Genomic DNA, 51,873 nt, shown 5'->3' on the forward strand with positions numbered 1-51,873 from the left:
GGCGAACGCACATCCGCAGTGCGTGCACGTGGACCACGCGGCATATCCAGCTCATCTTCGTGTTGCAGCCGCGCACGGGTGCGCTGCTCGTAGGCGTAGGCCATTTCGATCAGCTTCGGCTCGCTCCAGGCGGTGCCCATGAACAGCAGGCCGACGGGAAGGCCGTTGATCTGGCCCATCGGCACGGTCAGGCTGGGGTAACCGGCCACGGCAGCGGCGCTGTAGCTCTCGCCGGGGAAGTCGTCGCCTTCGCTGCGGATCGGCCACGCCACACCGGTGGTCGGCGCCACCAGCGCATCGAGCTGATGCGCGGCAAGGGCTGCATCGATGCCTTCCGGACCGGCCAACCGGCGCGCATCACTGCGCGCGCGGATGTAGGCAGGGTCTGCCAGGCCGGTGGTGGCATCGGCCTCCACCAGCAGCTCCTGGCCGAACAGGCCCAGTTCCTGCTTGCTGTGCGCCTGGTTGAAGGCGATCAGTTCGGCCAGGCTGCGCAGTGGCGCGCGGTGGGTGCTGAAGTAGCGCTCCAGCCCGGCCTTGAATTCGTACAGCAGCAGCGTGCGCTCAGCCTCGGCCCACGCGCCCTGGTTGGGCAGCTCCACCGGCACCACCACGGCGCCGGCGCGACGCAGCTCGGTCGCTGCCTGATCGATCAGCGGCGGCATGCCGCGGTACTTCAGCAGCGGCGTCTGCAGCAGACCGATGCGTTTGCCGCGCAGGCCCTGCGGGTCCAGGCGCGCGGTGTAGTCGTAGACCGCACGGCCGGGCATGGTCGCGGTGGCGGGATCGGCGTCATCGCGGCCGGCGATCGCAGTCAGCACGGCGGCAGCATCGGCGACGCTGCGGGTCATCGGGCCGGCGGTGTCCTGGCTGAAGGAGATCGGCACGATGCCATCGCGACTGACCAGCCCGACCGTCGGCTTCAGACCGACCACGCCGTTGATCGCGGCCGGGCAGACGATGCTGCCGTCGGTTTCGGTGCCGATCGCCACGCTGGCCAGGTTGGCGGCCACGGCCACCGCGCTGCCGCTGCTGGAACCGCACGGTGAATGGCTGATGCGGTAGGGGTTGCGGGTCTGGCCGCCGCGCGCGCTCCAGCCGGAGATGGAGTCATTGCCGCGGAAGTTGGCCCACTCGCTGAGGTTGGTCTTGCCCAGCACTACAGCGCCAGCCTCGCGCAGCCGGCGTACCAGGTAGGCATCGTCCGGACGGAAGCCCTGCAGGGCCAGTGAGCCGGCACTGGTGACCATCGGTGCGGCGTTGATGTTGTCCTTCAGCAGCAGGGGGACGCCATGCAGCGGCCCACGCAGGCGCCCTTCGCGGCGCTCGCGGTCACGTGCGGCGGCTTCCTTCAAGGCGTCGGGGTTGAGCTCGATCACCGCGCGCAGGCGGGGCCCGGTGCGGTCCAGGGCGGCGATACGCTGCAGGTAGGCCTGGGTCAGGGTGGTGCTGTCCAGATCTCCGGCAGTCATCCGCGCCTGCAGGTCGGCGACATCGGTTTCGGCGTACGGGAACGGCACGTTGCGGCTCGCAGGTTCGGCCGCATGCGCGCTGGGCGTGGCCGGGCTGCAGCCAGCCGAAAGCAGCGCCGGCAGCGCGGCGAGCAGGCAGGTCAGCAGAGGCGGCAAGGACGGGCGCATGGGGCGGCTTGGTCGGCTCCAATCCCCAGTGTAGCCGGTGCTCAGCGGTGGCGCTTGCGCAGGTCGCGGGCGAGGACGTAGACCACGATCAGGTTGATCGCCAGGATCGTCCATGACGGCCAACCGGGATGGCGGATGATCGCGAAGATGTCGAAAGGCAGGTACAGGGCGGCGGTCAGGCAGCCCAGCCAGGACGCCCAGGCCTTGGCCCGCCACAGGCCCCAGGCTTCGACCAGGTGCAGCAGGCCGTAGCCGATCATTCCCGCCGCGGCCAGGTGGACCGCGTCGGGACTGATCATGTGCAGCAGCGAGGGCAGGGTGCCATGGTCCGGATCCAGGCTGAAACGCCGGATCAGGGCCATGATGCCGTGCCGCAGCGGCTGCGGTCCGAGCACTTCCAGCCCGGTGGCGGCCAACAGCGCCAGCATCGCCTTGCTCGCTTCGAGCAGGGCGATGACGTGCAGACCCGGATGCCGGTGTGGATCCGGGTTGTAGCCGCTCTGGTTCACGGGGTGCTGGCTCAGCCGCCGCGCGAAGCCTTCTTGCGATCGCTCTCGGTCAGGAACTTCTTGCGCAGGCGGATCTCCTTCGGGGTGATCTCGACCAGCTCGTCGTCTTCGATGAAGTCCAGGGCCTGTTCCAGCGAGTACTTGATCGCCGGGGTCAGCTGGATCGCATCGTCCTTGCCCGAAGCGCGCATGTTGGTCAGCGGCTTGGTCTTGATCGCGTTGACGGTCAGGTCGTTGTCCTTGGAGTGGATGCCGACCAGCTGACCTTCATACACGTTGTCGCCTTCAGCAGCGAACAGCTTGCCGCGCTCCTGCAGCGGGCCCAGCGAGTAGGCCGGCGTGGTGCCCGGTGCATTGGCGATCATCACGCCGTTGATGCGCTTGGCAATCGCGCCCTGTTCCTTCGGACCGTAGTGGTCGAACACGTGGAACAGCAGGCCCGAACCCTGGGTCAGGGTCTTGAACTCGTTCTGGAAACCGATCAGGCCACGGGCCGGGATCTGGTACTCCAGGCGCACGCGGCCCTTGCCGTCCGATTCCATGTTCTTCAGCTGGCCCTTGCGGGTGCCCAGCTTTTCCATCACGCCGCCCTGGTGGATTTCTTCGATGTCCACCACCAGCTGCTCGATCGGCTCCATCAGCTGGCCGTCGATTTCCTTGATGATCACTTCCGGGCGCGACACGGCCAGCTCGTAGCCTTCGCGGCGCATGTTCTCGATCAGCACCGACAGGTGCAGTTCGCCACGGCCGGAGACCAGGAACTTGTCGGCGTCTTCCAGCTGCTCGACCTTCAGGGCCACGTTGTGGACCTTTTCACGGTCCAGGCGGTCCTTGATCTGGCGGCTGGTCAGGAACTTGCCACCGGACAGGTCCTTGTTGCCGGCGAACGGCGAGTTGTTGACCTGGAAGGTCATCGAGATGGTCGGCTCGTCGACGGTCAGCGCCGGCAGCGCTTCCGGGAAGTCCGGTGCGCAGATGGTGTCGGAGATGGTCAGCTCCTGGATGCCGGAGATGGCCACGATGTCGCCGGCCTCGGCCGACTCCTGCTCGATGCGCTCCAGGCCCATGAAGCCCAGCACCTGCAGCACCTTGCCGTTGCGCTTCTTGCCTTCACGGTCGATGACCGCGACCTGCATGTTCTTCTTCAGGGTGCCGCGCTGGATGCGGCCGATGCCGATCACGCCCACGAAGTTGTTGTAGTCCAGCTGGCTGATGCGCATCTGGAACGGGCCTTCCGGATCCACTTCCGGCTTCGGCGCGTGCTGCATGATCGCTTCGTACAGCGGGGTCATGTCGCCGTCGCGCACGGTGTCTTCCAGGCCGGCATAGCCGTTCAGGCCCGAGGCGTAGACGATCGGGAAGTCCAGCTGCTCGTTGGTGGCGCCGAGCTTGTCGAACAGGTCGAAGACCTGGTCGATCACCCATTCCGGACGGGCGCCCGGACGGTCGACCTTGTTGACCACGACGATCGGCTTGAAGCCCATCGCGAAGGCCTTCTGGGTCACGAAGCGGGTCTGCGGCATCGGGCCGTCCATCGCGTCGACCAGGATCAGCACGGTATCGACCATCGACAGCACGCGCTCGACCTCACCACCGAAGTCGGCGTGCCCGGGGGTGTCGACGATGTTGATCCGGTTCTTGATGCCGGTCTTCTTGTCTTCCCAGGTGATGGCGGTGTTCTTGGCCAGGATGGTGATGCCGCGTTCCTTTTCCTGGTCGTTGCTGTCCATCACGCGCTCGGCGAGGACGGTGCGCTCGGACAGGGTGCCGGACTGCTTCAGCAGCTGGTCGACCAGGGTGGTCTTGCCATGGTCGACGTGGGCGACGATGGCGATGTTGCGAAGATTTTCGATGGACATACGAAAGGGGGCCAGTCGGCGCCGGATTTGGAAAAAGAAGTCCAACATTATACGTCGAACTTGACGATTCGCGAAAAGGTGGATTTCACATCCGTCGAGGGGCCCATTCAGCTGGCTGTCCGCCGCGTCGGCCGGGGCCGCCAGCGCCCGGAGACGCGGCTTCCCGTCCACGGGCTGAAGCCGGGTTCTTCACCGATGGTCGAAGCCGCCGCCGCCACGAGGCAGGTGTAAACTAGGTGGCTAGACGCGTTCCCCTCTGCATCAAGGATCTTCATGTCCCTCATCGCCACTTTCGACACCACCCAGGGCCCGATCAAGGTCGAGCTGTTCGCCGACAAGGCGCCGCTGACCGTGGCCAACTTCGTGAACCTGGTCAAGCACGGCTTCTATGACGGCCTGATCTTCCACCGCGTGATCGCCGACTTCATGATCCAGGGCGGCTGCCCGCAGGGTCGTGGCACCGGCGGCCCGGGCTACAAGTTCGAAGACGAGAAGAACGGCGTGAAGCACGAGGTCGGCTCGCTGTCGATGGCCAACGCCGGCCCGAACACCAACGGCAGCCAGTTCTTCATCACCCACATCAAGACCGACTGGCTGGACGGCCGCCACACCGTCTTCGGCAAGGTCCTGGAAGGCCAGGCCATCGTTGATTCGGTCAAGCAGGGCGACGTGATCCATTCGATCACCCTGGAAGGCGACGTCGACGCCGTGCTGGCCGCCCAGGCCGACCGCGTCGCGGAGTGGAACAAGCACCTCGCCGCCTGATCCCCCTTCGAAACGGCCACCCATGGGTGGCCGTTTCCCTGTTCCCCGCCGCCCGCCTGGCCTGCGTGGCTCTGCCCGCGGCGTCCCATCAAACGCTTGCAAGCAAGAGGAAACCCCCATGAAAGCACCCGTTCGTGTTGCCGTGACCGGCGCCGCCGGCCAGATCGGTTATGCCCTGCTGTTCCGCATCGCCTCCGGCGAAATGCTGGGCAAGGACCAGCCGGTCATCCTGCAGCTGCTGGAACTGCCGGTGGACAAGGCCCAGGCCGCCCTGAAGGGCGTGATGATGGAGCTGGAAGACTGTGCCTTCCCGCTGCTGGCCGGCATGGTCGGCACCGATGACGCCGAAGTCGCGTTCAAGGACGCCGACATCGCCCTGCTGGTCGGCGCACGTCCGCGCGGCCCGGGCATGGAGCGCAAGGACCTGCTGCTGGAGAACGCCAAGATCTTCACCGCCCAGGGTGCAGCGCTGAACAAGGTCGCCAGCCGTGACGTGAAGGTGCTGGTGGTCGGCAACCCGGCCAACACCAACGCCTACATCGCGATGAAGTCGGCCCCGGACCTGAAGCCGGAAAACTTCACCGCCATGCTGCGCCTGGACCACAACCGCGCGCTGAGCCAGCTGTCGACCAAGCTCGGCAAGCCGGTCGGTGGCATGGAGAAGCTGGTGGTGTGGGGCAACCACAGCCCGACCATGTACCCGGACTACCGTTTCGCCACCGCCGATGGTGCGTCGATCGCCGATGCGATCAACGACCAGGAGTGGAACGCCAACACCTTCATCCCGACCGTCGGCAAGCGCGGCGCGGCGATCATCGAAGCCCGTGGCTCGTCCTCGGCTGCTTCGGCCGCCAACGCAGCGATCGACCACGTGCGTGACTGGGTGCTGGGCAGCAACGGCAAGTGGGTCACCATGGGCGTGCCGTCCGACGGTTCCTACGGCATTCCGGAAGGCGTGATCTTCGGCTTCGCGGTGACCACCGAGAACGGCAAGTACACCCTGGTCAAGGACCTGCCGATCGACGACTTCAGCCAGAAGTACATCGACAAGACCCTGGCCGAGCTGGAAGAAGAGCGCGCCGGCGTCGCCCACCTGCTGGGCTGATGCAGGCGGTACCGGCTCCGGCCGGTACGTCTTCCATCAAGGTAGGTACCGACCGTTGGTTGGTACGCAGAAAACGGGGAGGCTTCGGCTTCCCCGTTTTCATTTGGAATTCCTGGAACCGCATGATCCACCTGCACTACATCGATGACGCACTGCTGGTGGCCGAGAAGCCGGCTGGCCTGTTGTCCGTACCCGGCCGCAGCGCCGAGAACCAGGACTGCGTGGTCGCGCGCCTGCAGGCGCTGTATCCGGATGCGTTGACCGTGCATCGGCTGGACCAGGTGACCTCCGGCCTGCTGCTGCATGCGCGTGGCAAGGACATGCAGGCGGCGTTGTCGATGCAGTTCGAGCAGCGCCAGGTTGGCAAGCGCTACGAAGCCGTCGTGCAGGGTGTGATCGAAAGCGATGCCGGTGAAGTGGACCTGCCGTTGATCGTTGACTGGCCGAACCGGCCGAAGCAGATGGTCGATCACGAACGCGGCAAGCCGGCGTTGACGCGTTGGCGCGTGCTGGTGCGCGATGTTGAAGCGCGGCGCACGCGCGTGGCATTGGAACCGATCACCGGCCGCAGCCATCAGCTGCGGTTGCACATGGCCACTATTGGCCATCCGATTGTTGGCGACGTGCTGTATGACGCGGCACCGGCGCACCGCGTGCATCTGCATGCACGCAGCCTGCGGTTCACGCATCCGCTGACGGGCGAGGTGCTCGCGTTCGAGTCCGCGGCTCCGTTCTAGGGGGTCGGCAGGGCTTGCAGCCCTGCACCCGCAGAATCAACGTCAACGTCAAAAGCGGGCTATACGTGGGTTGGCGGGACGGTGTCGGAGTGCGGGGCCGCCGCAAGTACGTCCGTGTAGGCTTGGCAGCCGCATCCATGCGGCTGACACCCCGCACTCCGACACCGCCCCACCTTCGACAGGTTCACTCGGCTGTTGGTAGCGGTGGCCGTTGTTCCGCGCAGCTGTTGGTAGGTGTCGACCTTGGTCGACACGATTTTTCTGTCAGATATCGAATGAACCATCCACGCATGGCGTGGATCTACCGCGTCGACCAAGGTCAACACCTACCAGAGCAGTCGACCAAGGTCGACACCGACCAGAACAATATGCCGTTCCGGCAGATCGCGGAATCTGTCGAACGAGCCTCCAAGGACGGATTCACGGCGTCCCCCGCAATCGGACCCACCCCGCCATCCCCCAGTAAGCCCGCTTGCTTTGCTTCGGCTGTTGCTTCTGAGGTTGCCGGCCAGCGGCCGGCACTACCTCGGGTGCCGTGCGCACCCTCACCGCCCGTGCGGATCCGGCCGGTGATGCACGTACTCGACCACCGTCCCATCGGGATGTACCGCGTTGAACGCCGCCCCGGTCGGTACCACCTGCAACGGGAAGATGATCTCGGCGCCAGCCGCGACCAGCTTGTCGTGATAGGGCCGAACGTCATCGACCAGCAGTGTCCCCGTGGTCGAAGTGAACGGCGCCAGCGCCGCCTCGCTGCCCTCGATCAACAGGAACGCCCCGACCATCGCCAGACGCAGGCCGGCCTCCGGAAACGGGAACCCCGCATCGGCCACCACGCCCTGCAGCTGCTCGTAGAACGCCACGCTGCGCTCCAGCTCACCGGGGGCCACGAACACCCGGATCAGCACGCGCGGCGCGCGCTGGCTGGACGTATCGCAGCGGTCACGCCAGAGATGGTCGAAGTCGCGGTGGACGGTCATGGGCTCGGTTCGTGGCCAGGGATCTCCATTATCGGCAGGCCCGCGCGGCGCACTGATGACCGCCAGTGATGGCCTGATAACCGCTGGCCGGGTTGCCCCTGTGACTTAGGTCCTGTTGACAGGTGTGAACGCCCTCGCACAATCTTCACAGGATTGGGTCGCCCTGCGCGGCCCGGGCAGGCAGGTTGTCACGCCGGGAGGAGGGTCCCGCGCGCAGACCGGCCCGTCCATCGGCCTGCGGGACGTTGCCTGGCAACCCCTGCGCGGCATGAACGCTGCACCCTTCGGCGGCACTTTCCCTGGACCGATTGCCTTGGCAACGGAATTACGCCTGCCGATGAAAACGTTTACAAAGCCGCTTGCACTGTCCCTGGCCCTGTCTGCCGCACTGGCCGCCCCGGCCTGGGCCGACCCTGCCGCGTTCACTGTGCTGACCCTGGAACAGGCCCCGACCGCCGAGGCGATGCCGGCCCTGGCCGCCCAGCTGAAGACCCTGCAGGTGGACGCGGTGAGCGTGCGCCAGGTGCAGCGCGGCATCGGCCAGGTCGATCCGCTGCAGGTGCTGGCCGATGGCCTGGGCTATGAGTACCGCTTCATTGCTGCCGGCAAGGACGATGGCCAGACCCAGCGCGGCCAGGCAGTGCTGACCCGGCTGCCGATCGCCGCTGAATCCGGCCCCGACCAGCCGGGCCTGAACTACCTGCGCCTGGACGATGGCCGCCACACCGTGGCGGTCTATACCGATGCCGGTGCAGGTGCGGCGCAGCTGCCGGCGCTGGTCACCCGTTCGCGGCTGGGTGCACCGGCGGTGCTGCTCGGCGCGGTGGCCGGTGAATCGGCCAAGGCCGCAGGCTTCGATCCGGCGCGTGTCGCGCTGGAAGCCGATGCCAGCTATTTCAGCGATGGCTTCCAGGCCGCCAGCAGTGCGCCGTTCAAGGTGGAAGGCAGTACCCTGCGCGCCACCCTGCTGACCCTGGCTTACGCCGCCGACACGCATGGCGACAGGCCGTGGATGGACACCACCCTCAACGCCGACGCGCGCGCTGCGCTGCTGCTGAAGGCGATGACCGAGGATGAGAAGTTCCAGATGCTGCACAGCTACTTCGGGCTGGGCAAGGACGGTGGCCCGCTGCCGGAAGGCGCAGTCGGTTCGGCCGGTTTCGTGCCGGGCGTGGCGCGGTTGGGCATTCCGTCGCAGCAATCGGCCGATGCCGGCGTCGGCGTGACCAATCCGGGTGGCATCCGCCCGGGCGATTTCGCCACGGCGATGCCGTCGGGCCCGTCCACCGCATCGAGCTGGAACCGTGAAGTCGCCTTCGCCGGTGGCGCCACGATGGGCCGCGAGGCATGGCAGCAGCGCTTCAACATCCTGCTGTCGGGCAGCGTCAACCTGCAGCGCGACCCGCGCAACGGCCGCAACTTCGAATATGCCGGTGAAGATCCGCTGCTGGCCGGCTCGATGGTTGGCGCGCTGATCCAGGGCGTGCAGAGCCAGCACGTGATCTCCTCGATGAAGCACTTCGCGCTGAACGACATGGAGACCCGCCGCAACTTCCACGACGTGCGCATCGGCGAACAGGCCATGCACGAGTCGGACCTGCTGGCCTTCGAGATCGCGCTTGAAGCCGGTCGCCCCGGTGTGGCGATGTGCTCGTACAACAAGATCAACGGCACCTACGGCTGCGAGAACGGCTACCTGATGAACCAGGTGCTGAAGCAGGAATGGAAGTTCCCCGGTTTCGTGATGTCCGACTGGGGTGGCGTGCACAGTGGCTCGAAGGCGGCGCTGGCCGGCCTCGATCAACAGTCGGCCGGTGAAGTGTTCGACGCGGCGGTGTTCTTCGACGAACCGCTGCGCCTGGCCGTGCACGGTGGCGTGGTGCCGCAGGCGCGCCTGAACGACATGGTGGCGCGCATCCTGCGCACGATGTTCCTGCATGGCAACTTCGACAACCCGCCGCAGCACCAGAAGGTCGATGCCGAGGCCGGTTTCGCCGTCGCCCAGCGTACGGTGGAAGAAGGCAGCGTGCTGCTGCGCAATGAGGGCAACCTGCTGCCGCTGGCCGACAGCGTGAAGCACATCGTCATCATCGGCGGCCATGCCGACAAAGGCGTGATCGGTGGCGGTGGTTCGTCGATGGTGGGCGTGACCGCCAAGGGCACCAATGCGGTGCCGGGCGTGATGCCGACCACCTGGCCGGGCCCGGTGATCTTCCACCCGTCCTCGCCGCTGGAATCGCTGCGTGCGGCGCGCCCGGACGCGACCATCGAGTATGTGGACGGGACCAATGCCGCCGCTGCGGCCAAGGCCGCCGCGCAGGCTGACGTGGCCATCGTGTTCGCCACCCAGTGGGCCGCCGAATCGGTGGACCTGCCGGACATGCAGCTGCCGGACAACCAGGATGCCCTGATCTCGGCAGTGGCCAAGGCCAACCCGAAGACCGTGCTGGTGCTGGAAACCAATGGCCCGGTGCGCACGCCGTGGCTGGCGCAGGTGCCGGCGATGCTGCAGGCCTGGTACCCGGGCATCCGTGGTGGCGAAGGCATCGCCGCGCTGCTGACCGGCCAGGCCAATCCGTCCGGCCGCCTGCCGGTGACCTGGGTGACGGACGAATCGCAGCTGCCACGCCCGCACATCGACGGCCTCGGCTTCAAACCGGCCAAGCCGTTCGGTGATGTGTTCGATTTCGATATCGAAGGCGCCAACGTCGGCTACAAGTGGATGGCGGCCAAGGGCCTGACCCCGACCTTCGCCTTCGGCCACGGGCTGTCCTACACCTCGTTCACCTATGAAAATCTGAAGGTGAGCGTGGAGGGCTCGCGCCTGGTCGCCAGCGTCGACATCCGCAACACCGGCAAGCGTGCCGGTGCCGACGTGGCCCAGCTGTACCTGAAGCTTCCGGCTGGCAGCACCACACCGATCCGCCTGATCGGCTATGACAAGGTGAACCTGCAGCCGGGCGAACAGCGCCGCATCCGCATCGAAGCCGAGCCGAAGACCCTGGCCCACTACGATGCACAGGCGCGCCAGTGGAAGATCGACAGCGGCACCTACCAGGTGCAGCTGTCGCGCAATGCGGCCGAGCCGCTGCAGACGGTGGACGTGCAGCTGGTAGAGCAGGTGCTGCGCTGATACTGCGGGTTGTTGATGCTTGAAGGAACGGCCCCGAAAGGGGCCGTTTCTGTTTGTGGGGTGCCGCTGCGCTCGCCGGGCCATGCCCGGCGGACGATGGAACAGCAGGCGCCGGGGCGGATAGTCATGTCGCTTCTGCCACTGGAGGTCAATTGCCGGTCAGCCAATACTGGAAGGCTGGCGCAGGAGGGCCAGCGAATGATCGCGAGCGCATGGGAATTCAAACGGTTGTGTGAAAACGAGTCGGATACCTCGTTCGCTTTGCGGCACGCTGACGATCAGACGTGGCGCGATATCCTGTCGACCTATCCGGAGCTGGCGCGTTGCGTTGCCGGAAACAAAACGATTCCCCTAGCCATCATCGAGCAGTTGGCTGCCAGCGATGACGTAGATGTCCGCTGGAAAATTGCGAGCAAGCGCCGGCTGGATCCAGCATTGATGTCACGCCTTGCAAGGGATTCCGATGCAAGCGTCCGTCACCGAATCGCCTGCAATCCAAAGGTATCCAAGGAGGTCCTGGAGCTGCTAACGGGTGACCCTGACGAGATGGTGGCGGCGTCAGCCCAGCGAAGGCTGCAGCAGGTGTGATCTCGAGCCGAGCAGCACGGAGCGCACTCACTCGGTCAACTCAGTATCAGTGCCAATTCAAGCGAGTGCTACGAGGATCGAACAATGAACAAGATCTTTGAGGAACACGTTTCAGACGCTCAGGCGAGCATGGTTCGACTCGCGCTCGATTATGCCGGTGCGACGCCTGACGAAGTATTCATCTTCGTTGCGAGTGAAGATGGGATTTCAATGTTTGATTTCTTCTACAGACTTAACGGTTCTGTGGTGGAGAAGGAACAGCTGAATGACGTCCGAAAATCTGGAGGTGGGATGTATGACTCGTTGAATGAGAGCTTGGCTTGGGTGCTTGATGCTGGGCTGGATGAAATAGATGCGCTTGAAGAAAAGTGCAATGAGTTCGGCGCTGAGATGCCTACTGAGATCCGCATTCACTACGTTGTGGGGAGCAATGAGATGCGGGCGAAAATGTCGTATGAACCAAAGTTCTCACACAGTGACGATCTGACACCGGGGAGTTTGTTCGATAGCTGGGTTGGCGATGTTCGTGGAGGCTCGTACCCTCTGTAACTTCACTGCGGCCTGGCGATTGGCCGCAGGAGGCTACCCGCGCCCGCTTTCAGACCACCCACGCAGGAAATCGATCAGCTGCCGCACCTTCGGCGAGGGCTGCGTGCTGTGCGGGTAGACCGCGTACACGCTCTGCTGCGGGAAGCGGTGCTGGCGCAGCACCGGGCGCAGGCGGTCCTGGGCCAAGTCGTCCTCGATCAGCCAGCGTGGCAGCACGGTGACCCCGGCGCCGGCCACGGCGAAGGCACGCAGGCTGCTGGCACCATCTACGCGCGCCACCGCATTGCCCGGGTTGGTGGCAAACAGGGCGTCGCTGCCATCCGGCGCCACCACCGGCACGTCGGCCAGGCGCGGGTAGCCGAGGCGGGGCAGGGTGCCCAGCTGCACCGGGTCATCGGCTGCATCCGCGGAGGGCAGCCGGGCCAGCAACGAGGGCGCGGCCACCGCGCACAGCGGATGCCGTTCCAGTTCGCTGGCATGCAGCCCTGAATCTGGCAGGCGGCCGAGGCGGATCGCCAGATCGAAGCGTTCGGGAATCAGGTCCGCCGGTGCCGGTGAGGTCGACAGGTGCAGCTGCAGCGCCGGATGCCGCGCACGGAAGGCTTCCAGTGCGGGAATCAGGCGAAGCTGCGCGTACTCCGGGGTGGTGGTCAGGCGCAGCACACCCTGTAGCTGGTGCTGGTCGCGCCGCGCGGCATCGATCGCTGCCTGTGCGGCGTCCAACGCCTGCACGCAGTGCTGCAGGAACTGTTCGCCGGCCTCGGTCAGGGCCAGGTGGCGGGTGCTGCGCAACAGCAGGGTCACGCCCAGCTCCTGCTCCAGCCGCTTCAGGTTGAAGCTGACCACCGCACGGCTGAGGCCGAGCCGATCGGCTGCTGCGGTGAGGCTGCCGGCCTCGACCACGGCGCGGAAGATATCGAAGCGATCGAGGCTGACCATGGCAATTCATTGTCAAAATGGATTTGACAGTGTTGCAGTTGCTGTCGTGTTTTTCCAACAAGGCCCGCACGGCATGCTGGCCGCTTCCCTGCTGGAGCGCCGCCGATGCCGTCCCCCCGCCTGCGCCATGAGGCGATCTTCCTGCTGGTGTTCGCCCTGGATCTGGTCAACATGTTCATCGCCACGGTGGCCTATCCGGCATTGGCAGCGGAGCTGCACGCCGATATCAGCACCCTGGCCTGGGTGGGCACCGCCTACATGCTGGGCCTGAGCGTGGTGATTCCGCTGGCACCCTGGTTGGCCGCGCGCTGTGGTGAGCGTCGCCTGCTGCTGGTGGCGTTGCTGTTGTTCGCGGTTGCCGCTGTGCTGGCCGGCGCCGCACCGGGTATCGGCTGGCTGCTGGGCTGGCGCCTGCTGCAGGGGCTGGCCGGTGGCCTGCTGATTCCGGTGGCACAGGCGGCAGCGTACCGACAATGCACGTCCGACCAGCGTGGCGCGCTGACCCGCCGCATCCTGCTGGTGGCGCTGCTGGTGCCGGCACTGGCGCCGGCGCTGGGCGGGTTGCTGGTGCAGTGGTTGTCCTGGCGCGGCGTGCTCTGGGCCAGTCTGCCGTTGGCGGTGGTGGCGATCGGCCTGGTGCTGGCCTGGATGCCGGCCGATGGCGCGCGCAGTGCGCCGCGCCTGCAGGCCTATGCGCTGTCTACCGCGATGCTGGCGCTGGGCGCGTTGCTGCTGGCGCTGACCTGGCTGGGCGAGTCCGGACATCGCGGTGCCGGTGCCGTGTTGCTGCTGGTCGCGCTGCTGCTGGCGGCGGCCCACCTGCGGCACGCACGTCGGCAGGCGCAGCCCCTGCTGCGCTGGTCGCTGCTGTCCCATCGCGGGCTGCGCCTGGCAATGCTGGTGTATCTGGCAGTGCCGGGTGTGTTCATCGGCAGCCAGCTGGTCAGTACCCTGCAGCTGCACCAGGCCGGTTACAGCGCGGCACGCATCGGCGCGTTGATGCTGCCCTGGGCGCTGGCCTCGGCCATTGCGATCACGGCCAGCAAGCGCCTGCTGGCGCGCTTCGGCCCGGCCACGGCACTGCGTATGGGCATGCTCCTGCAGGCCAGCGGCCTGCTGTTGATGGCGATGCTGCCGCAGCCGGCCTTCGCGTTGGCCGGGCTGCTGTTCGCGCTGATGGGCGCCGGCGGCAGCCTGTGCAGCAGCACCGCGCAGACGCTGGCCTTCCATGGGGTCGAGGGCGAAGCATTGGGCGATGCCAGTGCCCTCTGGAACCTCAACCGCCAGCTCAGCTTCTGCCTCGGCACCGCGGCCATCGCGATGGTGCTGGCACTGGCCATGCAATGGCTGCCGGCCCATGCCACCGGCATGGCACTGGGTCTGGCCGCCGTACTTACCCTGCTGCCCCTGGCGCTGTTGCGTCGGCCGCAGAGGATCACCCTTTCGCAACCGGAGAACACTTGATGGCTACCACCGCAGAACATGAAATCCACCACCTGCACGACAAACTGCAGGCCTGGTTCCGTGCCGACGTCGGCACCGACGCGCTGGACGATCTGATGGCGCATTTCTGCGCGGACTTCAGCATGGTCGGCATCGCGGGTCGCAGGCTGGACCGGAATGCCGTGCAGGCACTGTTCGCGGGTGCCCATGGCGCGCGTCCAGGGCTGCAGATTTCCATCGAAGCCGTGCAGGCGGTGGATGCGCTGTCACCGCTGGCGGTGCTGCGCTATCGCGAAGGGCATTCGCTCGATGGCGGCCAGCCCACATGGCGAGAGTCGCTGGCGGTGCTGCGCCAGGAGCAGGGGCGTTGGCGTTGGCTTGCGTTGCACGAAGTGCCGATGGCCTGACCGGTAGTGCCGGCCGCTGGCCGGCAACCGCGTAACGCGCCCCAGGATCATGAAGTTGCCGACCAGCGGCCGGCACTACCGGTCGTTGGCGAGCGCGGCGGCACCGCGGGCACATGTGCCATCAGTCCTGCCTGCATCCGCCGCAGAATGCAAAGCCCGCCCACACCTCACGGCTCGGGGCAGGAGTAGGCTTGAGGCTTTCCTGCCGGGAGGGGTTGTCCATGCGTGTGCGTGCCGTCGCTGTAGCCATTGCCCTTTGCCTGTCCAGCACCGTGCTGGCCGCCGATACCCCGCCGATGACCCCGGACATCAGCGGCAAGCCCTTCGTTGCTCCCGATGTCGGTCGTGACTACGACAAGCGCGTGGTGATGGTGCCGATGCGTGATGGCACCAAGCTGTATACGGTGATCGTGGTGCCCAAGGGCGCCCGCAATGCCCCGATCCTGCTGACCCGCACCCCCTACGATGCCGCTGGCCGCGCCAGCCGCAGTGATTCGCCGCGCATGCGCGACCTGCTGCCGCAGGGCGACGAGGTGTTCGTCGACGGCGGTTACATCCGCGTGTTCCAGGACATCCGTGGCAAGTACGGCTCCGAAGGCGATTACGTGATGACCCGGCCGTTGCGCGGGCCGTTGAACAACACCAAAGTCGACCACTCCACCGACGCCTGGGACACCATCGACTGGCTGGTGAAGAACGTGCCGGAGAGCAATGGCAAGGTCGGCATGCTCGGCTCGTCGTACGAGGGCTTCACCGTGGTGATGGCGCTGACCGACCCGCATCCGGCGCTGAAGGTGGCCGCACCGCAGAGCCCGATGGTCGATGGCTGGATGGGCGACGACTGGCTCAACTACGGTGCGTTCCGCCAGGTCAACTTCAACTATTTCGCGATGCAGACCGAGAAGCGCGGCAAGGGTACGCCGCTGCCCAGCCTCGGCTATGACGACTACAGCACTTTCCTGCGGATCGGTTCGGCTGGCGACTACGCGCGCTTCACCGGCGTGGACCAGCTGACCTGGTGGAAGAAGCTGGTCGAGCACCCGGCCTATGACGGCTTCTGGCAGGGTCAGGCGCTGGACGCGGTGATGGCGAAAACACCGTTGAAGGTGCCGACCATGTGGCTGCAGGGCCTGTGGGACCAGGAGGACATGTGGGGCGCCAACCACGCCTATCAGGCAATGGAAGGGCGCGACAGCGGCAACAACCGCAATTACCTTGTGATGGGGCCGTGGCGGCACAGCCAGGTGAACTACAGCGGCAGTGAGCTGGGCGCGCTGAAGTTCGATGGCGATACCGCGCTGCAGTTCCGCCGTGATGTACTCAAGCCGTTCTTCGACCAGTATTTGGTGGACGGTGCGCCGAAGGCGGACACGCCGCCGGTGCTGGTCTACAACACTGGCGAAAACCACTGGGATCGCCTGAAGGGTTGGCCGCGCAGCTGCGACAAGGGCTGTGCTGCCAGCAGCAAGCCGTTGTACCTGCGGGCCGGCGGCAAGCTGGCATTCCAGGCGCCGGCGGCGGGCGAGGGCGACTTCGAGGAGTACGTGTCCGACCCGGCCAAGCCGGTGCCGTTCGTGCCGCGTCCGGTCCGCTTCGGTGACCGCGACATGTGGACCACCTGGCTGGTCAAGGACCAGCGCTTTGTCGATGGTCGCCCGGACGTGCTGACCTTCATCACCGAACCGCTGACCGCGCCGCTGCGCATCGGCGGCGCGCCGGTAGTGCACCTGCAGGCCTCGACCAGTGGCACCGACAGTGACTGGGTGGTGAAGCTGATCGACGTGTATCCGGACCAGGAAGCGTCGACGCCGGAGATGGGTGGCTACGAGCTGCCGGTGTCGCTGGCGATCTTCCGTGGCCGCTACCGCGAGAGCTTCAGCGATCCGAAGCCGCTGGCGGCGAACCAAGTGCTGCCGTACCGTTTCGACCTGCCCAACGCCAACCACACGTTCCAGAAGGGCCACCGGGTGATGGTGCAGGTGCAGTCCAGCCTGTTCCCGCTGTACGACCGCAACCCGCAGACCTACGTGCCGAACATCTACCTGGCCAAGCCAGGCGATTACCAGAAGGCCACGCAGCGGGTCTGGCACAGCGCGGCGCAGGCGAGCTACATCGATCTGCCGGTGTATTGAGGTTAGTGAGATCCGCCGGGTGTGCGATACCCGGCGGCTGGGGTGGTGCCGGCCGCCGGCCGGCATCCGCAATGGCGCAGGAGCGTGTCGACCAAGGTCGACACCTACCAAGGCTGGGCCATGGCACGTCGATTCAGGCGGCTGCGGTAGTGCCGGCCGCTGGCCGGCATCCGCGATGGCGCAGGAGCGTGTCGACCAAGGTCGACACCTACCAAGGCTGGGCAATGGCATGCTGATCGACCAAGGTCGAGACCCACCAGAGCGGAGCCATCGCAGGTCGATTCAGGCGGGTGTGGTAGTGCCGGCCGCTGGCCGGCATCCGCGATGGCGCGGGAGCGTGTCGACCAAGGTCGGCACCTACCAAGGCACCTCACCCCACCTTCGAGGGGCCCGTGCGCCAGCGGCTGGGGACCAGGCCGAAACGCTTGCGGAATGCCGCGGCGAAGTTGCTGGGATGACGGTAGCCGCTGGCGGCGGCGGCCTGCTCGACCGTCCAGCCGTCCTCGCGCAGGCCCTGTTCGGCGTGGCGCATGCGCTGCTCGTGCAGGTAGTCGAACACCGAGCAGCCGTACTGCTGGGCGAAATGACGGCGCAGCGAGCTGGGGCTCATGCAGGCCAGCTGGGCCAGCTCGACCAGGCTGTGGGCGTGGCTGGGGTCGTCATGCAGGTAGGCACGCACGCGCTCCAGGCGCTCGCGCTGGCCGGCCCGCAGCGTTCGTACAGGGTCGGTCTGCAGATCCTCGGCCTTCAGGCCAACGGCCAGCAGCTGCAGAGCAACGCCCTCGCGCCACAAGGCGTCGATGCCATCTTCCCATGGGCTGTCGAACAACTGGCCGAGTACCGGCAGCAGGGTATGCGGAATGGCCCAGTGGCGGCATTCCAGGTGGCTGTTGAGCGCGGTCTCCAGCTGCGGCAGATGGAACAGATCCGGATCGATCTGGCCGGGCACCATGACGCTGACGCCGCGCATGCGCGTTTCGCCGGGGTGCGCACCGGTCATCTCGACCTGCTCGCGGTGGTGCGCGGTCATCGCCGTGCCGGCGCGCAGGGTGAAACCACCGCGTCGCGGAATGCGCACATCGACCTGGCCCTGCAGCATCACGCGGATGGCCAGGCCGGGACTCTGCTGGGCGGTCGCTACATAAGGAAAGCGATTATGGACGTCGGAGGCGATCAGGCTCATGCCGCCGCGCAGGAACTGCTCGTTGACCTCGCCATGGCCGGCCCACTGGTCGTCGCGCAGGTGTTCCGGGTCAGCGCGGTAATCAAAGCCATGACGGTGGCCGAAGCGGCGGTAATCGGCAAAAGTGAAGTATCGGGACATCGCTCGGCACGTACTTTGGAGGTGGACGCTGGCATGACCTCGCCCACGCGCTCTGCAACGCAGATGCAGATCCGGTCGTTACCCGCGCAGGCATGCTGGGAAGCAGTGGCGTGGGCACTCTGGATGGCTGGGGAAACGCCAGGTTGAATGGAGTGTGTCGAAGAAACTGGAAACGTTTCCCATTGTCGCCTCGATTCGCGCGCTTTTGATTCCAATAGGGTCAAAACGATTGACGATTACGGCCAAAGTGAAAATGCCGCCGAGCATACGCCGGCGTTTTGCATGCATATCCGTAAGTAATTCCATACATCAACTTGAGTTGAGGTTTCATGGCTGGAACGATCGCCCGTAGACGCGGTGTCAGCCAGGCCATCACAGGAATGCGCGTAGGGTGGGGTGGTTGGCTGCTGCAGGCCACTTCGATACCCCCACTGATGGAGAACGCAGATGATTGATTACCAACTCACCGGCAAGACCGCGATCGTGACCGGCGGCGTGTCCGGCATTGGTCTGGCCGTGGCGCAGACCCTGGCGGCGTCCGGCGCGCGGATCTCGGTCTGGGACCTGAAGCAGGATGCGGTGGATGCCACCGTGGCGCAGTTGCGCAATGCCGGAGCACAGGCGATTGGCATCGCGCTGGACGTCACCGACGACGCAGCGGTGGAGGCGGCGGTGCAGCGCACGATCAAGGAACTCGACGGCCTGCATGTGGCGGTCAACAACGCCGGTATCGGCGGGCCGGCCGCCAGCAGCGGTGACTATCCGATCGATGGCTGGCAGCGGGTCATCGACGTCAACCTGACCAGCGTGTTCCTGTGCCAGCGTGCGCAGATCCGGGCAATGCGAGCCGCTGGAAGCGGCGGCAGCATCATCAACATGGCCTCGATCCTGGGCCAGGTGGGGTATGCCGGTTCCACCGCTTATGCGGCGGCCAAGCACGGCGTGGTCGGGCTGACCCAGACCGCCGCGTGGGAACATGCCGCCGACGGCATTCGTGTCAACGCGGTCGGCCCGGGCTTCATCAGCACACCGCTGCTGGAGAAGATGGACCCGAAGGTGCGCGCCACGCTGGAAGGCCGTCACGCCTTGAAGCGGCTGGGTACGGCCGAGGAAGTGGCGGCGCTGGTGGCCTGGCTGGCCAGCGACGATGCCTCGTTCGCGACCGGCGCGTACTACGCCATCGATGGTGGCTACCTGGCGCAGTGAGCGAATGCGGTCAGTAGATCCACGCCATGCGTGGAGGAATGCGTGCGGTGAAGAAGGCGTGCCATCGCCTTCACCGCCGTCCCACGATCGCCGCGCGACGCTCCGGGAAAATTCCGGAGCTTTCCCATGGAACTTACCCAGGATGTCTCGATCCTGCTGCGCGTTGCCGCAGCGATGCTGTTCGGCGGCGTGCTCGGCGTCGAGCGCGAGATGGGCAAGCACGCCGCTGGCCTGCGTACGCACATGCTGATCGCAGGGGCCGCCGCGTTGATCGTCGGCCTTGGCGACTCGGTGGCCGAGCATTTCCAGCAGGAGCGCTACCGCGACCTGCTGCAGGTTGATCCGGTACGCCTGATCGAAGCGGTGGTGGCCTGTGTCGGCTTCGTTGCCGCTGGCACCATCCTGCGTGGGTCACGCGAGGACCAGGTCAGCGGCCTGACCACGGCCAGCTCGTTGATCATGGCGGCGGCCATCGGGATTGCGGTGGGGATCAGCAAGTACGTGATTGCCATCGGCGTGAGCGTGCTGTGCGTGCTGGTGCTGGCAGTGATGCGGCGGCTGGAGAAACGGATCTCGTAGGGAATCTCGAATTGCCGGCCAGCGGCCGGCACTACCTTGCGGACTAAATGGTCGGACCAATATGGCATCTAGCCCTATGGTCTAATAGGTTCCTCGCCGGAGTGGCGGTTAAATCCGCTGCAAGTGGTCTGATCGAAATCATTATTGGTACGACCAATAATCGACAGCCACGGCGATCCACCGCCTGCGGTGGGGCACCTTCCGCATCCAGTCGAGAGTCTTCATGCAGCCCTGGCAACACCTGTACGACCCCGCCGGCAACCTGTGGTTGTCGAGCCTGATCGCGCTGCTGCCGATCGCGTTCTTCTTCGTTGCCCTGGCCGTGCTGCGCATGAAGGGCTGGCTGGCCGGCACGATCACCGTGGCCATCGCGCTTGGCGTGGCCCTGCTGTTCTACCGCATGCCGCTGAGCCAGGCGCTGGGTGCGGCCGGCTTCGGCTTCGTCTACGGCCTTTGGCCTATTGCCTGGATCATCATCGGCGCGGTGTTCCTCTACAAGGTCTCGGTCAAGACCGGTCAGTTCGACATCATCCGCGCTTCGATCCTGTCGGTGACCGAAGACCAGCGCCTGCAGATGCTGATGGTCGGCTTCGCCTTCGGTGCCTTCCTGGAAGGCGCGGCCGGTTTCGGTGCGCCAGTGGCGATCACCGCGGCATTGCTGGTCGGGTTGGGCTTCAAGCCGCTGTATGCCGCCGGCCTGTGCCTGATCGTCAACACCGCGCCGGTGGCGTTCGGTGCAATGGGCATTCCGATCATCGTGGCCGGGCAGGTCACCGGCCTGGATGCCTTCGAGATCGGCCAGATGGCCGGCCGCCAGCTGCCGTTCCTGACCGTCATCGTGCTGTTCTGGATCATGGCGATCATGGATGGCTGGCGTGGCATCAAGGAAACCTGGCCGGCGGTGCTGGTGGCCGGTGGCTCCTTCGCCATCGCGCAGTACCTAACCTCCAACTTCATCGGTCCGGAACTGCCGGACATCACCGCCTCGCTGGCGTCGCTGGTCTGCCTGACCCTGTTCCTGCGCCGCTGGAAGCCGGTACGGATCTTCCGCTTCGATACCGAAACCAGCGCCGAGGCGACCGCACAGGCACTGGAGGCGCCGCGCTACAGCGTCGGCCAGATCGCCAAGGCGTGGTCGCCGTTCCTGATCCTCACCGCGATGGTCACGCTGTGGAGCATCAAGCCGTTCAAGTCGCTGTTCGCGGCAGGCGGCCCGCTGGAAGGCTGGGTGCTGAAGCTCCCGGTGCCGGGCCTCGACCAGAGGGTGCAGAAGATGCCACCGATCGTGGACGCGCCGCTCAGCTATGAGGCGGTCTACAAATTCGACTGGTTCTCGGCCACCGGCACCTCGATCATCCTCGCGGCGGTGATCGCGATCATCGCACTGCGCATGCCGGCCCGGTCGGCGCTGCAGACCTTCGGCGAAACCGTGCGTGAGCTGCGCATGCCGATCTATTCGATCGGCATGGTGCTGGCCTTCGCGTTCATCGCCAACTATTCGGGCCTGTCGGCAACGCTGGCGCTGGCATTGGCGCACACCGGAGACGCGTTCCCGTTCTTCTCGCCGTTCTTGGGCTGGCTGGGCGTGTTCCTGACCGGCTCGGACACCTCGTCCAATGCGCTGTTCTCGGCGCTGCAGGCGACCACCGCACAGCAGATCGGCGTGTCCGACGTGCTGCTGGTGGCGGCCAACACCACCGGCGGCGTCACCGGCAAGATGATCTCGCCGCAGTCGATCGCCATTGCCTGCGCGGCGGTTGGCCTGGCCGGCAAGGAATCGGACCTGTTCCGTTTCACGGTCAAGCACAGCCTGGTCTTCACCACCATGGTCGGCCTGATCACCCTGGCCCAGGCCTACTGGCTGACCTGGATGATTCCCTGAGCCATGCCGCGCGGCCTGACCCCCTGTTACGCGCTTCGGGCCACAATGGCGCCATGAGCACGCAACGTATCTCGGACAAGGTGGCCGCGCAGCTGCGCGGCCTGGTGCAGGACCAGCGGCTGCAGCCGGGCGACCGGCTGCCGGCCGAACGCACCCTGGCGGTGCAGCTGGGGGTCTCGCGAACGGCGTTGCGCGAGGCCATCGCGCAGCTGGCCAGCCAAGGCCTGCTGACCGCACGGGTCGGTGGCGGCACCTACGTGGCCGAACCGGCGGCGCGCGCGCGGCAGGCGCTGGATGAACCGCTGGCGCCGTATCTGCCGCTGTTCCAGGGCGACCCGGAATACCGCTTCGACGTACTGGAGATCCGCCATGCGCTGGAAGGCGCCACCGCCTGGCATGCGGCCCTGCGTGCCACCGACGAGGACCGCACGCGCATCGCGCAGGCCTTCCAGACCATGATGGACGCGCACGGCAAGGACGACCCCACCGGTGAAGCGGAGGCTGACGCGGCCTTCCACCTGTCCATCGCCGAGGCCTCGCACAACCTGGTGCTGCTGCAGGTGATGCGCGGCCTGTTCGAACTGCTGCAGACCAACATCTCGCAGAGCCGCGAAAAGCTCTACACCTCGGCGAGGACCTTCTCGCCGCTGTCCGACCAGCACCGCGAGATGATGGACGCGGTGCTGGCCGGCGACCCCGAACGCGCGCGCGCCGCCGCGCATGCCCACCTCGAGTTCGTGCACACCACGCTGCGCACGCTCGATGACAACGAAGCCCGGCGTGCGCGGGCCTCGCGTCTGCCTTCCCCACACGGTTGACCCCATGATCATCTCCGCCTCCACCGATTACCGTGCTGCAGCGCAACGCCGGCTGCCGCCGTTCCTGTTCCACTACATCGATGGCGGCGCGTATGCCGAGCACACGCTGAAGCGCAACGTTTCCGACCTGTCCGACATCGCGCTGCGCCAGCGCATCCTGCGCAACATGTCCGACCTGAGCCTGGAAACCGAGCTGTTCGGCGAAACGCTGGCAATGCCGGTGGCGCTGGCGCCGGTCGGCCTGACCGGCATGTATGCCCGGCGCGGTGAAGTGCAGGCGGCGCGCGCGGCCGACAGCCGCGGCATCCCGTTCACGCTGTCGACCGTATCGGTGTGCCCGATCGAGGAAGTGGCACCGGCGATCCAACGGCCGATGTGGTTCCAGCTGTACGTGCTGCGCGACCGTGGCTTCATGCGCAATGCGCTGGAGCGGGCACAGGCCGCGGGCGTGACCACGCTGGTGTTCACCGTGGACATGCCGGTGCCGGGTGCGCGCTACCGCGATGCCCACTCGGGCATGAGCGGCCCGAACGCCTCGCTGCGCCGTATCGGCCAGGCCATCACCCATCCGCACTGGGCGTGGGATGTCGGCCTGTTCGGCCGCCCGCATGACCTGGGCAACATCTCCACCTACCGTGGCAACCCGACCGGGCTGGAGGATTACATCGGCTGGCTGGGCAGCAACTTCGATCCCTCCATTTCGTGGAAGGACCTGGAGTGGATCCGCGAGTTCTGGAAGGGCCCGATGGTGATCAAGGGCATCCTCGACCCGGATGACGCGCGTGATGCGGTCAGGTTCGGTGCCGATGGCATCGTGGTCTCCAACCACGGTGGCCGCCAGCTGGACGGCGTGCTGTCCACCGCACGCGCACTGCCGGCGATTGCCGACGCGGTACAGGGTGATTTGAAGATTCTCGCCGATTCGGGCGTCCGTACCGGCCTGGACGTGGTGCGGATGCTGGCGCTCGGTGCCGATACCGTGCTGCTGGGGCGTGCCTTCGTCTATGCGCTGGCCGCGCAGGGCGAGGCCGGCGTGGCCAACCTGCTGGACCTGATCGCCAAGGAGATGCGCGTGGCGATGACACTGACCGGTGCGCGCCGCATCGCCGACATCGGCCGCGATTCGCTGGTCAGCCTGCCATGAGTGGCCACGATGCCGTGCTGGCACAGTTGCGCGACGCGGTCGGCAGCCGCCATGTGCTGACCGGCGACAAGGGCACGCGCCGCTTCCGTCGCGGCTACCGCTTCGGCGATGGCCCGGTACTGGCGGTGGTGCGCCCGGGTACCTTGCTGGAACTGTGGCGCGTGCTGCAGGCAGCGGTGCAGGGTGGGGCGGCGATCATCCTGCAGGCGGCCAATACCGGGCTGACCGGTGGCTCGACCCCGGACGGCGATGACTACGGCCGGCCGATCGTGCTGGTCAGTACGCTGCGCCTGACCGGCATCCAGCTGTTGAACGAAGGCCGCCAGGTGCTGTGCCTGCCCGGTGCCACGCTCGACCGCCTGGAGCAGACGCTGGCACCGCTGGGCCGTGAACCGCATTCGGTGATCGGCTCGTCCTGCATCGGCGCCTCGGTGCTGGGCGGCATCTGCAACAACTCCGGCGGCGCGCTGGTGCGCCGTGGCCCGGCCTACACCGAGCTGGCGCTGTACGCGCGGGTCGATGCGCAGGGCCAACTACAGCTGGTCAACCATCTCGGCATCGCGCTGGGCGATACGCCCGAGCAGATCCTGCAGCGCCTGCAGGCGGGCGACTACAGTGCGTCGGATGTGGGGGACGGGGACGGCCGCGCAGCCTCCGATCCGCGCTACGCCGACGAAGTGCGCAAGGTCGACGCCGATACCCCGGCGCGCTTCAATGCTGATCCCAGCCGCCACTACGAGGCTGCCGGTTCGGCCGGCAAGCTGGCGGTGTTCGCGGTGCGCCTGGATACCTTCGAAAAGGAGGCCGCCGAAGTCTTCTACATCGGCAGCAACCGCACCGACAGCCTCACGGCGATCCGGCGCCAGCTGCTGACCGGCTTCGAGCGCCTGCCGATTGCCGGTGAGTACATCCACCGCGATGCCTATGACATCGGCGAGCGCTACGGCAAGGACAGCTTCCTGCTGATCGATCGCCTCGGCACCGCACGTGTACCTGCCGCGTTCGCATTGAAGAGCCGCGTCGACGGCTGGTTCGAACGGCTGGGACTGCGTGGGGTGACTGACCGGGTGATGCAGGTTCTGACCGGCCTGCTGCCCTCGCACCTGCCCAAGCGCATGGGCGAGTTCCGCCAGCGCTACGAGCATCACCTGTTGCTGAAGGTCTCTGCCCAGGACGCTGCGGAAACCGAGGCCTGGTTGCGCGGCTTCTTCGCCGGGCACGAAGGCGGCTTTTTCCACTGCACGGCCGAGGAGGGGCGCAAGGCGTTCCTGCATCGCTTCGCCGTGGCCGGTGCCGCGGTGCGCTACCGCGAAGTGCATCGCGGGCAGGTGCAGGACATCGTGGCGCTGGACATTGCCCTGCGCCGAGATGACGGCGACTGGTTCGAGCAGTTGCCGGCCGATATCGACGGCCGCCTGCTGCACAAGCTGTATTACGGGCACTTCCTGTGCCACGTGTTCCACCAGGACTACATCGCCCGCAAGGGTGAAGACCCGATGGCGATCGAGCACGCAATGTGGGCATTGCTGGACCAGCGTGGTGCCGAGTACCCGGCCGAGCACAATGTCGGTCACCTGTACCCGGCCAAGCCGGCGCTGGCCGGGTTCTACAGGCAGCTGGACCCGAGCAACACGTTCAATCCCGGTATCGGCCAGACCTCGAAGGCCAAGGGCTGGGGTGGCTGCGATTGCGGATGATGTAGAGCCGACCCTATGCTCGGCTGCTCCTGCCGACATACAGCAGACGAGCATGGCTCGACGCCGCCCGGGCAACGGTTACCATCGGAAGCCCATCCGCAGGAGCCATCCATGCCCACCGCCGCCGTCCGCGCCACCCTGTGCACTGCATTGCTGGCGACCCCGCTGCTGGCGCTGGCCCAGAGCGCGATCCTGCCGCAGCAGCGCGATGCCGCCGGCAACGTGATGGAGCCGCTGGGACAGGTACTGATCGCGAGTGAGACTGGACCGTCGGGGCTTTATGACTGCACGCGGGACGGCAACTGGTGCGTACGCGTGCAGCCGGTTGCCGAGGAGGGTGACCGGCCGACCGTGTTGGAAGTGCTTGAGAAGGCACCGGGCCAGGGCAAGCCGCACACCTACCACGTCAGCATCGACGTGCCGCAGGAAAGCGAGCTGTCGCTGTGGCCATGGATCGTGCGGCTGGCCCCTGGCGTGGGCAGCGATGAACCGGTGACCGACCCGCAGCAGCGCGCCCGCCAGAATGTGCTGGTGGGTGGCATCGTCAAGTTCAGCACCATGTACTCCGGTGGAGGTGCCGACGCGTCCACGCTGCAGCTGGCACGCGTGCGTCACCTGCAGGACGACATCCAGGTGGACGACGACGTGCTGACCGTGCCATGGCTGGGCAATGCGATGATCCGCGCCTGTTTCAGCGAGCAGGACATCAGGCAGCGCGCCGGTGCCTGCCACGACGAATACGGGTTCTCGGCGAAGCTGGCGCTGGATACGGTTGCCGAGGGCATGCCAGTGCTGCGCTACCAGACCGTGGCGACCCGGTACCCGGCCGGTGTTTCGCGCTTCGAGGATTCGCTGGCCAGGGGGCCGCTGAAGAAGCAGGATCTGCGCATCGAACAGGACCCGGCGTGTACCTACACCCGGCTGTTCCGCTTCGGGGCGGGGATGTTCCACCCGGACCAGGCACTGCCGGACTGTGCCGGCTATACCGAACCCTGAAATGTAGCGTCGAGCGATGCTCGACGGGTCTTCGGACGGGCGGCGCGAAAAGCCAGTCGAGCATGGCTCGACCCTACAAAAGCGGTGGCGGCGCTTACTCGCAGCGCGTGGACGTGATGATGTTGTCCTTGTCCACGAACACGCGCAGGCGGTCCTGGCGGATGTCCTTGGTGGTGATGGTGCTGGGGCCGATCGGGTTGACCAGGCCGGCACCACTCTCGCGGGACAGGCGGCGGATGTTGGGCTCGTTGGCCGGCTGGCCGATCGCCCAGCCTAGCTGGCTGGCGTCGCAGCGGCCGCTGCCTTTGACTTCCGGGCCAGGGGTGCTGACGCAGGCCGACAGCAGCAGGGCAGAGGCCGGCAGCAACGGGGACAGACGGAATGCAGACATGCGAGCGCTCCTGCGCAGGGGAAGATGGCGGGAACGATAGCACCGAGCGTGCGAAAGGCGTCAGCACCCCGGTCATTGCCGGCACAGCGTGGTCATTGCATAGTGGGAGCAATGGCTGGCAATACGCCAGCGGGCAGGCCGGGCCTTTCCGGCGCAGGTGTTGGATACGGGATACGGTATGACGGCAGGCAGCTTCCGCGGCAAGGACAAGACGATGACGGCGCTGGTGTTGTCGTTGCTGGGCGTAGCGTTTGCCGCCTCCGCCTCCGCCTCCGCCTCCGCTGCCGATCCGGAACCCGCGCCGGTCGAAACCCCGGTATTCGGTGCCTGGCGCAACCTGCAGACCGAATCCGGCTACGCACCGGCCCAGCGTAACCTGGCCTTCGCCATGCTGCCGCAGGCGGCCACCCGCGGTGACCGTTTCGCCATTCTTGACCGCGAAGGCAAGCGCACGGTGTGCTGCCTGCAGGTGGCCAGCCCCTCGCTGGGCGTGGCCGCGCTGCGCGAGCAGTACCACCTGCCGCAGGCCTGGGTGACCGACCTGAGCAATGGCCGCAGCCCCGCACGTCCCTATGTGCCGCACGTCTATGCGATGCAGCGGGTGGACGAGCTGGCCGACTACAGCTTCGCCGATGTGCCTGGCGCCTACAGTGACCTGGGCGGGCTGCTGATTCCGGAAGGTGCCGCGCTGGAGGCCGACGGCAGCGCCGTGCGCCTGGGGGACACCCGCTACCCGCTGCATTTCCAGCGCCAGCCGCACGCCGATGACGATGGGGCGCTGGACCGCTACAGCCTGCAGGCCGGCGAGGGTGCCGCCCCGATCGTGGTTGAAGTGCCGTTCGGCACCTACTGATTGCAGCTTCGCACTGGCTAGAATGCAGCGCGGCGCTGTCTGCCGTGCCTGCTCCGTGAGTCGTTGCCGTGTCCCTGCGCCCCTTCCTGCTGTCGTCCCTGCTGCTGTTGTCCGCCTGTGCCAGTGCGCCGCCGCCGCCGGCCCATTCCGATGCATTGTGGCGATTGATCGAACGTGACTGCCGGGGCCCCGAAGGTCCACGCGGCGACTGCCTGCACGTGGAGACAGCCGCAGACCGCCGCGATGTGCTGGTCAAGGATGCGCACGGCGACTACCAGTTCCTGCTGATGCCGCTGGACAAGGTGAGCGGTATCGAGAGCCGCAGCCTGTACCAGCGTGGTGCACCGAACTACTTCGCTGCCGCCTGGCAGGCGCGCAGCCACACCGAACAGGCCTTGCGGCAACCGCTGCCGCGCAACGTCGCGAGCCTGGCATTGAACTCGCCGCACGGCCGGTCACAGCACCAGCTGCATATCCATGTGGATTGCCTGCGTGCCGACGTGCTGCAGGCGCTGGACACGCAGGCTGCCGCCCTCGGCAGCCGCTGGGCACCGTTGCCGGTGCTGCTGCGCGGCCATCAGTACCAGGCACGCCTGCTGCCGGGTGCGGAACTGACCGCCAATCCGCTCAATCTGCTGGCCTATGACCTCGCTGGCGTGGACGACGTGGGCCAGTGGAGCCTGGTCGTGGCCGGCCGGGACGCCGTGCAGGGCGCCCCGGGCTTCATCCTGCTGGCGACCCGGGTGGACGCCGGCACCGGCAACGAGGCCAGCGCCGAAGAACTGCAGGACCACGCCTGCTCGGTGCTGACCGGCGCAGGCGACTCCCTGGAGCGGGTCCGCTAACTCTGGGGCTGCTGGCGGCTGCGCCAGACCGGTGCGGTCAGCGCCAGCAGCTGGCGATCCTGCCAGCCATCCAGATCCAGATGATGGTCGCGCAGCAGGCCTTCCTGCTCGAAGCCGAAGGCGTGCAGCGTAGTGGCGAACGGGTCACTGCAGTCCGGCGGCAGCATCACGAACAGGCGGTGCAGGCCGACATCCTCGAACAGGAACGGGCACAGTGCCTGCAGCATCGCGTCGGTGTGCGCGTGCCAGTGCTGCAGTGACAGCAGCTCGGCGCAGCGCGAGTGCAGCGAATGCAGGCGGACGTGCAACTGGTCCAGCACGGTGCCGTGCTGGTCATCGAAAACACCCAGCAGCAGCTGGTCGTTGTCCTGCTCCAGCCGCGAGCGATGCATGTGGGCAAGGAAGCGGGCTTCTTCGTCGATACCGGCCGGATGGCGGCGCCCGCGCCGGCGGCGGTCGTCGAACAGGCGCCAGGCCGGCAGATCGGCCCGCTGGAACGGGCGCAGGGTGACCGGTGCCATCTGCAACTGCAGCAGATGGCGGCGCGACACAGGGCGCAGCGGGGGGAGGAGGGATGTGGGGTACGGGGTCATCATCCCCGGAACGATGGCAATGCCCGGTTCGCCAGACCATTCAAAAGATTGCAAAAACGCGACGATCACCGGGCGGAGCCTGATTCGGTTCAGGCATAAGTCCATCAGGGCTGGTCATTTCCGTTGAAACCATCCATTCAGGACACTTTCGTTACGGGATCGTTATGCGCCGCGCAGGCCTCCGGTCCCATACCACCCGTCCAACTCCCCCAGGAAGCCCATGTCTGCCTCCCACAAGGCGCTGCGCCCGCGTCCGCTGGTGCTCGCGCTGTCGTCCCTGATGCTGGTGTCGTCGCCGGCCTTCGCGCAGGAAAGCGCACCCACCTCATTGCAGGAAGTGAAGGTCACCGGCTCGCGCATTCCGCGCGCCAGTGTCGAAGGGCCGTCGCCGGTGACCGTGATCAGCCGCGAGCAGATCGACGCGCAGGGCTACCGCAACGCGTTCGACGCGCTGAGCGCCCTGACTGAAAACACCGGCAACGTGCAGGGGGAGGACTTCGGCAACACCTTCACCCCGGCCGCCAACACCATCAACCTACGCGGGCTGGGCCCGAACCGCACGCTGGTGCTGGTCAACGGCCGCCGCCAGGCCGACTACCCGCTGGCCTACGAGGGCTCGGTGAACGTGGTCAACCTGGCCAACATTCCCAGTGCGCTGATTGAGCGCATCGAGGTCTTGGCGGCCGGTGCGTCGGCGGTGTATGGCTCCGACGCCATCGCCGGCGTGGTCAACATCATCCTCAAGGACCGCTTTGAGGGTGTGGACGTGAACGTGCGGGCCGGCGGCACCCAGCAGGGCGGTGGCGACAACCAGCGCGCGCAGGTGGTTGGTGGCAGTTCCGGCGAGCGCTGGGATGCGCTGTTCGGCTTCGAGTTCGATGTGCGCAAGGCGATCCATGCGCGCCAGCGCGATTTCATGGACTCGCTGGATGATGACCCCGCCGGCAAGGCGCCGCAGGCGACCGCGATCGCGTATCGCCGCAACGCCGCTACCGGTCGCAACATCGATCCGGGCGCCAATGGCTGCGACGCGGCGTCGGATATCTATGGCGGCAGCGTGTTCCGTGCCTTCAACCCGCGCCAGGGCTGGTATTGCGGCAGCAACGAGGCCGCCGCCAGCTACTGGACGGTGCAGACCGAGAAGCGCAACCTCAACGGCTACGGCCTGCTGACCTTCCACGTCAACGAGACCACCGACCTGTTCGCCGATCTGGCCGTGGGCAGCGCACGCATCACCAACAACACCCGTGCGCCCACCTGGACCTCGGCCCGCAACTACTTCTACAACCAGACCACCGGCAACCTGGAAAGCTGGTACCGCCGCTTTGCGCCCGAGGAAATCGGTGGCCTGCCGCGCAATGCCAATCGTTTCCTGGAAAATTCGTGGTCATTCAACGTCGGCGCGCGCGGCCAGATCGGCGACAGTGGCTGGGACTATGAGGCGGTCTACAGCCGTTCGCGTTACGAGAACCGCACCCGCCGCCCGGTGCTGCTGGCCGGGATCAACGAATACCTGCTTGGCCCGAAGCTGGGCGTGCGCAATGGTGTAGAGGTCTATGCGCCGGATCCGGCGCGCCTGTTCCAGCCGCTGAGCCCGAACGAGTACCAGAGCCTGTCCGGCTACCAGGAGAGCCGCAACGCGGCGTGGCTGCAGACCTTCAGCGCCAGCGTCAACGGCCGGCTGTTCGCACTGCCCGGTGGCGACGCTGCGCTGGCCGCGGTGGTCGAGGCTGGCAGCCAGGGCTATCGCAATCGACCGGACCCCCGACTGGGCACCGGTGAATTCTGGAACACCAGCGCCGGTATTGGTGCCGGTGGCGAGCGCGACCGCTATGCTGCCGGCGTGGAGCTGCAGCTGCCGCTGCTGCAGTCGCTGACCACCACCCTGGCCGGGCGCTATGACCAGTACCGTGCCGGTGGTGAGCACATCGGCAAGGCGACCTGGAGCTTCGGCGTCGAGTTCCGGCCGATCGAGAGCCTGCTGATCCGTGGTACCGCTGCCACCAGCTTCCGGGCGCCGGACATGAACTACGTGTTCGCGACCGAGACGCGTGGTTACAACCCGGGCATGACCGACTACTGGCGCTGCCGCACCGCAGGCCAGTCGTATGACAACTGCGACTACAACGGCCTGTCGATCGATTACAGCAACCGTGCCAACCCGCAGCTGCAGCCGGAGTCGGCCAAGTCGTATGGCTTCGGCGTGGTCTGGTCGCCGCTGGCTGGCCTGGATTTCAGTGCCGATTACTACGACATCCGCATCGACAACGAGGTGACCAGCCTCGATACCAGCCGCATCCTGCGCGACGAGGCCGATTGCCGGTTGGGAAAGACGCTGGGCGGCGAAGCGCGTGACATCGGCTCACCGCTGTGCCGGGACGCGCTGTCGCGTGTGATCCGCAACCCGTCCAATGCAACCGTGCAGCCGGACCAGGTGACCCGTGTGCTGATCAACCCGATCAACGCCGCCTCTGAATCGGTTCGCGGCCTGGACCTGAAGGGCAACTGGCGTTTCGATGCCGGTCGCTATGGCCGCTTCACCACGCGCCTGGCCTACACCGTGGTGCTGGAGCACAAATACCGGCAGTTCTCCGATGATCCGGAGCGTGACATCCGCAATTCGCTGGATGACTACCAGTGGCGCAGCAAGGCCAACGGCAGCATCACCTGGAACCAGGGTGACTGGACCACCACGCTGTACGGCAACCGCTTCGGCTCGCTGCCGAAGACCGATGGCAGTGGCCGCATCGCGCCGTACATGACCTACAACGCCAGCGTGTTCCGCCAGTTCGGCGAGAACCTGTCGGTGGGCGTGATCGTCAACAACCTGCGTGACAGCCGCCCGCCGGCGGACAAGAACGGTGGCGGCTGGCCGTTCTACCCGGTCGGCAACTACGACCCGTATGGCCGCCAGTACTGGGTGCAGCTGGACTACCGGTTCCGCTGATCCGGCAGGCGAACGAAAGGCCCGGCATTGCCGGGCTTTTCTTTGTGCAGTGCATCCGTGCTGCCGTCGCGCACGTGGCATGCTGTGGCGATACACGGAGGAGGATGCGCATGGATGTCAGGGGGTGGAGCGTGATTGCCGTGCTGGCCATTGCAGGTTGCAGTGGCAGGCAGGCGGCCAGCGTGGAGGATGCCGCGGAGGTGGCCAATGCCGCGCCTGCGCCGTCCCGTTCCAACCCCGCGACCGATGCTGTATCAGCGCGCGTGCCAACGGCATCGAGTACCACGACGGCTGCCCCTGGGCTCGCGCAACCGGAAGGTCACTTCCTCGAGGGCGAGCGCATGCTGCTGAACGAGGGTGCGGTGTCCGCACAGAAGAGCGAGGCGGTGCTGGGTTCCGACAAGGCCTTCGCGCAGGTGATCAGCCAGTTCGAGCGCGATGCAGCCGGTCACCCGGAAGTGCAGGACCTGACCCGGCTCTACAGGACGGCCGCGACCCGGCGCATCGGCAACGACGGCACGCTGGTGTCTTTCGCCTGTGGCTACAGCCTGTGTGTTGGCGAGATCCGAAGCCGTACCGACGAGGATTTCAGTGCCTGGTCCGAGGCGATCGGCATGGACAAGGCGGCCCCGGTCTACAGCCTTACCATCGCGCCGATGACATGGGGCAGGGACCAGCGCGGTGGGCGTTTCGTGTTCTCGGTGGACCCGGCCGCCAACGGCATCGCGGGCCCGTAGCACCGGCGGATGACCGGCGCCACGGCGCGTTACGGAAGCGCCTGCAGCAGGTATGACTCGATGACGTAGCTGAAAGGCTGCTGCTGGCGATCGCGCAGCAGGGCACGCACCTCCAGGATCACGCCGCGGTCGCCTTCGCCCCGCGGCGGCCAGAACGTCTGGTCGGCCAAGGTCTGGCGCTGGAAACCGAGCGGGCCGACCACGCGACCGAACGGTTCATCGGTGCTGTCCAGCACCTGGTTCATGGCCGGGCTGAGGTGGCCAGGCAGGTACCAGTTGTCGGCCTCGGACAGTACGCGGCTGCCGCAGACCAGCTGCACACGGCGATAGCGCAGGTCGGCACCCGGCTTCACGCCCAGCGCCTGCAGCACGTCGGCGGGCGCGGGCTTGTCCTGGCCGTGTACGCGCACTGCGCGCACCCGCGCCTGTTCGGCCAGGCCGTGCTCGGCGCACCATTGTTCCAGCGTGGCAGTGGCGCTCTGCCCGGACAGCACGCGCTGGTGCAGGCGCTCGACCAGTGCAGCCGGGGCAATGCGCTGCTGGCCCGGCGGCGACTGCAGCGGCGCGGCAGCCGCTGCATCGGTGGCGGACAGGCTGGCGATCGGGGCAGCGGCAAGCAGGGACGCGGCCTGCCAGCGGCGGAGACGATCGTGGCGGTCGGACGGGCCCATGCGGCATCACAGCGGAAACAGGCGCCCATGTTACCCGTTCAGGGGTGTGCACGGCGTGGCTGCGACCGGTTGTCGCAGGGCAGTCATCGTTCTCGTGAATGCGTGCCATCCAGATATTTCGTTGGCCGATGGCTGCGGCGAGGCGCACGATGGCGCCATTCTTGGCATTCCGGGAGTTCCCGATGACCCTCCAGTTCGTCCATGGCGGTGTCGACCGCGACGGTGCGCCACTGCATTTCCATGTCCGTGATGGCCGCATCAGCGGGCTCAATGGCGAGGCCACGCCGGTCGAAGGGGCGGAATGCGTCGACCTGCAGGGCTTCGCGGTGCTGCCCGGGCTGATCGACGGCCACATTCACCTCGACAAGAGCTTCGTCGGCGACCGTTGGCACCCGCACCAGCCGGTGAACAGCCTGCGTGAGCGGCTGGCGGTGGAGAAGGCGGCGGTGGCGGGTGCGGCAGCGATGGTGGACCGTGCCGAGGCGCTGATCCGCCAATGCAGTGCTTTCGGTACGGTGGCGATGCGCTGCCATGTCGATATCGACGGCAGCACCGGTCTCGGCCATCTCGAAGCGGTGCGCGAGGCGGCACTGCGCTGCGCCGACATCATGCGGATCCAGCTGGTGGCGTTTCCGCAGGCCGGGGTGATGTCCTGTCCCGGCACCGCCGCCGTACTGGAGCAGGCGCTTGCCGCGGGCGTGGAGGTGCTCGGCGGCATCGACCCGACCACGCTCGATGGTGATGCCGAAGGCCAGCTGGCGCTGCTGTTCGGCCTGGCCGAGCGTTACGGCGTGCAGCTGGACATCCATCTGCACGAGCCCGGCGAAACCGGCCTGGCCCAGCTGCTGCGCATCGCAGCGCGGACGCGGGCCGCCGGCCTGCAGGGGCGGGTTGCGGTCAGCCATGCCTATTCGCTGGGCGAAGTGCCGCTGGCGCGCGCGCTGCAGGTGGGCGAAGCATTGGCCACGGCGGGTGTGGCGATCATGAGCAACGCGCCGGGCGATCATCCGTTCCCGCCGCTGCGCGCGCTGCATGATGCCGGTGTACGCGTGTTCGCAGGCAATGACAACATCCGCGACTGCTGGTGGCCGTACGGTAACGGCGACCTGCTGCAGCGCGCGATGTTGCTGGGCTACCGGTCCGGCTTCTACACCGATGCAGACCTGATGCTGGCACTGGACATGGTCACCACCCACGCCGCGCAGGTGATCGGCCTGCCGCAGCATGGCATTGCCGAAGGCCAGCCAGCCACTTTCGTGGCGGTGCGTGCCGACCACGGCCCTGCTGCCGTGGCTGGGGTGCCCGTGGAACGCCGCGTGGTGGTCGACGGCCGCTGGCTGTAGATCCACGCCACGCAATCCCCTGTAGTGCCGAGCCATGCTCGGCGGCCTTTCAGACGTAATCGTCGGCGCGGGTGGCAACGAATTCCTCAAGCCACGCCAGCAGATGGGCGATGTCGATGACTTCGCCCTGTTCGACGCGCTTGAGCAGCAGCGTGCTGGCGCCGATCTGCAGGCTGCTGTCGGCATAGCGCAGCACCGCATCGATGCCCCAGGCATCGGTGACCTGCATCCAGGCCAGACCCGGCACGCGCTGGGCCAGGGTGTCACCGAACGCCACGCCCAGCGCTTCCCAGCCATCGCAGTCGGCACGGTCGATCAGCTCGGCATCGACCACGCGCTGCAGTGTGCTGGCCGCCAGCGGCCACTGCACCGGCAACGTCGGGAAGCCGGCCGCCACGCGCGCGGCGATCAGCGAGCGCTGGTGCTGCAGATGCGTCTGCAGCGCCGCAGGCAGCGGATCGAAGCGGGTGGGGATTTCATCGGACATGGCAGGCGCCGTGGAGCACGGAAACAACAGGCACTCTACGAGGCGATTGTTGCCCGCTATAGGGCCGGAGTGACCATGTTTCGATGCGTGATGCGCGAAAGGCATCCACGCATGGCGTGGATCTACCGTGGTCAGTCCGGTTCGCGCTGCACCTGCCGCCACAGCTCGCTGGCCAGTGCGCGCACGGCATCATCGGCGTCCGCGCGATGCAGCAGGCCGATCTCGTAGTTGTCGATCACCGGCAGCTCGCGCTCGCCATCGATGAGGCGGTGCTCGCGGCTGACCGCGCGGCGTGGCAGCAGGCTGATGCCGATGCCATCGGCCACCGCGCCCTGGATGCCGCTCAGCGACGAGCTGGTGAAGGCGATGCGCCAGCGCAGGCCCAGCGCTTCCACGGCATGGATCATCTCGTCGCGGTACAGCCCGCGCGGGGGGAAGGTGACCAGCGGCAGCGGGTCCTGCTGCAGGCAGCTGCTGCGCAGGCTGTCGATCCAGTGCATCGGCTCGCGCCGGCAATGCACCGCCTGGCGGCTGTTGCGGCGTTGCTTGACCAGCACCAGGTCCAGCTCACCGTGGTCGAAGCCCTGCGCCAGGTCGCGGCTGAGGCCGCTGCTGATCTCCAGCTTCACCTGCGGGTGGCGACGGCTGAAGGCGGCCAGCATGCGCGTGGTCTGCGCGTTGACGAAATCCTCGGGCACGCCGATGCGGACCGCGGTCTCCACCGTCGCACCGGCCAGCGCCTGCGCCATTTCCTCGTTCAGGTCGAGCATGCGCCGCGCGTAGCCGAGCAGGGTGTGGCCGGCATCGGTGGGGTGCACGTCGCGATGGCCGCGTTCAAGCAGGCGATGCCCGGCCAGTTCCTCCAGCCGGCGCACCTTCTGGCTGACCGTGGACTGGGTCGAATGCAGGCGCGTGGCCGCCGTGGTGAAGCTGCCGCAGTCGGCCACCATCACCAGCGCCCGCAGCAGGTCCAGTTCGAACAGGGGTCTATTCGATTTGGCACTGTCTTGCATTTGAACATTTCACTTCTGGATACCCAGACCGACTTCTACCATGCAGGGCAGGGGCCGGCAATGCCCGGCTGTTGCTACCGTCGCACGGCGTTCCGTGGCGACGGACATGAGGAGACACTGTCATGCGCGTCCATCATTCCGCTGGCTGGCCTGCGCCGTTAACGCGCGTGCTGCTGTTGTGCCTGCTGGCCATGGTCACCCCCGCCTGCACCGCCACGTCCAGGGCCGACGCAGACGCGCGCCTGCGGGATGCTGCCAGCCGCGGCGACGCCGATGCGGTGCGACAGGCGATCGAGGATGGCGCCACGCTGGAGGCGCGCGATGGCCAGGGCCGCACCGCGCTGCTGCTGGCCACGCATGGCAACAACGTGGATGCCGCGCGTGAGCTGATCGAGGCCGGGGCAGACGTCAACGCCAAGGACGCGTTGCAGGACAGCGCCTACCTGTACGCCGGTGCGCGCGGCCTGGACGAGATCCTGGCGATGACCCTGGCGCATGGCGCCGACCTGCGCAGCAACAACCGCTATGGCGGTACCGCGCTGATTCCGGCCGCCGAGCGCGGTCACGTCGCCACCGTGCGCACGCTGCTGCGGGCCGGTGTGGCGGTGGACCATGTCAACCGGCTGCACTGGACCGCGCTGCTGGAAGCGATCCTGCTCGGCGATGGCGGTGCGCGCCACGTGCAGATCGTGCAGCTGCTGCTGGAGGCCGGTGCCGACCCGGAGCTTGCCGACGGCGACGGCGTGACGCCGCTGGCGCACGCGCGCCAGCGCGGCTATACCGGAATTGAGACCCTGCTGCGCCAGCACGGCGCGGTGCGTTGAATGCAAACCCCTTCCACCCGCACGCTGGGCGTGCCCATCAGGATGCTGTCCATGTTCCGTTCCCGTCCGTTGTCCCTTGCCATCCTCCTTGCGGTAGCACCGCTGTCGGCGTCTGCCGCCGAGCGCGCCGACCTGATGATCCGCAATGCCACCGTGGTCGATGTCGAGCACGCCAGCACGCTGGCCGGGCAGAGCGTGGTGATCCGTGGCGAGGACATCGTCGCCGTCGGCCCGGACGCGCAGCTGCGCAGCCAATGGAGTGCGGCCCGCCAGATCGATGCCAAGGGCAAGTACCTGATTCCGGGCCTGTGGGACATGCACGTGCACTTCGGTGGTGGTCCGGCGCTGATCGAAGAGAACAAGGCGCTGCTGCCGTTGTACATCGCGCACGGCATCACCACCGTGCGTGACTGCTCCGGCGACCTGCCCGAGCAGGTGCTGCAGTGGCGCGGCGAGATCGCCAAGGGCACGCTGTTCGGCCCGCGCCTGCTCAGCTCCGGTGCGAAGATCGAAGGCATCAAGCCGGTCTGGAAGGGCACGATCGAAGTGGGCAGCGAGGCCGACGCCGACAAGGCGATCGCCCGCCTGCAGCATGACAAGGTCGATTTCGTGAAGATCACCGACAGCACGCTGAAGCCGGAACTGTTCCTGTACTCGGCCAGCGCTGCGCGAAAGGCCGGCTTCAAAGCCTCGGGGCATATTCCGATGGCACTGACCGTGGAGCAGGCGGTCGATGCCGGCCTGGCTTCGATCGAGCATCTGGACTACGCATTCAAGGCCGGCAGCAAGGATGAAGCGCAGATCGCCGCCGACTTCGGCGCAGGCCGCATCGACCGTGCCGAAGCCAACCGGCGCCTCGACGCCAGCTTCGACCGTGACACTGCGATGCATGCCTACCGTGATTTCGCAAAGCGCGGTGTATTCGTGACCCCGACCCTCAACGGTGGCCGCATCCTCGACTTCCTTGACCAAGATGACCACGCCAACGATCCGTACCTGGCCTACATCGGCCCTGGCCTGCGCGCGACCTACCAGTGGCGCGTGGACCGCGCAGCCAAGGCCACGCCGGCGCAGATTGAAGCGCGCCACGCGCAGTACCACCAGGTGGCCGCGGTGCTGCCGCTGCTGCAGGAGGCGGGCGTAACGATCATCGCCGGTACCGATGCGGGCTTCCTCAATTCGTTCAACTTCCCGGGCATCGCGTTGCACCAGGAACTGCAGCTGTTCGTGAAGGAAGGCCTGAGCGCGCCGCAGGCGCTGTCCGCCGCAACCCGTTCCGGTCCGGCCTGGTTCGGCCAGATGGACCGCTACGGTGGTGTCGCACAGGGCAAGGCCGCCGATCTGGTGCTGCTGACCGCCAACCTGCTGCAGGACATCGCCGCCACCGAGAAGATCGACAGCGTGATCCTGCGTGGCAGCGTGTATGACCGCGCTGCGCTGGACAAGATGTTGGCTGATACCAAGGCCAAGGTGGCGGCGTGGAATGCCGAGGCGGCGAAGAGGCAGTGATCGACAGGGTCAGAGCCCTTCCCGGCGGGAAGGGATCCGACCCTATGGGGTTGGACGGCATCCACGCCATGCGTGGATGACGCGGCCGTTGGCCTAACGCGGTGCCGGCCGCATTCCATGAAGTTGCGGCAGTGCGGCCTTCATCGCATCGATGAAGGCGCGCAGCCGCGGCGGCTGCTGGCGCGCAGCAGGAAACACGACATGCACCGGCAGTGCCGGCGCCTGCCAGTCCGGCAGCAGCTGCACCAGACGTCCTTGTGCGAGGTCGTCGGCCACCAGCCAGGCCGAGACCACCGCTGCGCCCAGCCCGGCGCGTGCAGCCTGCTGCACCACGAACAGGTTGTCGCTGAGCAGGCGCGGGCTGATCGACAGCGTATGCGCGCGACCCTGTGCGTCATGCAGCAACAGGCGTTCGCGGTAGTAGGTGACCAGTGAGATCCATGGCAGTGCCTGTGCCTGTTCTGGTGTGCTGATCGCGGTGGACTGCACCAGCGACGGTGCCGCCACGACGATGCGCGGCACTTCGGCCAGCGGCAGTGCGACCATGCGCGGTTCGTCGACCGGTCCCACCCGCACCGCGCAGTCGATGCCTTCTGCGATGAAGTCCGGGCGCCTATCTTCCAGGATCCACTCCAGGCTCAGCTGCGGGTGCTGGGCCAGGAATGCCAGCATGGTCGGCAGCAGCTGTGCCTGGCCGAACGCGTGCGGCACCATCACCCGCAGGCGTCCGCGCAGCGTTTCCGGTTCGCCGTGCAGTTCGGCCTGCAGCGACTCCCATTCGTCGACCACGCGTTGCGCATGACGCTGGCAGCGCAGGCCATCCTCGGTCAGCTGCAGGCCGTGGGTGGAGCGCTGCAGCAGGCGCAGGCCGAGCTGTCGCTCCAGGGCCTGCAGGCGTCGGCTGACTGTCGGCTGGGTGGTGCCCAGCAGCACGGCCGCGGCAGACAAGCTGCCGGCATCGACGATGCGCAGGAAGGTGCGCAGCAGATCCAGGCGATCCGCACCGGTTGCGAGGTCATTCATGCGTATGGCGTATGAAGAATATGTAATAAAGCCTACTACAGACGTTTGGCGAATACCGGCAGGATACGTCCACTTCCTCCACCGGACTCCCCCATGTCTACCCCTTCGCTATCCGTCGCCGCCGCGCCCGTGACCGCACCCTCCACCCCGCTGGTGCTGGCAATGGCGGCCGGCGCCGGCTTCTCGGTCGCCTCCCTCTACTACAGCCAGCCGATGCTGGGCCTGATCGCTCAGGACCTCGGCGCAGGCGAGCGCGCCGCCGGCCTGGTACCGACCCTGACCCAGCTCGGCTATGCACTGGGCATCCTGCTGCTGGCACCGCTGGGCGACCGCTTCGACCGCCGCACCCTGATCCTGTTGAAGTCCGCGTTGCTGGCACTGGCACTTGGCGCCGCAGCGATGGCCGGGCACCTGCCGGGGCTGCTGATGGCCAGCCTGCTGGTCGGGCTGATGGCCACGCTGGCGCAGGACATCGTGCCTGCCGCTGCGGTGCTGGCGCCGGATGCACAGCGCGGTCAGATCGTCGGCCGGGTGATGACCGGCCTGCTGCTCGGCATCCTGCTGTCGCGCGTGGTCAGTGGCGTGGTGGCTGAAGCATGGGGTTGGCGCACGCAGTTCGTACTGGCCGCGGTATCGGTGGCGGCGATGGGCGCGCTGATGGCGCGTGCGCTGCCGCGTTTCGCACCGACCAGCACGCTGCGCTATCCGGCGTTGCTGGGTTCATTGCTGGCGTTGTGGCGCGAGCAGCCGCAGCTGCGCCGTGCGGTGGCCAGCCAGTCGTTGCTGGCAGTGGGCTTCAGCGCGTTCTGGTCGACGCTGGCGCTGATGCTGCATGCCCGCCTGGGCCTGGGCAGTGCGGCGGCGGGTGCGTTCGGTATCGCCGGTGCGGCCGGCGCATTGGCTGCGCCGTTTGCAGGACGTTTCGCCGATCGCCTGGGTTGCCATGCCGTGGCGCGGCTGGCGATCGCAGTGGCGCTGCTGGGTTTCGGGCTGCTGCTGGCCGAAGCCTGGTTGCCGGCCGCCGCGCTGCTGCCGCTGCTGGTGGTGAGTGCGCTGCTGTTCGACTTCGGTTTCCAGTCAGCGCTGGTGGCGCACCAGACGCTGGTCTATGGCCTGGTGCCGCCGGCCCGCAGCCGCCTCAATGCGCTGCTGTTCACGGGCATGTTCATCGGCATGGCCGCCGGCGGTGCGCTGGGCAGCCTGGCGCTGGCGCAGTGGGGGTGGCACGGCGTGGCCTGGCTGGCAGTGGTGTGTGCGGGCGGCAGCCTGCTGCTGCGCTTGAAGTAAGGGGGGTGTTTGGCAGGGCTTGCAGCCCTGCACCTGCGGTAGTGCCGGCCGCTGGCCGGCAACAGCACAAACAGCGGGTTTACTGTAGGCAGGCGGGGTGGGACCGATTGCGGGGTGTCAGCCGCATGGATGCGGCTGACAAGCTTACAGGGACGCACTTGCAGCGTCCCCGCACTCCGACACCGCCGCGCCATCCCACGGAGAGCCCGTTTTTGATTTTGCTGTTGAGGTTGCCGGCCAGCGGCCGGCACTACCGTGGGTGCAGGGCTGCAAGCCCTGCCGAACAACCCCCTAATCGTGACCGCTGTCGTCCAGGCTGATGATGCCGCGCCGCAGCGCCTGGGTCACCGCGTGCGTGCGATCGCCCACGCCGAGCTTGTCCATCAGGCTCTTCATGTGCGCCTTCACCGTCTGCTCGGAAATCTGCATGCGCTCGCCGATGCGCTTGTTCGACAGGCCACCGGCCACGTGCCGCAGTACTTCGGTCTCGCGCGGCGACAACCGGTCTTCCACCACATGCGCGGCGATGCTCGCCGCCACCGCTGGTGGAATCGGCGCGCGCCGGCCGCCCGCAACCATGCGGATCGTGTCGACCAGCTCGTGGCGCAGCATGTCCTTCAGCAGGTAGGCGCTGGCGCCGGCCTGCAACGCCCGCACCGCACGTACGTCACCGCGGTAGGTGGTCAGCACGATGATGCGCGCGCGCGGGTCCATCGCGCGGATCCGCACGATGGCTTCCACACCATCCAGGCGGGGCATCTGCAGGTCCATCAGCACCACGTCCGGCTGCAGCTGCTGGTAGCGTGCGATGGCTTCCTCGCCGTCGGCGGCTTCACCGAGCAGGCGCAGATCGGGTTGTGCGCCCAGCAGGGCGGCCAGGCCGTCACGCAGCAGCGGGTGGTCGTCGACCACCAGTACGCCGATCGGGGCAGGGGTTTCAGTCATGGCTCGTTCTACTCCAGGGCCAGCGCCAACGTGATGGGCGGCGGTGATACAGGCGCCGGGCGGGAACTGCCAGCGCGACTTCGGTCCCCAGCCCGGGGCGGGTCCACAGCTGCAGTTCCGCGCCAAGGCGCTGCGCGCGCTCGCGCATGCCCTGCAGCCCCCAATGGCCATGGCCGGCATTTTCGTCGGCGATGCCCACGCCATCATCGCGCACGTGTAGAAGGAAGCACCGCGTGCCGTAGGACAGCTCCACTTCGATGGCGCTGGCATTGGCATGGCGCAGCGCATTGCGGATCGCCTCGCGTCCGATCAGGAACACTTCCTCGGCGGCATCAGCCTGCAGCGGTGGGTGGGGGCCTTCCACGGTCAGGCGCAGCGGATTGGTGCCGTGCCCGGCATACTCGGCGTGCACATCGGCCAGTGCCGAAGCGAGGTCGCGACCCGCGAACGGCCCCTCGCGCAGCGCATTGACCCGCTCGCGGCCCTCGGCCAGGTTGCGCTCGGCCAGCTGCATCGCCGACTCCAGCTGGCTGCGCACCGGCTCGGGGGTCTGGGGTGACTGGCTGATCGCATGCAGGCGCAGGATAAGGCCCTGGCTGCCCTGCAGCAGGGTGTCGTGCAGGTCGCGCGCAATGCGTTCGCGTTCGCCATTGCGTTCCTGCAGGCGCGCACGGAACAGCGCGGCCAGCTGCCCGCTGCGGATGCGTACTACCAGCACCAGTAGTGCGAGCACGGCGGCGGTGCACAGCAGTTTGAACCACACGGTCTGGATGAAGGTAGGCGCGATGCGGAAGCTGCGGCTGGCCGGTGCGGTGCTCCAGATGCCGTCCTCATTGGCGGCTTCCACCTCGAACCGGTAGTTGCCTGGCGCGAGGTTGGTGTAATACGCGCGGGTGCTGCTGCCCGCGTCCTGCCAGCCATCGTCAACGCCGGACAGGCGATAGCGGTAGCGGTTGCGTTCCGGGCGTGCCAGCGACAGCGCCACGTAGTCGATCTGCAGCTGGCTGGTGCCGGCCGGCAGGCGCAGGCCGTCCCGCAGTGGTTGCCGTTCGCTGCCATGCAGCACGTCGCCGATGCGCACGCTGGGAGCCATCGTATTGACGTGCGACCGGGTGGTGTCCAGCCAGGCCAGGCCCTGGTTGGTGGCCAGCCATAGCAGGCCGTCGTCGGCCAGCACGGCGGTGGGGATCGGTCCGCTCTGCAGGGCGATGCCCGGCATGCCATCCACCGCATCGAACAGGCGTGGCGTCACCGGCTGCCCGGTACGCAGCGCCCGCCGCAACTGATCGCTCCCCAACCGGACCAGGCCACGACTGCCATTGAGCCACAGGTGACCGTGCGCATCGGCAACCATGCCGGTGATGCCCTCCAGCACGCCGGCCATGTCGGTGTTGACCGGCATGAAGCGGCCATTGCCGAGGCGGGCGGCCAGCCCGGCCTCACCGGCCACCAGCAACAGGTCCTGGTGGTGCAGCAGCGCGGTGACCGGGCCGACCAACAGCCCGTGGTTGGCATCGAAGGTTTCGATGCGGGTCGCGTCCATGCTGCGCAGCCGACCGTCGGCATAGCCGAGCAGCAGCTGGCCATTGGCATCCAGCGCCAGTGATGAGCAGGCCTGTTCGGGCAGGCGCGTTTCGCGCTGCCACTGGCCGTGCAGATAGTGCAGCACGCCACGTTCACCGGTGCAGACCCAGGCCTGGTCGTCATCGGCGAACAGCAGGGCATGCAGCGGTTGCCCGGTGAAGGGCTCGGGCAGCGGAATCAGCGTGGTGTGGCCTGCCACCGTGCGTGCCAGGTTGACCCAGTCGAACTGCCAGATCGGCGTGGGCGCCCGGCGCGCGGCCGCCTGCAGTTGTGCGGCGCTGCCTTCCAGCAGTGGCCGGCGCAGGTCGTACGGCTTGAGGTCCTCGCCGTAGCCGTACACACGCCCATCGCTGGCCCGCACCAGCGAGCGATAGGGATCACTGGGGCCGACCGCCAGCGTGTGCACGCTGCGCATGCGGAAGCGGTTGAGGCCCAGATTGGTGCCGACCCAGAGATTGCCTTCGCGGTCGGCGATGATCGGCACGGCCGAGGTGGCGGTCAGCCCGTGCGGCGAATCGAAGCGCTCCATGCGCACGGCGCGGCTGCCGTCGAACGTGACCCGGGCCACACCGCCATGCGGGCTCATCGTGGCCCATAACGCGCCGTCGGCAGTGAACTGCAGGCGTGCGGCGACCAGGTCCGGCAGGCGTCGCGCTTCGCGTTCGCTGTCTGGCAGCAGGCCCTGCGCATTGGCCAGCGGCGAGGTGCCGCGCACACGGTCGGCCAGCCAGACTTCGCCCTGGGGGCTCTCGGTCAGCGTCGCCATCTGGGATACAGCAATGCCGGTGTCCTCGAAACGCGGTTGGCCTGCAGGACGCATCCAGATCCTGAGGTTGGCCAGTACCCAGAAGGTGCCACGGCTGTCGTGCAGCACCCATTGCACGCGGTGTTCCGGAACGCCCGTGTCTGCGGGCAGCGGCTGCCAGCGCTGGCCATCGAACTCGCGCAGCCCTCCATTGATGGCTGCCCACATCCGGCCGTCGCGGTCCTGGCTGAAGTGCGGTACCACGCCAACCGGCACGCCCTGGCCGCGGCCGTAGTTGTACAGCTGGCCGCGCGCGAACCGGCTGATGCCTGCCTGGAAGTAGCCGATCCACAGTGTGCCATCGGCGCTGTGTTCCAACGTGACCATGTTGGTGGACGGGTAGCGGGTGCCAGCCGGTGGCGCCTGCCGTTCGAAGCGACGTCCGTCGAATCGGTACAGGCCCGAACCGGTAGCCAACCACAACAGGCCGTCACGGTCCTGGCTGATGTCCCAGATGTCACCGGGTGCACCCTGGCCGACCCGCCAGGCGGTGTGCTCGTAGCCGGGCAACCCGCTGCTCACGGCCGGCCGCTGCACGGCGAGGGCGGGCAGGGCGGTCCACAGCAGCAGGCACGCCAGCAGCGCCGGCAGGCGACGCAGGAACGGGAAGGGGCGGCCATGCATGGCGCGCATTCTGGCAGGTGCGGGGCAGCCGCGGGTGACCCGAACGGGGTAGGCGCCTGGTGCCGTGGTCGGCTATCACGCCGGCATGTCCTGTGGAGTCCGGCCATGCAGCGCCTGTTCGTGATGTTCCCCGACCGCGGGCCGGGCATCGGCCTGCTGTGGCTGCGGCTGTGCGTGGCCGCTGCATTGTGCACGCCGGGCACGCACGCGGGCTGGCTGTCGGCGCTATGCCTGCTGGCGGTGGTGATGCTTGCACTGGGCGTATTGACGCCGCTGGCGGTAGTGCCGGCAACACTGGGCCTGTATGCACAGGCACTGCCGTGGCCACTGGTGGTGTTGCCGCTGGCTTTGCTGGCGCTGGGGCCTGGCGCCTATTCACTGGATGCGCGGTTGTTCGGGCGCCGCCTGCTCGGCCGTCGGCCTCCCCCATTCGGGTAGGTGCTGGCCTCGACCGACGGGGGTAGGGCATCACGCAGGGGTCACGCACCATGGGGCATCCCTTCGCGGCGTCCCGCATGGCCACCATCCTTCCGCCTGATCCGCCCGCCGCTTCACTGGCGCCGCAGCAGGTCGCCGCATTGCAGCGTGCATTGCGCTATGTCGATGAACACCTGTCACAGCCGCTGCGGGTCACCGAACTGGCGGCCGTCGCCTGCGTCAGTCGCTTCCATCTGGTGCGCCTGTTCCGCAGCGGTACCGGCGCCAGCCCGCTGCGCTATGTACGCCGTCGCCGTATCGAACGTGCGCGCGAGCTGTTGTCGGCCCAGCACCTGCCGATGTCCTGCCTGGCGCAGCAGCTCGGCTTCTTCGACCAGAGCCATTTCGTCCGCAGCTTCCGCGCCGAGACCGGCTGCAGCCCCGGCCAGTACCTGGCCGGCGATGCAGCCCTGTTGCTTCCACCTGATCGTGTTTCCAACGGAGTCCACCCATGAGCCTTGCCACCGCCACGCCCGCCCCGGCCCTGTTGTCGCCCACCGACCATGCCCTGGTGCTGATCGACTTCCAGTCACAGATGGCATTCGCTACCCATACCATCGACATCTCCGCGCTGCGCAACAACGTGTCGTTGATCAGCAAGGGGGCCAAGGGCTTCAATGTGCCGGTGGTGCTGACCACGGTCGCAGAAGCGTCGTTCTCCGGCCCGATGTTCCCGGAACTGCCGCAGATCTTCCCTGGCCAGCCGGTGTTCGACCGCACCTCGATGAATACCTGGGAAGACCGGGCGGTGATCGACGAGATCAACCGCATCGGCAAGCGCCGCCTGGTGCTTGCGGGCCTCTGGACCAGCGTCTGCATCGTCGGGCCGGCGCTGTCGGCGCTGGCGCAGGGTTTCGAGGTCTACGTGATCACCGATGCCTGCGGCGATGTCAGCGAAGAAGCGCACGAGCGTGCGATCACCCGCATGGTGCAGGCCGGCGCGGTGCCGATGACCAGCGTGCAGTACCTGCTTGAACTGCAGCGCGACTGGGCACGCGGTGAAACCTACGACCTGACCACCGGCATTGCCCGCGACCATGCCGGCGGCTACGGCATCGGCATCCAGTACGCCAAGCGCATGTTCGGCGCGCAGGAAGGCGGGCACTGAGCATGCTGGCTGGCCATGGCCTCGACCTGGCCCTGCTGATGCTGCGCGTGGCGGCAGGAGGCTTCCTGCTGCCGCACGCATTGGGCAAGCTGTTCGGCTGGTTCGGTGGACCGGGGCTGTCCGGCTTCGCTACCGAGCTGCGCGGCTTCGGGCTGCCAGCGGTGGCACCGTTGCCGCTGTTGCTGGCCCTGCTGCAGGTGCTGTCCGGGCTGGCCGTGCTGCTGGGATGGCAGACCCGCATCGCCGCGCTTGCAGCGGCTGCTTTCATCGGCTTCACCGTCCTGTTGGCCCTGCCCAGGGGCTGGTTCTGGATGCGCGGTGGCAGTGAGTACCCGTTGATGTGGACCACGGTACTGCTGGCCATCGCGTTGGCCGGGCCCGGCACCTGGGCACTGGACGTCCATCGCCTTCCGGGAGACCTCGCATGAGTCACGATCCCCTCGATCACGGCCGCCGCAACGTGCTGCTGGCCAGCGGCGCCGCTGTTGCGCTGGGCCTGGCCGGTCGTGCCGGTGCCGCACTCGATTCCACTTCCAAGGAGCGTCGCATGAGCACGCTGGTCATCCGCAATGCCCGCATCACCACCCTCGACCCGCAGCAGCCGCATGCGCAGGCCCTGGCCGTGCAGGAAGGCCGCATCGTCGCCGTCGGCAGCGACGAGGAGATCATGCGTGGCTGGGGCAATGAAGCGACCTTGATCGATGCTCAGGGCCGGCGCCTGCTGCCCGGCCTCAACGACAGCCACACCCACCTGATCCGCGGTGGCCTGAACTACAACCTGGAACTGCGCTGGGACGGCCTGCGCTCGCTGGGCGACGCCCTGGACATGCTGAAAGCCCAGGTCGACCGCACGCCCGCGCCGCAGTGGGTACGCGTGGTCGGTGGCTTCACTGCCGCGCAGTTCAACGAGAAGCGCTTGCCGACCCTGCAGGAGCTCAACGACATCGCGCCGGATACACCCGTGTTCCTGCTGCACCTGTATGACCGCGCACTCCTCAACCGTGCCGCGCTGCGCGCCTGCGGCTACACCAAGGACACGCCGGATCCGCCGGGCGGGCAGATCGTGCGCGATTCGCTGGGCAACCCGACCGGGCTGCTGCTGGCCAAGCCGAATGCGTTGATCCTGTACGCGACGCTGGCCAAGGGACCGCGCCTGCCGATCGAGTACCAGGCGAACTCGACGCGCCACTTCATGCGCGAACTGAACCGGCTTGGCATCACCTCGGTGATCGACGCCGGCGGTGGCTTCCAGAACTATCCCGAGGATTACCAGGTCATCGAGCAGCTGCACCGCGATGATCAGTTGACGGTGCGCATTGCCTACAACCTGTTCACCCAGAACAAGGGCAGGGAAGTGGATGACTTCCGTGGCTGGAGCGAGATCCTGCAGCCGCGCCAGGGCGATGACCTGCTGCGCCACAACGGTGCCGGCGAGATGCTGGTGTTCTCCGCCGCCGACTTCGAACTGTTCAACGAGCCCCGCCCGGAACTGCCGCCGGAGCTTGAGCCGGAACTGCACGACGTGGTGAAGCTGCTGGTCGAGAAGCGCTGGCCGTTCCGCATCCACGCCACCTACGACGAGAGCATCACCCGCATCCTGGATGTGTACGAACAGGTCAACCGCGAGGTGCCGTTCGATGGCCTGCACTGGTTCATCGACCACGCCGAGACCATCACCCCGCGCAACATCGAACGCATCCGTGCGCTGGGTGGCGGCATTGCCGTGCAGCACCGCATGGCCTACCAGGGCGAAGCCTTCGTCGAGCGCTATGGCGTGCAGGCCGCGCGGCATACACCGCCGGTCAAGCGCATGCTGGCCGAAGGCGTACCGGTCGGTGCCGGTACCGACGCCACCCGCGTGGCCAGCTACAACCCGTGGGTGGCGTTGTCCTGGCTGGTGACCGGGCGCACCGTGGGCGGTCTGGCCCTGTATGGCGATGAGAACCTGCTCGAACGCGAGCAGGCGCTGCGCCTGTGGACCCAGGGCAGCGCCTGGTTCTCCGGCGACGAAGCGGTGAAGGGCACGCTGAAAGCCGGTCAGCTGGCTGATTTCATCCTGCTCTCGGCCGACTTCTTCCGCGTGGATGACGCGCAGATCGCCGACATCACCAGCGTGCTGACCGTGGTCGGCGGACGCATCGTGCATGCAGATGCCGACTATGCAGGGCTGGCGCCGCAGCTGCCGCCGGCGATGCCGGACTGGTCGCCGGTCAACCGGTTCGGTGGCTACCACGTCGGCGGTGCGGCCACCGGGTTGGCCACCACCCATCGCCGCCATCACGGCGTGGCCTGCAGTACCCACGGTGCGCACGGGCATGCCGCGCAGCACGCGGCGCCGACCAATGACCTGACCGCGTTCTGGGGCGCGATGGGATGCTCGTGCTTCGCGTTCTGAGCCTGGCGCTGCTGGCCGTGCCATCGCTGGCGCTGGCCTGCGAGGGTGGCCACTGCACTGACGCCGGTGACGGCCAATTGCAGTGGGATGCCTCACTGCGCGTGCGTGGCCTGTACTACGACCCGCCCCGGTTCGGTATTGGTGGCAGCGAAGATGGCCATGGCCTGCTGCGTGCGCTGGCCTCGGCCACCTATGTGGAGGACCGCTGGCAGGCAAAGCTGCAGCTGGGCGTGCATGCTGAGAATGGCAGGGCCGGCGGACCCGGCCGCACCGACCGCAGCGCGTTGGACGTGCAGCAGGCGTATTGGCGCTGGCAGCGCGGCGGCTTCCACCTGCAACTCGGTCGGCAGGAAGCCGGCTACGGAAGCTCACGACTGTTGTCGGTGCGCGATGGGCCGAACATCCGCCTGGCCTTCGATGGTGCGCGCCTGGGCTGGAAGGGCCGCCTCGGCACGCTTGATCTGATGGCACTGCGACCGGTGGAGAACCGGCCGGGTGCCTTTGATGATCGCGGGGAGCACGGTGCCCACCTGTGGGGTGCCTATGCCACCACGGCACGCGGGCAGGGCGCGGGGCAGTGGGATCTGTATCTGCTGGACTACCGCCGCGAAGGCGCACGCTTCGCGGCGGGTTCCGGCATCGAGCGGCGGCAGACCTTGGGTGCGCGCTGGTTCGGCCAGGCCGGTGCACTGGACTGGAACAGCGAGCTGGTGGCGCAGGGCGGTGAACTGCGCACCGCGACCGGCAACCTCGACATTCGCGCCTGGACGCTGGCTACCGATACCGGTTGGCGCTGGGCGGAGCTGCCGCTGCAGCCGCGTCTGGGGCTGAAGGCCGACATCGCCAGTGGCGATGGCAATCCGCGTGACGGCCGCCTGGGGACCTTCAATGCGCTGTTCCCGAAATCGGCCTACTTCAGCGAGGCCAGCCTGCTGGCCCCGGCCAATCTGATGGACGTGCAGCCGACCCTGACCCTGCGCCTGCACGACGCGGTGACGACGGAGCTGGGCGTACAGATGGCCTGGAAGCATCGTCGCGCCGATGCGGTCTACACCACGCCGGCGCCGCTGGTGGCGTTGCCAGGCAGTGCCGGTGGCGCGCGCCGCATCGGTAATCAATACAAATCCGAAACCCGCTGGCAGGCCAGCGAACACTGGCAATGGCAGCTGCAGCTGGCCTGGGTCGATGCCGGTCCTGCACTGAAGCAGGCCGGCGGCCAGGACACGCTGTTCGCCTCGATCGTTGGAGCATGGCAATGGTGAACGCAAACGCGTCGCAACCCTCCGCACAGGCCGCAGGTGCCTGGTCCCCGCTGAAGATCCAGATGTTCCGCTCGATCTGGCTGGCGATCCTGGCCAGCAACATCGGCACCTGGGTCAATGACGTGGCCGCTGCCTGGGTGATGGCCGAGCGCACCGGCTCACCGTTGATGGTGGCCCTGGTGCAATCGGCCACCACGGTGCCGATCGTGCTGCTGGCACTGGCCGCCGGAACTCTGGCCGACATCGTTGATCGCCGCAGGTACCTGCTGGCCACCCAGGGCTGGATGCTGCTGGTCGCGGCGGTGATGGCGGCACTGACCGCGATGGACCTGCTGACCCCGCAGCTGCTGGTGCTGTTGACCTTCTGCATGGGCTGCGGTGCGGCGATGGCGATGCCGGCACAGGCCGCGATCGTGTCCGAACTGGTGCCGCAGCCGATGCTGGCCTCGGCAGTGGCGCTGAACTCGATCGGCATCAACATCGCGCGCTCGATCGGCCCGGCCATCGGCGGCGTGATCGTCGCCCAGCTGGGTGCGGTCTGGGCGTTCGGCTTCAACGCCATCACGTTCGCAGCAATGCTGTTCGTGGTGTGGGGCTGGAAGCGCGACCCGAAGCAGTCCAGCCTGCCGCCGGAAGGCTTCGGTGCCGGCCTGAAGGCGGGCCTGCGCTATGCCAGCCGTGCCGGACGGTTGCAGGCGGTGTTGATCAAGTCGGTCGGCTTCTTCTTCTTTGCTGCAGCAATGAATGCACTGCTGCCGGTGGTGGTGCGCGGCCAGATGCAGGGCGGGGCGGGGCAGTACGGCATGCTGCTCGGCTGCATCGGGATCGGTGCCGTGGGTGGTGCGTTGCTGCTGCCGAAGCTGCGTGCGCAGATGGACCGTGACCTGCTGGTGCTGCTGGCCACGCTGTCTCTGGCGCTCAGCCTGGTCGGGCTGGCGCTGACCCGCAGCTGGTACGTGCTTCCGGCTGTGATGCTGGTCAATGGCTTCGCCTGGATCACCGTGCTGTCGTCGCTGCAGATTGCCGCGCAGACCGCAGTGCCAGCGTGGGTACGGGCGCGTGCACTGGCGCTGTACATCATGGTGTTTTCCGCTGGCATGGCGGCTGGTGGCCTGAGCTGGGGTGCACTGGCGCAGCGCACCTCGCCGGAGCTGGCCTTGCTGGTGGCTGCCGCGGGTGCGGTGATCGGCGGATTGCTGGTGTGGCGCGTGCGCATTGCCGGTACTGAAGACCTGAACCTGCGCCCAGCGGGACACTGGCCGGCACCGGAACTGTCGGTGCCGGTATCCAACGATCGCGGCCCGGTACTGGTCACCATCGAGTACCGCATTGACGATGCTGATCGCGCCGCATTCCAGGCGCAGATGCGTGCCCTGGGCACGATCCGTCGCCGCGATGGCGCGGTGGTCTGGGGTGTGGTGGAGGACGTGGCCAGCCCGGGTATCCACCTGGAGTATTTCGTGACCCCGTCGTGGCTGGAGCATCTGCGCCAGCACGAACGCATCACTGCCGATGACAAGGCGATCCAGGAAGTGCTGCGCGGGCTGCATCGTGGCGAACGTGCACCGGTGGTGCGCCACTTCGTGGGTGGGCATGACCCGCTGCCTGCCGCCGTGCCGCATCACCACGCCGACATCTGACCCGCCGGTGGTAGAGCCGGCCGCTGGCCGGCTGTGCATGATCACGATGGATGATCGGGTTGCCGGCCAGCGGCCGGC

At 67.2% G+C, this 51,873-nt stretch carries 45 protein-coding genes; 31 read left to right on the plus strand and 14 right to left on the minus strand.

The window, feature by feature from the left end; genetic code table 11:
- The 3 genes from O0K41_RS09610 to typA all read right to left on the minus strand — a co-directional run.
- Positions 1-1,640, minus strand: a 1,640-nt coding sequence (locus O0K41_RS09610) for an amidase (RefSeq protein WP_308304495.1), incomplete at its 3' end; no start/stop codon positions are given.
- A 41-nt stretch (positions 1,641-1,681) separates the two neighbouring features.
- Positions 1,682-2,149, minus strand: coding sequence for a DUF2127 domain-containing protein (locus O0K41_RS09615; RefSeq protein WP_005408223.1), 468 nt, complete (start codon positions 2,147-2,149; stop codon positions 1,682-1,684).
- 11 nt (positions 2,150-2,160) lie between these two features.
- A complete protein-coding gene (typA, locus tag O0K41_RS09620; RefSeq protein ID WP_164223317.1) occupies positions 2,161-4,008 on the minus strand; it encodes a translational GTPase TypA in 1,848 nt (615 codons plus the stop codon).
- 273 nt (positions 4,009-4,281) lie between these two features.
- On the opposite strand from typA, the gene O0K41_RS09625 reads away from it, so the two are divergent.
- The 3 genes from O0K41_RS09625 (at position 4,282) to O0K41_RS09635 (ending at position 6,615) form a co-directional block, all read left to right on the plus strand.
- Positions 4,282-4,773 carry a peptidylprolyl isomerase gene (locus tag O0K41_RS09625; RefSeq protein ID WP_005408225.1) on the plus strand — a complete coding sequence of 164 codons (492 nt, stop codon included), beginning with the start codon at positions 4,282-4,284 and terminating at the stop codon, positions 4,771-4,773.
- A gap of 118 nt (positions 4,774-4,891) precedes the next feature.
- A complete protein-coding gene (locus O0K41_RS09630; RefSeq protein WP_004153634.1) occupies positions 4,892-5,878 on the plus strand; it encodes a malate dehydrogenase in 987 nt (328 codons plus the stop codon).
- Between the two features lie 122 nt (positions 5,879-6,000).
- Positions 6,001-6,615, plus strand: a complete 615-nt coding sequence (locus O0K41_RS09635; RefSeq protein ID WP_164223315.1) for an RluA family pseudouridine synthase — start codon at positions 6,001-6,003, stop codon at positions 6,613-6,615.
- A gap of 545 nt (positions 6,616-7,160) precedes the next feature.
- Here O0K41_RS09635 and O0K41_RS09640 read toward each other — a convergent pair.
- The gene (locus tag O0K41_RS09640; protein WP_021204492.1) at positions 7,161-7,595 is read right to left on the minus strand and encodes a glyoxalase/bleomycin resistance/dioxygenase family protein; all 435 of its coding nucleotides are present in this window, start codon (positions 7,593-7,595) and stop codon (positions 7,161-7,163) included.
- A gap of 337 nt (positions 7,596-7,932) precedes the next feature.
- Between O0K41_RS09640 and O0K41_RS09645 the strand changes: the two genes are divergently transcribed.
- The 3 genes from O0K41_RS09645 (at position 7,933) to O0K41_RS09655 (ending at position 11,865) form a co-directional block, all read left to right on the plus strand.
- Positions 7,933-10,728: a glycoside hydrolase family 3 C-terminal domain-containing protein gene (locus O0K41_RS09645; protein WP_099604921.1), complete on the plus strand. Its 2,796-nt coding sequence runs from the start codon at positions 7,933-7,935 to the stop codon at positions 10,726-10,728.
- Positions 10,729-10,743: 15 nt separating this feature from the next.
- On the plus strand, positions 10,744-11,316 hold the full coding sequence (locus O0K41_RS09650; protein ID WP_143572882.1) for a hypothetical protein: 573 nt from the start codon (positions 10,744-10,746) through the stop codon (positions 11,314-11,316).
- Positions 11,317-11,400: 84 nt separating this feature from the next.
- Positions 11,401-11,865, plus strand: a complete 465-nt coding sequence (locus tag O0K41_RS09655) for a hypothetical protein (protein WP_099604922.1) — start codon at positions 11,401-11,403, stop codon at positions 11,863-11,865.
- Positions 11,866-11,898: 33 nt separating this feature from the next.
- Here the strand turns inward: O0K41_RS09655 and O0K41_RS09660 are convergent, their stop codons facing one another.
- Positions 11,899-12,804 (minus strand): LysR family transcriptional regulator, encoded by a 906-nt coding sequence (locus O0K41_RS09660; protein WP_049451818.1) that lies wholly within the window; start codon positions 12,802-12,804, stop codon positions 11,899-11,901.
- Positions 12,805-12,909: 105 nt separating this feature from the next.
- Here O0K41_RS09660 and O0K41_RS09665 point away from each other — a divergent pair, with 105 nt between their 5' ends.
- From O0K41_RS09665 to O0K41_RS09675, 3 genes are all read left to right on the plus strand, one after another.
- Positions 12,910-14,268 carry an MFS transporter gene (locus tag O0K41_RS09665; protein WP_164221545.1) on the plus strand — a complete coding sequence of 453 codons (1,359 nt, stop codon included), beginning with the start codon at positions 12,910-12,912 and terminating at the stop codon, positions 14,266-14,268.
- Positions 14,268-14,654, plus strand: coding sequence for a DUF4440 domain-containing protein (locus tag O0K41_RS09670; protein ID WP_049451820.1), 387 nt, complete (start codon positions 14,268-14,270; stop codon positions 14,652-14,654). Before O0K41_RS09665 ends, O0K41_RS09670 begins: the two co-directional genes overlap by 1 nt.
- A gap of 221 nt (positions 14,655-14,875) precedes the next feature.
- The gene (locus O0K41_RS09675) at positions 14,876-16,786 is read left to right on the plus strand and encodes a CocE/NonD family hydrolase (RefSeq protein WP_049451822.1); all 1,911 of its coding nucleotides are present in this window, start codon (positions 14,876-14,878) and stop codon (positions 16,784-16,786) included.
- A 370-nt stretch (positions 16,787-17,156) separates the two neighbouring features.
- Here the strand turns inward: O0K41_RS09675 and O0K41_RS09680 are convergent, their stop codons facing one another.
- Positions 17,157-18,110 (minus strand): AraC family transcriptional regulator, encoded by a 954-nt coding sequence (locus O0K41_RS09680; protein ID WP_005413776.1) that lies wholly within the window; start codon positions 18,108-18,110, stop codon positions 17,157-17,159.
- A 447-nt stretch (positions 18,111-18,557) separates the two neighbouring features.
- On the opposite strand from O0K41_RS09680, the gene O0K41_RS09685 reads away from it, so the two are divergent.
- The 7 genes from O0K41_RS09685 to O0K41_RS09715 all read left to right on the plus strand — a co-directional run bounded on the left by O0K41_RS09685 (position 18,558) and on the right by O0K41_RS09715 (position 26,432).
- Positions 18,558-19,316 carry an SDR family NAD(P)-dependent oxidoreductase gene (locus O0K41_RS09685; RefSeq protein WP_012480580.1) on the plus strand — a complete coding sequence of 253 codons (759 nt, stop codon included), beginning with the start codon at positions 18,558-18,560 and terminating at the stop codon, positions 19,314-19,316.
- A 126-nt stretch (positions 19,317-19,442) separates the two neighbouring features.
- Complete coding sequence (locus O0K41_RS09690) at positions 19,443-19,895, plus strand: MgtC/SapB family protein (RefSeq protein WP_005413774.1); 453 nt, start codon at positions 19,443-19,445, stop codon at positions 19,893-19,895.
- A 223-nt stretch (positions 19,896-20,118) separates the two neighbouring features.
- Positions 20,119-21,777 (plus strand): L-lactate permease, encoded by a 1,659-nt coding sequence (lldP, locus tag O0K41_RS09695; RefSeq protein ID WP_005413772.1) that lies wholly within the window; start codon positions 20,119-20,121, stop codon positions 21,775-21,777.
- A gap of 53 nt (positions 21,778-21,830) precedes the next feature.
- On the plus strand, positions 21,831-22,595 hold the full coding sequence (gene lldR, locus O0K41_RS09700; RefSeq protein ID WP_043035208.1) for a transcriptional regulator LldR: 765 nt from the start codon (positions 21,831-21,833) through the stop codon (positions 22,593-22,595).
- A 4-nt stretch (positions 22,596-22,599) separates the two neighbouring features.
- Positions 22,600-23,739, plus strand: a complete 1,140-nt coding sequence (lldD, locus tag O0K41_RS09705; RefSeq protein WP_099604930.1) for an FMN-dependent L-lactate dehydrogenase LldD — start codon at positions 22,600-22,602, stop codon at positions 23,737-23,739.
- Complete coding sequence (dld, locus tag O0K41_RS09710; RefSeq protein WP_088437074.1) at positions 23,736-25,436, plus strand: D-lactate dehydrogenase; 1,701 nt, start codon at positions 23,736-23,738, stop codon at positions 25,434-25,436. Before lldD ends, dld begins: the two co-directional genes overlap by 4 nt.
- A 111-nt stretch (positions 25,437-25,547) precedes the next feature.
- Positions 25,548-26,432, plus strand: a complete 885-nt coding sequence (locus tag O0K41_RS09715) for a hypothetical protein (RefSeq protein ID WP_049451829.1) — start codon at positions 25,548-25,550, stop codon at positions 26,430-26,432.
- Between the two features lie 94 nt (positions 26,433-26,526).
- On the opposite strand, the gene O0K41_RS09720 is transcribed toward O0K41_RS09715, so the two are convergent.
- The gene (locus O0K41_RS09720) at positions 26,527-26,823 is read right to left on the minus strand and encodes a hypothetical protein (protein WP_164221546.1); all 297 of its coding nucleotides are present in this window, start codon (positions 26,821-26,823) and stop codon (positions 26,527-26,529) included.
- 178 nt (positions 26,824-27,001) lie between these two features.
- On the opposite strand from O0K41_RS09720, the gene O0K41_RS09725 reads away from it, so the two are divergent.
- Positions 27,002-27,676, plus strand: coding sequence for a decarboxylase (locus O0K41_RS09725; RefSeq protein ID WP_111108302.1), 675 nt, complete (start codon positions 27,002-27,004; stop codon positions 27,674-27,676).
- A gap of 68 nt (positions 27,677-27,744) precedes the next feature.
- A complete protein-coding gene (locus O0K41_RS09730) occupies positions 27,745-28,521 on the plus strand; it encodes a CDP-diacylglycerol diphosphatase (RefSeq protein ID WP_049451833.1) in 777 nt (258 codons plus the stop codon).
- On the opposite strand, the gene O0K41_RS09735 is transcribed toward O0K41_RS09730, so the two are convergent.
- Positions 28,518-29,117 (minus strand): GNAT family protein, encoded by a 600-nt coding sequence (locus O0K41_RS09735; RefSeq protein WP_049451835.1) that lies wholly within the window; start codon positions 29,115-29,117, stop codon positions 28,518-28,520. The two genes, O0K41_RS09730 and O0K41_RS09735, sit on opposite strands and share 4 nt — an antisense overlap.
- A gap of 217 nt (positions 29,118-29,334) precedes the next feature.
- Between O0K41_RS09735 and O0K41_RS09740 the strand changes: the two genes are divergently transcribed.
- Positions 29,335-32,061, plus strand: a complete 2,727-nt coding sequence (locus O0K41_RS09740) for a TonB-dependent receptor (protein WP_099604771.1) — start codon at positions 29,335-29,337, stop codon at positions 32,059-32,061.
- 110 nt (positions 32,062-32,171) lie between these two features.
- Entirely contained in the window at positions 32,172-32,798 is a 627-nt protein-coding gene (locus O0K41_RS09745; RefSeq protein ID WP_164221548.1) for a hypothetical protein, read from the plus strand.
- A gap of 29 nt (positions 32,799-32,827) precedes the next feature.
- Here O0K41_RS09745 and O0K41_RS09750 read toward each other — a convergent pair whose 3' ends face one another.
- The gene (locus tag O0K41_RS09750; RefSeq protein ID WP_164221550.1) at positions 32,828-33,469 is read right to left on the minus strand and encodes a hypothetical protein; all 642 of its coding nucleotides are present in this window, start codon (positions 33,467-33,469) and stop codon (positions 32,828-32,830) included.
- 182 nt (positions 33,470-33,651) lie between these two features.
- Between O0K41_RS09750 and O0K41_RS09755 the strand changes: the two genes are divergently transcribed.
- A complete protein-coding gene (locus O0K41_RS09755) occupies positions 33,652-34,812 on the plus strand; it encodes an amidohydrolase family protein (protein WP_099604770.1) in 1,161 nt (386 codons plus the stop codon).
- Between the two features lie 49 nt (positions 34,813-34,861).
- Here O0K41_RS09755 and O0K41_RS09760 read toward each other — a convergent pair whose 3' ends face one another.
- Positions 34,862-35,299: a DUF3806 domain-containing protein gene (locus O0K41_RS09760; RefSeq protein WP_049451840.1), complete on the minus strand. Its 438-nt coding sequence runs from the start codon at positions 35,297-35,299 to the stop codon at positions 34,862-34,864.
- A 131-nt stretch (positions 35,300-35,430) separates the two neighbouring features.
- The gene (locus O0K41_RS09765; RefSeq protein WP_164221552.1) at positions 35,431-36,312 is read right to left on the minus strand and encodes a LysR substrate-binding domain-containing protein; all 882 of its coding nucleotides are present in this window, start codon (positions 36,310-36,312) and stop codon (positions 35,431-35,433) included.
- A 122-nt stretch (positions 36,313-36,434) separates the two neighbouring features.
- Here O0K41_RS09765 and O0K41_RS09770 point away from each other — a divergent pair, with 122 nt between their 5' ends.
- Together O0K41_RS09770 and O0K41_RS09775 are read left to right on the plus strand one after the other, a co-directional pair.
- The gene (locus O0K41_RS09770) at positions 36,435-37,136 is read left to right on the plus strand and encodes an ankyrin repeat domain-containing protein (RefSeq protein ID WP_164221554.1); all 702 of its coding nucleotides are present in this window, start codon (positions 36,435-36,437) and stop codon (positions 37,134-37,136) included.
- A gap of 51 nt (positions 37,137-37,187) precedes the next feature.
- Positions 37,188-38,645 (plus strand): amidohydrolase family protein, encoded by a 1,458-nt coding sequence (locus O0K41_RS09775; protein WP_308304496.1) that lies wholly within the window; start codon positions 37,188-37,190, stop codon positions 38,643-38,645.
- A gap of 93 nt (positions 38,646-38,738) precedes the next feature.
- On the opposite strand, the gene O0K41_RS09780 is transcribed toward O0K41_RS09775, so the two are convergent.
- Entirely contained in the window at positions 38,739-39,668 is a 930-nt protein-coding gene (locus tag O0K41_RS09780; RefSeq protein WP_049451846.1) for a LysR family transcriptional regulator, read from the minus strand.
- A 93-nt stretch (positions 39,669-39,761) separates the two neighbouring features.
- On the opposite strand from O0K41_RS09780, the gene O0K41_RS09785 reads away from it, so the two are divergent.
- A complete protein-coding gene (locus O0K41_RS09785) occupies positions 39,762-40,955 on the plus strand; it encodes an MFS transporter (protein WP_108270429.1) in 1,194 nt (397 codons plus the stop codon).
- Between the two features lie 291 nt (positions 40,956-41,246).
- Here the strand turns inward: O0K41_RS09785 and O0K41_RS09790 are convergent, their stop codons facing one another.
- The gene (locus O0K41_RS09790; protein WP_005413756.1) at positions 41,247-41,900 is read right to left on the minus strand and encodes a response regulator transcription factor; all 654 of its coding nucleotides are present in this window, start codon (positions 41,898-41,900) and stop codon (positions 41,247-41,249) included.
- A complete protein-coding gene (locus tag O0K41_RS09795; protein WP_088437067.1) occupies positions 41,893-44,922 on the minus strand; it encodes a sensor histidine kinase in 3,030 nt (1,009 codons plus the stop codon). Before O0K41_RS09795 ends, O0K41_RS09790 begins: the two co-directional genes overlap by 8 nt.
- Before the next feature lie 96 nt (positions 44,923-45,018).
- Between O0K41_RS09795 and O0K41_RS09800 the strand changes: the two genes are divergently transcribed.
- The 7 genes from O0K41_RS09800 (at position 45,019) to O0K41_RS09830 (ending at position 51,795) form a co-directional block, all read left to right on the plus strand.
- Positions 45,019-45,351: a hypothetical protein gene (locus O0K41_RS09800; protein ID WP_005410012.1), complete on the plus strand. Its 333-nt coding sequence runs from the start codon at positions 45,019-45,021 to the stop codon at positions 45,349-45,351.
- Between the two features lie 50 nt (positions 45,352-45,401).
- Positions 45,402-45,845: an AraC family transcriptional regulator gene (locus tag O0K41_RS09805; RefSeq protein ID WP_059034680.1), complete on the plus strand. Its 444-nt coding sequence runs from the start codon at positions 45,402-45,404 to the stop codon at positions 45,843-45,845.
- Positions 45,842-46,498 carry a hydrolase gene (locus tag O0K41_RS09810; protein ID WP_012480558.1) on the plus strand — a complete coding sequence of 219 codons (657 nt, stop codon included), beginning with the start codon at positions 45,842-45,844 and terminating at the stop codon, positions 46,496-46,498. Before O0K41_RS09805 ends, O0K41_RS09810 begins: the two co-directional genes overlap by 4 nt.
- Before the next feature lie 2 nt (positions 46,499-46,500).
- A complete protein-coding gene (locus O0K41_RS09815; RefSeq protein ID WP_005410009.1) occupies positions 46,501-46,926 on the plus strand; it encodes a DoxX family membrane protein in 426 nt (141 codons plus the stop codon).
- A 119-nt stretch (positions 46,927-47,045) separates the two neighbouring features.
- Positions 47,046-48,893: an amidohydrolase gene (locus O0K41_RS09820; RefSeq protein ID WP_171039736.1), complete on the plus strand. Its 1,848-nt coding sequence runs from the start codon at positions 47,046-47,048 to the stop codon at positions 48,891-48,893.
- Positions 48,872-50,155, plus strand: a complete 1,284-nt coding sequence (locus O0K41_RS09825; protein ID WP_164221558.1) for an alginate export family protein — start codon at positions 48,872-48,874, stop codon at positions 50,153-50,155. Before O0K41_RS09820 ends, O0K41_RS09825 begins: the two co-directional genes overlap by 22 nt.
- Complete coding sequence (locus O0K41_RS09830; RefSeq protein WP_164221560.1) at positions 50,149-51,795, plus strand: MFS transporter; 1,647 nt, start codon at positions 50,149-50,151, stop codon at positions 51,793-51,795. The genes O0K41_RS09825 and O0K41_RS09830 overlap by 7 nt, the downstream gene beginning before the upstream one ends.
- Positions 51,796-51,873: the final 78 nt, after the last annotated feature.

Source organism: Stenotrophomonas sp. Sm2128 (assembly GCF_030985535.1).
Lineage (GTDB): Bacteria > Pseudomonadota > Gammaproteobacteria > Xanthomonadales > Xanthomonadaceae > Stenotrophomonas > Stenotrophomonas maltophilia.

Bases quoted from the DNA above. Each gene is read 5' to 3' on its own strand.
- dld (WP_088437074.1), top strand. From the start codon at position 23,736: ATGAGTGGCCACGATGCCGTGCTGGCACAGTTGCGCGACGCGGTCGGC.
- O0K41_RS09630 (WP_004153634.1), top strand. From the start codon at position 4,892: ATGAAAGCACCCGTTCGTGTTGCCGTGACCGGCGCCGCCGGCCAGATC.
- O0K41_RS09680 (WP_005413776.1), bottom strand. From the start codon at position 18,110: ATGTCCCGATACTTCACTTTTGCCGATTACCGCCGCTTCGGCCACCGT.
- O0K41_RS09810 (WP_012480558.1), top strand. From the start codon at position 45,842: ATGAGCCTTGCCACCGCCACGCCCGCCCCGGCCCTGTTGTCGCCCACC.
- O0K41_RS09770 (WP_164221554.1), top strand. From the start codon at position 36,435: ATGCGCGTCCATCATTCCGCTGGCTGGCCTGCGCCGTTAACGCGCGTG.
- lldP (WP_005413772.1), top strand. From the start codon at position 20,119: ATGCAGCCCTGGCAACACCTGTACGACCCCGCCGGCAACCTGTGGTTG.
- O0K41_RS09825 (WP_164221558.1), top strand. From the start codon at position 48,872: ATGCTCGTGCTTCGCGTTCTGAGCCTGGCGCTGCTGGCCGTGCCATCG.
- O0K41_RS09685 (WP_012480580.1), top strand. From the start codon at position 18,558: ATGATTGATTACCAACTCACCGGCAAGACCGCGATCGTGACCGGCGGC.
- O0K41_RS09795 (WP_088437067.1), bottom strand. From the start codon at position 44,922: ATGCGCGCCATGCATGGCCGCCCCTTCCCGTTCCTGCGTCGCCTGCCG.
- O0K41_RS09750 (WP_164221550.1), bottom strand. From the start codon at position 33,469: ATGGGCCCGTCCGACCGCCACGATCGTCTCCGCCGCTGGCAGGCCGCG.
- O0K41_RS09725 (WP_111108302.1), top strand. From the start codon at position 27,002: ATGACGGCAGGCAGCTTCCGCGGCAAGGACAAGACGATGACGGCGCTG.
- O0K41_RS09625 (WP_005408225.1), top strand. From the start codon at position 4,282: ATGTCCCTCATCGCCACTTTCGACACCACCCAGGGCCCGATCAAGGTC.
- O0K41_RS09800 (WP_005410012.1), top strand. From the start codon at position 45,019: ATGCAGCGCCTGTTCGTGATGTTCCCCGACCGCGGGCCGGGCATCGGC.
- O0K41_RS09670 (WP_049451820.1), top strand. From the start codon at position 14,268: ATGGCTACCACCGCAGAACATGAAATCCACCACCTGCACGACAAACTG.
- O0K41_RS09715 (WP_049451829.1), top strand. From the start codon at position 25,548: ATGCCCACCGCCGCCGTCCGCGCCACCCTGTGCACTGCATTGCTGGCG.
- O0K41_RS09740 (WP_099604771.1), top strand. From the start codon at position 29,335: ATGTCTGCCTCCCACAAGGCGCTGCGCCCGCGTCCGCTGGTGCTCGCG.
- O0K41_RS09735 (WP_049451835.1), bottom strand. From the start codon at position 29,117: ATGATGACCCCGTACCCCACATCCCTCCTCCCCCCGCTGCGCCCTGTG.
- O0K41_RS09655 (WP_099604922.1), top strand. From the start codon at position 11,401: ATGAACAAGATCTTTGAGGAACACGTTTCAGACGCTCAGGCGAGCATG.
- O0K41_RS09790 (WP_005413756.1), bottom strand. From the start codon at position 41,900: ATGACTGAAACCCCTGCCCCGATCGGCGTACTGGTGGTCGACGACCAC.
- O0K41_RS09765 (WP_164221552.1), bottom strand. From the start codon at position 36,312: ATGCAAGACAGTGCCAAATCGAATAGACCCCTGTTCGAACTGGACCTG.
- O0K41_RS09755 (WP_099604770.1), top strand. From the start codon at position 33,652: ATGACCCTCCAGTTCGTCCATGGCGGTGTCGACCGCGACGGTGCGCCA.
- O0K41_RS09660 (WP_049451818.1), bottom strand. From the start codon at position 12,804: ATGGTCAGCCTCGATCGCTTCGATATCTTCCGCGCCGTGGTCGAGGCC.
- O0K41_RS09820 (WP_171039736.1), top strand. From the start codon at position 47,046: ATGAGCACGCTGGTCATCCGCAATGCCCGCATCACCACCCTCGACCCG.
- O0K41_RS09645 (WP_099604921.1), top strand. From the start codon at position 7,933: ATGAAAACGTTTACAAAGCCGCTTGCACTGTCCCTGGCCCTGTCTGCC.
- O0K41_RS09760 (WP_049451840.1), bottom strand. From the start codon at position 35,299: ATGTCCGATGAAATCCCCACCCGCTTCGATCCGCTGCCTGCGGCGCTG.
- O0K41_RS09640 (WP_021204492.1), bottom strand. From the start codon at position 7,595: ATGACCGTCCACCGCGACTTCGACCATCTCTGGCGTGACCGCTGCGAT.
- O0K41_RS09635 (WP_164223315.1), top strand. From the start codon at position 6,001: ATGATCCACCTGCACTACATCGATGACGCACTGCTGGTGGCCGAGAAG.
- O0K41_RS09805 (WP_059034680.1), top strand. From the start codon at position 45,402: ATGGGGCATCCCTTCGCGGCGTCCCGCATGGCCACCATCCTTCCGCCT.
- O0K41_RS09665 (WP_164221545.1), top strand. From the start codon at position 12,910: ATGCCGTCCCCCCGCCTGCGCCATGAGGCGATCTTCCTGCTGGTGTTC.
- O0K41_RS09815 (WP_005410009.1), top strand. From the start codon at position 46,501: ATGCTGGCTGGCCATGGCCTCGACCTGGCCCTGCTGATGCTGCGCGTG.
- O0K41_RS09775 (WP_308304496.1), top strand. From the start codon at position 37,188: ATGTTCCGTTCCCGTCCGTTGTCCCTTGCCATCCTCCTTGCGGTAGCA.
- typA (WP_164223317.1), bottom strand. From the start codon at position 4,008: ATGTCCATCGAAAATCTTCGCAACATCGCCATCGTCGCCCACGTCGAC.
- O0K41_RS09675 (WP_049451822.1), top strand. From the start codon at position 14,876: ATGCGTGTGCGTGCCGTCGCTGTAGCCATTGCCCTTTGCCTGTCCAGC.
- lldD (WP_099604930.1), top strand. From the start codon at position 22,600: ATGATCATCTCCGCCTCCACCGATTACCGTGCTGCAGCGCAACGCCGG.
- O0K41_RS09780 (WP_049451846.1), bottom strand. From the start codon at position 39,668: ATGAATGACCTCGCAACCGGTGCGGATCGCCTGGATCTGCTGCGCACC.
- lldR (WP_043035208.1), top strand. From the start codon at position 21,831: ATGAGCACGCAACGTATCTCGGACAAGGTGGCCGCGCAGCTGCGCGGC.
- O0K41_RS09785 (WP_108270429.1), top strand. From the start codon at position 39,762: ATGTCTACCCCTTCGCTATCCGTCGCCGCCGCGCCCGTGACCGCACCC.
- O0K41_RS09690 (WP_005413774.1), top strand. From the start codon at position 19,443: ATGGAACTTACCCAGGATGTCTCGATCCTGCTGCGCGTTGCCGCAGCG.
- O0K41_RS09745 (WP_164221548.1), top strand. From the start codon at position 32,172: ATGGATGTCAGGGGGTGGAGCGTGATTGCCGTGCTGGCCATTGCAGGT.
- O0K41_RS09830 (WP_164221560.1), top strand. From the start codon at position 50,149: ATGGTGAACGCAAACGCGTCGCAACCCTCCGCACAGGCCGCAGGTGCC.
- O0K41_RS09720 (WP_164221546.1), bottom strand. From the start codon at position 26,823: ATGTCTGCATTCCGTCTGTCCCCGTTGCTGCCGGCCTCTGCCCTGCTG.
- O0K41_RS09650 (WP_143572882.1), top strand. From the start codon at position 10,744: ATGCTTGAAGGAACGGCCCCGAAAGGGGCCGTTTCTGTTTGTGGGGTG.